This is a genomic window from Acinetobacter sp. 197, assembly GCF_048148385.1.
Classification (GTDB): Bacteria; Pseudomonadota; Gammaproteobacteria; order Pseudomonadales; family Moraxellaceae; genus Acinetobacter; species Acinetobacter pecorum.
Genome location: NZ_JAYWZK010000013.1, coordinates 56,751 through 103,240, shown reverse-complemented (window position 1 = coordinate 103,240; position 46,490 = coordinate 56,751). Strand labels below are relative to the sequence as shown.

General features: G+C 43.5%; 41 protein-coding genes (1 of these 41 only partly in view). 26 read left to right on the top strand and 15 right to left on the bottom strand.

All coding sequences use genetic code 11. The features are described 5' to 3' along the window. Positions 1-256 precede the first annotated feature (256 nt). The 3 genes from VXQ11_RS13260 to VXQ11_RS13250 all read right to left on the bottom strand — a co-directional run bounded on the left by VXQ11_RS13260 (position 257) and on the right by VXQ11_RS13250 (position 2,466). Entirely contained in the window at positions 257-511 is a 255-nt protein-coding gene (locus VXQ11_RS13260; protein WP_416706244.1) for a YfhL family 4Fe-4S dicluster ferredoxin, read from the bottom strand. Between the two features lie 2 nt (positions 512-513). Further along, positions 514-1,923, bottom strand: coding sequence for a tRNA 5-hydroxyuridine modification protein YegQ (gene yegQ, locus VXQ11_RS13255; RefSeq protein ID WP_416706243.1), 1,410 nt, complete (start codon positions 1,921-1,923; stop codon positions 514-516). Between the two features lie 132 nt (positions 1,924-2,055). Beyond that, the gene (locus VXQ11_RS13250) at positions 2,056-2,466 is read right to left on the bottom strand and encodes a Cd(II)/Pb(II)-responsive transcriptional regulator (protein WP_064096604.1); all 411 of its coding nucleotides are present in this window, start codon (positions 2,464-2,466) and stop codon (positions 2,056-2,058) included. 85 nt (positions 2,467-2,551) lie between these two features. Here VXQ11_RS13250 and VXQ11_RS13245 point away from each other — a divergent pair, with 85 nt between their 5' ends. After that, positions 2,552-3,178, top strand: coding sequence for a cation transporter (locus VXQ11_RS13245; protein ID WP_064096605.1), 627 nt, complete (start codon positions 2,552-2,554; stop codon positions 3,176-3,178). A 50-nt stretch (positions 3,179-3,228) separates the two neighbouring features. Here the strand turns inward: VXQ11_RS13245 and VXQ11_RS13240 are convergent, their stop codons facing one another. After that, positions 3,229-4,008: a ferredoxin--NADP reductase gene (locus VXQ11_RS13240; protein WP_064096606.1), complete on the bottom strand. Its 780-nt coding sequence runs from the start codon at positions 4,006-4,008 to the stop codon at positions 3,229-3,231. A gap of 105 nt (positions 4,009-4,113) precedes the next feature. Here VXQ11_RS13240 and tsaA point away from each other — a divergent pair, with 105 nt between their 5' ends. After that, positions 4,114-4,836: a tRNA (N6-threonylcarbamoyladenosine(37)-N6)-methyltransferase TrmO gene (tsaA, locus tag VXQ11_RS13235; protein WP_064096674.1), complete on the top strand. Its 723-nt coding sequence runs from the start codon at positions 4,114-4,116 to the stop codon at positions 4,834-4,836. 1 nt (position 4,837) lies between these two features. Here the strand turns inward: tsaA and VXQ11_RS13230 are convergent, their stop codons facing one another. Continuing rightward, the gene (locus tag VXQ11_RS13230; RefSeq protein WP_064096607.1) at positions 4,838-6,091 is read right to left on the bottom strand and encodes an MgtC/SapB family protein; all 1,254 of its coding nucleotides are present in this window, start codon (positions 6,089-6,091) and stop codon (positions 4,838-4,840) included. 211 nt (positions 6,092-6,302) lie between these two features. Here VXQ11_RS13230 and VXQ11_RS13225 point away from each other — a divergent pair, with 211 nt between their 5' ends. The 4 genes from VXQ11_RS13225 (at position 6,303) to VXQ11_RS13210 (ending at position 10,658) form a co-directional block, all read left to right on the top strand. Further along, entirely contained in the window at positions 6,303-8,060 is a 1,758-nt protein-coding gene (locus tag VXQ11_RS13225) for a GspE/PulE family protein (RefSeq protein WP_416706242.1), read from the top strand. Positions 8,061-8,155: 95 nt separating this feature from the next. Then, positions 8,156-8,521 carry a NirD/YgiW/YdeI family stress tolerance protein gene (locus tag VXQ11_RS13220; RefSeq protein ID WP_416706241.1) on the top strand — a complete coding sequence of 122 codons (366 nt, stop codon included), beginning with the start codon at positions 8,156-8,158 and terminating at the stop codon, positions 8,519-8,521. Positions 8,522-8,656: 135 nt separating this feature from the next. Next, entirely contained in the window at positions 8,657-9,322 is a 666-nt protein-coding gene (locus tag VXQ11_RS13215; RefSeq protein ID WP_064096610.1) for a response regulator transcription factor, read from the top strand. 4 nt (positions 9,323-9,326) lie between these two features. Beyond that, positions 9,327-10,658: an ATP-binding protein gene (locus VXQ11_RS13210; protein WP_416706240.1), complete on the top strand. Its 1,332-nt coding sequence runs from the start codon at positions 9,327-9,329 to the stop codon at positions 10,656-10,658. Positions 10,659-10,734: 76 nt separating this feature from the next. Here VXQ11_RS13210 and hemP read toward each other — a convergent pair whose 3' ends face one another. Next, entirely contained in the window at positions 10,735-10,905 is a 171-nt protein-coding gene (gene hemP, locus VXQ11_RS13205) for a hemin uptake protein HemP (protein ID WP_004645578.1), read from the bottom strand. Between the two features lie 138 nt (positions 10,906-11,043). Between hemP and VXQ11_RS13200 the strand changes: the two genes are divergently transcribed. After that, a complete protein-coding gene (locus tag VXQ11_RS13200) occupies positions 11,044-11,943 on the top strand; it encodes an NUDIX domain-containing protein (protein WP_416706239.1) in 900 nt (299 codons plus the stop codon). Positions 11,944-11,999: 56 nt separating this feature from the next. On the opposite strand, the gene VXQ11_RS13195 is transcribed toward VXQ11_RS13200, so the two are convergent. Together VXQ11_RS13195 and mrcB are read right to left on the bottom strand one after the other, a co-directional pair. Then, a complete protein-coding gene (locus VXQ11_RS13195; protein WP_064096613.1) occupies positions 12,000-12,545 on the bottom strand; it encodes a tetratricopeptide repeat protein in 546 nt (181 codons plus the stop codon). A gap of 14 nt (positions 12,546-12,559) precedes the next feature. Continuing rightward, a complete protein-coding gene (mrcB, locus tag VXQ11_RS13190) occupies positions 12,560-14,950 on the bottom strand; it encodes a penicillin-binding protein 1B (RefSeq protein ID WP_416706238.1) in 2,391 nt (796 codons plus the stop codon). A gap of 192 nt (positions 14,951-15,142) precedes the next feature. Between mrcB and VXQ11_RS13185 the strand changes: the two genes are divergently transcribed. Further along, positions 15,143-16,081: an NAD(+) kinase gene (locus tag VXQ11_RS13185; protein ID WP_416706237.1), complete on the top strand. Its 939-nt coding sequence runs from the start codon at positions 15,143-15,145 to the stop codon at positions 16,079-16,081. A gap of 2 nt (positions 16,082-16,083) precedes the next feature. After that, positions 16,084-16,356: a YeaC family protein gene (locus VXQ11_RS13180; protein ID WP_064096615.1), complete on the top strand. Its 273-nt coding sequence runs from the start codon at positions 16,084-16,086 to the stop codon at positions 16,354-16,356. A gap of 68 nt (positions 16,357-16,424) precedes the next feature. Here the strand turns inward: VXQ11_RS13180 and VXQ11_RS13175 are convergent, their stop codons facing one another. Further along, complete coding sequence (locus VXQ11_RS13175; RefSeq protein ID WP_064101839.1) at positions 16,425-17,426, bottom strand: glycosyl transferase family protein; 1,002 nt, start codon at positions 17,424-17,426, stop codon at positions 16,425-16,427. Between the two features lie 414 nt (positions 17,427-17,840). Here VXQ11_RS13175 and VXQ11_RS13170 point away from each other — a divergent pair, with 414 nt between their 5' ends. Together VXQ11_RS13170 and VXQ11_RS13165 are read left to right on the top strand one after the other, a co-directional pair. After that, positions 17,841-19,184 carry a dicarboxylate/amino acid:cation symporter gene (locus VXQ11_RS13170; RefSeq protein ID WP_064096617.1) on the top strand — a complete coding sequence of 448 codons (1,344 nt, stop codon included), beginning with the start codon at positions 17,841-17,843 and terminating at the stop codon, positions 19,182-19,184. A 168-nt stretch (positions 19,185-19,352) separates the two neighbouring features. After that, positions 19,353-20,495 (top strand): acyl-CoA dehydrogenase family protein, encoded by a 1,143-nt coding sequence (locus VXQ11_RS13165; RefSeq protein WP_416706236.1) that lies wholly within the window; start codon positions 19,353-19,355, stop codon positions 20,493-20,495. Positions 20,496-20,575: 80 nt separating this feature from the next. Here VXQ11_RS13165 and VXQ11_RS13160 read toward each other — a convergent pair whose 3' ends face one another. Then, positions 20,576-21,094, bottom strand: a complete 519-nt coding sequence (locus VXQ11_RS13160) for a DJ-1/PfpI family protein (RefSeq protein WP_064101842.1) — start codon at positions 21,092-21,094, stop codon at positions 20,576-20,578. A gap of 486 nt (positions 21,095-21,580) precedes the next feature. On the opposite strand from VXQ11_RS13160, the gene pheA reads away from it, so the two are divergent. From pheA to VXQ11_RS13130, 6 genes are all read left to right on the top strand, one after another. Continuing rightward, positions 21,581-22,690, top strand: coding sequence for a prephenate dehydratase (gene pheA, locus VXQ11_RS13155; protein ID WP_064096620.1), 1,110 nt, complete (start codon positions 21,581-21,583; stop codon positions 22,688-22,690). 66 nt (positions 22,691-22,756) lie between these two features. Continuing rightward, the gene (gene hisC, locus VXQ11_RS13150) at positions 22,757-23,848 is read left to right on the top strand and encodes a histidinol-phosphate transaminase (RefSeq protein WP_064101843.1); all 1,092 of its coding nucleotides are present in this window, start codon (positions 22,757-22,759) and stop codon (positions 23,846-23,848) included. A 3-nt stretch (positions 23,849-23,851) separates the two neighbouring features. Continuing rightward, on the top strand, positions 23,852-26,098 hold the full coding sequence (locus VXQ11_RS13145) for a bifunctional prephenate dehydrogenase/3-phosphoshikimate 1-carboxyvinyltransferase (RefSeq protein WP_416706235.1): 2,247 nt from the start codon (positions 23,852-23,854) through the stop codon (positions 26,096-26,098). 99 nt (positions 26,099-26,197) lie between these two features. Beyond that, positions 26,198-26,560 carry a hypothetical protein gene (locus tag VXQ11_RS13140; RefSeq protein ID WP_064096623.1) on the top strand — a complete coding sequence of 121 codons (363 nt, stop codon included), beginning with the start codon at positions 26,198-26,200 and terminating at the stop codon, positions 26,558-26,560. An 871-nt stretch (positions 26,561-27,431) separates the two neighbouring features. Beyond that, positions 27,432-30,275: an autotransporter domain-containing protein gene (locus tag VXQ11_RS13135; protein WP_416706234.1), complete on the top strand. Its 2,844-nt coding sequence runs from the start codon at positions 27,432-27,434 to the stop codon at positions 30,273-30,275. A 151-nt stretch (positions 30,276-30,426) separates the two neighbouring features. Continuing rightward, entirely contained in the window at positions 30,427-30,960 is a 534-nt protein-coding gene (locus tag VXQ11_RS13130) for a GNAT family N-acetyltransferase (protein WP_416706246.1), read from the top strand. 30 nt (positions 30,961-30,990) lie between these two features. Here the strand turns inward: VXQ11_RS13130 and VXQ11_RS13125 are convergent, their stop codons facing one another. Then, on the bottom strand, positions 30,991-31,623 hold the full coding sequence (locus VXQ11_RS13125) for an alpha/beta hydrolase (protein ID WP_064096625.1): 633 nt from the start codon (positions 31,621-31,623) through the stop codon (positions 30,991-30,993). Positions 31,624-31,746: 123 nt separating this feature from the next. Between VXQ11_RS13125 and yaaA the strand changes: the two genes are divergently transcribed. The 4 genes from yaaA (at position 31,747) to VXQ11_RS13105 (ending at position 36,529) form a co-directional block, all read left to right on the top strand. Further along, positions 31,747-32,529: a peroxide stress protein YaaA gene (gene yaaA, locus VXQ11_RS13120; RefSeq protein WP_416706233.1), complete on the top strand. Its 783-nt coding sequence runs from the start codon at positions 31,747-31,749 to the stop codon at positions 32,527-32,529. Between the two features lie 1,199 nt (positions 32,530-33,728). Then, entirely contained in the window at positions 33,729-35,051 is a 1,323-nt protein-coding gene (locus tag VXQ11_RS13115; RefSeq protein ID WP_144725154.1) for an NCS2 family permease, read from the top strand. A 77-nt stretch (positions 35,052-35,128) separates the two neighbouring features. Beyond that, positions 35,129-36,130 (top strand): adenosine deaminase, encoded by a 1,002-nt coding sequence (locus VXQ11_RS13110; RefSeq protein WP_144725156.1) that lies wholly within the window; start codon positions 35,129-35,131, stop codon positions 36,128-36,130. Positions 36,131-36,175: 45 nt separating this feature from the next. Beyond that, positions 36,176-36,529: a hypothetical protein gene (locus VXQ11_RS13105; RefSeq protein WP_081408795.1), complete on the top strand. Its 354-nt coding sequence runs from the start codon at positions 36,176-36,178 to the stop codon at positions 36,527-36,529. Positions 36,530-36,572: 43 nt separating this feature from the next. Here VXQ11_RS13105 and VXQ11_RS13100 read toward each other — a convergent pair whose 3' ends face one another. Continuing rightward, positions 36,573-37,136 carry a cytochrome b gene (locus VXQ11_RS13100; protein ID WP_416706232.1) on the bottom strand — a complete coding sequence of 188 codons (564 nt, stop codon included), beginning with the start codon at positions 37,134-37,136 and terminating at the stop codon, positions 36,573-36,575. 216 nt (positions 37,137-37,352) lie between these two features. Between VXQ11_RS13100 and VXQ11_RS13095 the strand changes: the two genes are divergently transcribed. Beyond that, positions 37,353-37,724, top strand: coding sequence for a hypothetical protein (locus VXQ11_RS13095; RefSeq protein WP_416706231.1), 372 nt, complete (start codon positions 37,353-37,355; stop codon positions 37,722-37,724). Positions 37,725-37,746: 22 nt separating this feature from the next. Next, positions 37,747-38,370 carry a ribonuclease HII gene (gene rnhB, locus VXQ11_RS13090; protein ID WP_416706245.1) on the top strand — a complete coding sequence of 208 codons (624 nt, stop codon included), beginning with the start codon at positions 37,747-37,749 and terminating at the stop codon, positions 38,368-38,370. A 94-nt stretch (positions 38,371-38,464) separates the two neighbouring features. Here rnhB and csrA read toward each other — a convergent pair whose 3' ends face one another. The 3 genes from csrA to alaS form a co-directional block, all read right to left on the bottom strand. Then, positions 38,465-38,719, bottom strand: a complete 255-nt coding sequence (gene csrA, locus VXQ11_RS13085; RefSeq protein WP_064096631.1) for a carbon storage regulator CsrA — start codon at positions 38,717-38,719, stop codon at positions 38,465-38,467. Between the two features lie 251 nt (positions 38,720-38,970). Then, a complete protein-coding gene (locus tag VXQ11_RS13080) occupies positions 38,971-40,251 on the bottom strand; it encodes an aspartate kinase (protein ID WP_144725025.1) in 1,281 nt (426 codons plus the stop codon). 64 nt (positions 40,252-40,315) lie between these two features. Continuing rightward, positions 40,316-43,009: an alanine--tRNA ligase gene (gene alaS, locus VXQ11_RS13075; protein WP_416706230.1), complete on the bottom strand. Its 2,694-nt coding sequence runs from the start codon at positions 43,007-43,009 to the stop codon at positions 40,316-40,318. A 389-nt stretch (positions 43,010-43,398) separates the two neighbouring features. Here alaS and VXQ11_RS13070 point away from each other — a divergent pair, with 389 nt between their 5' ends. The 3 genes from VXQ11_RS13070 to VXQ11_RS13060 form a co-directional block, all read left to right on the top strand. Further along, positions 43,399-44,421, top strand: a complete 1,023-nt coding sequence (locus VXQ11_RS13070; RefSeq protein WP_416706229.1) for a type I glyceraldehyde-3-phosphate dehydrogenase — start codon at positions 43,399-43,401, stop codon at positions 44,419-44,421. 192 nt (positions 44,422-44,613) lie between these two features. After that, positions 44,614-44,925 carry a hypothetical protein gene (locus tag VXQ11_RS13065; RefSeq protein ID WP_064096635.1) on the top strand — a complete coding sequence of 104 codons (312 nt, stop codon included), beginning with the start codon at positions 44,614-44,616 and terminating at the stop codon, positions 44,923-44,925. Between the two features lie 483 nt (positions 44,926-45,408). Further along, positions 45,409-46,490 carry the 5' portion of an ATP phosphoribosyltransferase regulatory subunit gene (locus VXQ11_RS13060; protein ID WP_416706228.1) on the top strand. It continues 85 nt past the right edge of the window, so only the first 1,082 of its 1,167 coding nucleotides appear in the window; its start codon is at positions 45,409-45,411; the stop codon falls past the right edge of the window.

The following is a 46,490-nucleotide window of genomic DNA, read 5'->3' as shown; positions in this document are numbered from 1 at the left end:
AAAAAAAGAGCACCTGGAATCCCCAAATTCCAGGTGCTTTATCTCAAAGAGTTATTATTATTTTCGCTTTATAGGAACTCAGGATGCTAACACCAGAGTTCCTTTTTTTACTTCTTGTTAGATCAGCCAAAAGCGTCCCCAATCGCTTGTAGCCGTTCCTTTTCTCCACACTTTTTTTGTTTTCAACCCTTATTTTTTCTGCTTTCCCCAAGGTTGTTTTTAGAATCACGAATAAATCAATTGTTTTACTTTTTGTTTAAGCTTCAAACAGCTTCAAGCTCTTAAACTTCTCCAGTAATTGTTCCTGTGTTTCACAATGATCCGGATGAGGAATAATGCATTCAATCGGGCAGACATCTACACAGGTCTGATGTTCATAAAAACCGACGCATTCCGTACAACGTTTTACGTCAATTTCATAGAACTTTTCACCCTCATAAATCGCTTCATTCGGGCATTCCGGTAAACACATATCGCAATTGATGCATTTGTCGGTAATCAGCAGTGCCATATTTAACCTGCCTGATAAGCCAGTGAAGATGCTGAAATATTTGCAGCTGAATGCGGCAGATTACGGATCAGCAGGGCATATTGCATATCTACATCTGCTGGAGCCGGAATCTCGACGATATGACCTGAGCCTTTGGCATCTTCAATCAGATTACCTTTTTTGTCTTTCATTTCCGTTAAAGTAAAGGTGATATTGCCTCTAGTCGTCATCAGTTCCAGTGAATCACCGAGGACAAAACGGTTTTTCACATCAATCTTGATGTAGTCTCCATTACGTTCTAACACTTCACCACAGAACTGCTGATGATCGAAACTGGATGAACCATTCTCATAGTTTTGATATTCGCTATGCACATGACGGCGCAGGAAACCTTCGGTATAACCACGATTCGCCAGACCTTCAAGCTGGGTCATCAAGGATGGATCAAACGGCTTACCAGCAAGGGCATCATCAATTGCTTTACGATAAATCTGGGCAGTACGCGCACAGTAGAAATAGGACTTGGTCCGGCCTTCAATTTTTAAGGAATGTACACCAATTTTGGTAAGACGTTCGACATGCTGAACCGCGCGCAGATCTTTGGAATTCATGAAATAAGTGCCGTGTTCATCTTCTTCTGCGGCAAACATGTCTTCTTCATTGCGCTGTAACAGCACTGGCTCGTTGAATTGGTGTTGTGCCTGCATATGTGCTTCGTCGGCATCTTTGGAGCAGCAGCCTGAATCCAGATTTTTCACTGGAATCACATCACCGGTTTCATCTTCCTTGGCATCCAGCACTTTATATTCCCAACGGCAGGCATTGGTGCAGGCACCCTGATTGGCATCACGTTTGTTCATATAGCCAGACAGCATGCAACGGCCAGAATAGGCCATGCACAGTGCGCCATGAACAAAGACTTCAATCTCCATATCCGGCACTTGCTGTTTGATTTCTGCAATTTCTTCAATCGACAGTTCACGTGACAGAATGACACGGGTCAATCCCATGTTCTTCCAGAATTTGACGGTTGCCCAGTTCACGGCATTGGCCTGTACCGACAGGTGAATATCCATATGCGGGAAATGTTCACGGACCAGCATAATCAGACCGGGATCGGACATGATCAGTGCATCCGGCTGCATGTCAACCACAGGAGCTAAGTCACGAATGAAATTTTTCAGCTTGGAGTTATGTGGCTGAATATTGACGACCACGTAGAATTTTTTGCCTAATTCATGGGCTTCTTTAATACCAATCGCGAGATTTTCATGGTCAAATTCATTATTACGAACCCGCAGGCTATAACGCGGCTGGCCTGCATAGACTGCGTCTGCACCATAAGCAAAGGCATAGCGCATATTTTTTAATGAGCCTGCAGGTGAGAGAAGTTCGGTAACGTGAGAAATGCTCATGATCAAATTGAAAGACATAAAAAAAGTACGGCTTTATTCTAACCATCTAAAATCAGGATTCAACCTAGTAAATAACTCGGAATTGGAGTAATTCAACTAAATTTCAAGTTAAAAATGAAGCACTCATAAAGTTAAGAATTCCAGAAAGTTTTATGTATTTTCAAGCGATTCTAAAGTTTTTAAAATCTGGCAATGATCGATTGTGGTGGGCGTATTGCAGCTGTCACGAAGCAGCATCAGCTGTTGCTCAAATATTTGTAATTCTTTAATTTTATTTGAAATTTCCAGAAGATGCCGATCAATCATCTGATTGACTTCACAGCAGTCCTGTTCAGGGTTCTGCTCCAGTTTAATCAGATGTTCGATTTCTTTTAAAGACATGCCTAGGGTACGGCAACGTTTGATAAAAATTAAACGTTTCAAGGCTTCTTCAGCATAATAACGATACTGATTACTTGCTCGAAAATTCGGCTGTATCAACCCTTTTTTCTCGTAAAAGCGAATGCTGTCGGTACTTAAACCGGTCTTAGTCGCGATTTCTGAAATGAGATAATGTGACATAAACACCTCAGGCTTGACCTTGGAGTTACTCCATAGTTTCTAATGACTATAGCGTATTTTATATAGAAAATCCTCGGAGAATCATATGGCTTGTAGTTGTAGTCATGAACCTGCACCATCCACGCCCAATAGCAAATTCAGAACCGCCTTATGGATTGCATTATTCATTAATTTGACCTTGTTCATTGTAGAACTAGTGGGTGGTGCTTATGCGCATTCATCCGCATTATGGGCAGATGCGCTAGATTTTTTTGGAGATGCAGTAAATTATGGGATTTCACTGGCTGTATTAGGGGCAAGCCTGTATTGGCGCGCAACAGTTGCCCTGATTAAAGGATTGACCATGGCTGTATTTGGCTTGGTGGTGATCGGAAAAGTCATCTACGCTTTTATACAAGGTATACCGCCTGAAGCGCTGACTATGGGAGTTATTGGTGTGCTGGCCTTAATTGCTAACGTGATTACAGCAGTAATTTTATATGCTTTTCGAGATGGGGATGCCAATATGAAATCGGTCTGGCTCTGTAGCCGAAATGATGCGATCGGAAATGCTGCCGTGATTTTGGCGGCTGTCGGGGTGTTTGGGACGGGTAGTATGTTGCCAGATATTATTGTGGCGATAATTATGGCAGGCTTGGGGTTGACGGCCGGATACCAAGTGGTTAAGCAGGCATTCATAGAGCGAACATCTTCGAAGCAGGTTCAAATTTAAGACAATAAAAAACCGGACTTTAATGCCCGGTTTTTTAATGACATTGAATCTTATTTTTCAACGAACGCACGTTCAATCACGTAGTCGCCTAGAACGCCCATACGTGGAGATTCTTTCAGGCCATGTTGATCAAGAAGTGCAGCAACATCGTCAAGGAAGGCTGGGCTACCACATAACATGGCACGGTCAGTTTCCGGATTGAAACGTGGCAGACCGATTTTTTCAAACAGTTCACCGGTTTCAATCGCAGTCGTGACCCGACCTTGATTTGGATATTCTTCACGAGTTACGGTTGGGTAATAGATCAGTTTTTCTTTTGCGCCAAGTTCCGAGAAGAACTCATGATTTGGCACTTCATTCAGGATTAAATCTTGATAAGCCAGTTCTGAAATAAAACGCGTACCGTGAACCACGATAATTTTTTCAAAACGTTCGTAAGTTTCAGGATCGCGAATAGTGGACAAAAATGGCGCAAGTCCTGTACCTGAAGAAAGAAGATACAGGTTTTTGCCTGGATTCAGGTCATCCAGTACCAATGTGCCTGTCGGTTTTTTGGAAATCAAAATCTCATCGCCGACTTTAACTTTCTGTAAAATCGAAGTCAGTGGACCATCAGGCACTTTAATTGAGAAAAACTCTAACTCTTCTTCGTAGTTGGCGCTTGCAATTGAGTATGCGCGCATTAACGGCTTGCCATTGACTTCAAGGCCGATCATTACAAACTGACCGTTTTTAAAACGCAAAGCAGGATCACGAGTCGTTTTAAAAGAGAATAAAGTATCATTCCAGTGGTGGACGTGAGTAATCTTTTCGACGTTAAAAGCAGCCATTAAAGGTCTCAATAAGTTATCAAATTAGAACAGCTTGCTATTCTAATCTAAATTCATTCTCGATAAACTGAATATATTTAATTGAGCTTATCAAAAAAAGTGATGATGACTGAACTGACGCTACCGATTATTGGCTATATGCGTTCTCCCTACAAAGAAAAATTTGGTATCCCGCGCCAGCCCAATCTGGTTCAGGTCGAAAGTTATATTGAAATGGCCGGACCCTATAATGATCTGCTCGCCTTTGAGGGAATTGAAGAATTCAGCCATCTCTGGTTAGTCTGGCAATTTCATGACAATAAAAACCAACACGAGAGCAGCCAGTTTCGTCCACAGGTTCGTCCGCCACGTTTGGGCGGCAACAAGAAAATAGGCGTATTTGCTACGCGCAGTATGTATCGTCCCTCACCAATTGGCCTTTCAGTCGTTAAACTCAAAGAAGTTAGTAAGGTGGGCAAGCATGTCCGGGTATATGTCACAGGGAGTGACTTACTCGATGGCACACCCATTGTAGATATCAAACCTTATATTCAATATTCGGATGCGATTGTTGAAGCGCAAAGTGGTTATGCGCAGGATGAGCCTGAGCGTAAAGCCGTCATCTGGAGTGAAGAGGCGGAGCAGCAAAAACTGCATTTACTGAAATGCGGGAAAATCTCACCACAGGGTATTCAGGAGCTGGAAGCGGTTTTATCTCTAGATCCAAGGCCAGCCTATCAGGATGATAAGGAACGGATTTATGGGATGAAGTTTGCTACGGTAGATACCCATTTCAAAGTTCATACTCAGCAAGTGATAATTACTGCTATTCATCACGCTCCCTCCTGATTTATAGACTCCACCACACTAGTCCAATCAATACTGCCATTTGAATAAGCTGGACTGGGGCAAAATACAGGGCAAATTTAAATCCACCAGTCAGGGCAGCATTTACTGATTTGGCCACTGCATGGGCACCCAGACCTAATAATAGGGCATAAATAAGATGGGTGTTGGAAGGATCTCCCTGAATCACCACACCTGCCATTGCGGCATGAACCTCAAATAATGAAGCAAGCAAGGTGCCGGCCAATAAGCCGGCATTGCCAAGCCACAATTCCAGCGCATAAATTCCGGCCTGAATCAGGGTTAAAGTCACTGCAATAATGACAGCTTCTTTTAGGCTGAACATCGGGCTGTCCGCAGATTCGAGCTCTTGGACCGGTTTGGCCTTGCGCAATAATAGAAATGCGCAGGCGACCAGAATAACCATGCCCACAACGGAAGGAAGGAGCAAGAGTTTAAGCCAGGCCCAAGACACACCTCCAACGACAATAAGCAGCAAGACCAGGGTAGAGACACATGACATCAGTGCAGCCCCGGCATTTGGCTGCGCATCCATTTCACCTTTGCGTACCTGCAGGCCTAATTGGGCAATGGTCGCAGTACTGGAAACAAAGCCTGAGGCCAGTGAAGAGAGCATCAGGGCATTTTTAGTGGATAAAAAACGTTTCGCAATATGGGCTAAAGCTTGCACGACTAAAATCAGGGTCAGTAATTTCAAGATAACATAGGGGTTAAGAACTTCTCCCCATAATGGACGGTCAGGGGTAAGCGGCAAACCGATCAGTATAAGTGCAAGTAGTAACAGTCCATCCCTGAATTCAGCCTCTTTAATCCATTTTCCCGCAAAATCATGCATGGAGTGCTTGGCCATCAAAATAATGGTTAACAAGACGGCCAGTCCCGCAGACAGCGGAATATTCCAAAGACACATTGCCCCTATAAAATAAGTCATGAGGAAGGCGAGTTCTGTAGTAATGCCCGGGTCTTCAGGCTGATTACGAAGGGAAAAAATGACTATCCCTCCAATAATAAGCGCACCAGCCAGCCCGATGACCATGCCGAATAAAAAACAGAGTGCGCCCAGCAGAGCACTGAGCGCAAAGGAGCGTAATCCTGCAAAACTGGGGTGGCTTTCGCGCTGTTTATGACGTTCTCGTTCCAGGCCTATAAGCAGGCCACAGCCAAGTGCGGCAGCCAGGATGGTTATAAGGTCCTGGAAAGAGCTGATGCTATTAAGGGGCACTGCGCTAAAATCCATATTCGGCCTCAGCGATTTAAGACGGACTGGTTAAAATATAGAAGATAAACTCCAGCTTAAACAAGCAGGAAATGGTTATGTTCCGAAACAATGTGATGGTTTTGGCATTGAATGAAGAAATAGAAACATAGTGGATCGGCCAGTGTGGATAGAGCCTGCGAAAAACTGCAAAAAGTTGTTATAGTGGAGTCAAGTTTGGGGACTGATAATAATGAAATTTGACTTTGAAATTGATACAGCCTGGTGTTTAGAGCAACTTTTTAAAGACGGTAAAATCAGTGAACGCGACCGAATGCTGGTACAGACGACGCATCGGCAACGTGAACAATTAAAATGGCATCCTTTGCAGTGGATCGCCAATTTTCATCTGGTCGATCAATCCCATCCTCAAACGACACTCACCCTGAACCGTTTATGTCAATGGCTGGCAGAAAAAACCGGCTTGATGTTCTATATCATTGATCCACTCAAAGCTGATGTGCAGGCATTGACCAATGTCATGTCACAGGAATATGCATTACGTAACCGTATTCTGGCAGTAGAAATTCAGGCAGACAAAGTTCTGATCGCTACAGATCAGCCTTATAAAACTGAATGGATGTCGAATCTTCAGCAGAATATTGCACCGAAGAAAATTGAACGGGTACTGCTTAATCCGGAACAGCTCCAGCGGTATATGGTTGAGTATTATCAGGTCAGCCGTGCAGTGAGTGGATCGCAGAAATCCTCTGCCTATGACCGGGAAAATAAGGGCGTCGAAGCCTTGCTGCAACTGGGCGATTCCCAGAATCCGGATGCCAATGACCAGCATATTGTCAAACTGGTGGACTGGGTGCTGCAATTTGCCTTTGAGCAGGGCGCCAGTGATATTCATATGGAACCACGTAAAGATACGGGCAAGATCCGTTTCCGGATCGATGGCGTACTGCATACGATTTACAACATGCCCGCCAATACCCTGACAGCGGTCATTTCCCGGATCAAGATTCTGGGCCGGATGAATGTGGCAGAAAAACGTAAACCGCAGGATGGCCGACTGAAAACCCGCACGCCGAAAGGACAGGAAACTGAACTACGTTTATCGACCTTGCCGACGGCCTTTGGTGAAAAACTGGTCATGCGTATTTTCGATCCGGAAGTACTGGTCAGAAGCTTTCAGCAACTCGGTTTTGAAGGTCATCTGCTCAACGACTGGAACAATCTGACCAGCCACAGTCATGGCATTATTCTGGTAACAGGCCCGACCGGTTCCGGTAAAACTACTACGCTTTATTCAACCCTGAAGCAGCTGGCGACGGAACAGGTTAACGTTTGTACCATTGAAGACCCGATCGAGATGCTGGAACCCAGCTTTAACCAGATGCAGGTCAATAATGGTATTGATCTCGGTTTTGCTGATGGCGTGCGTGCGCTGATGCGTCAAGATCCGGACATTATCATGGTCGGGGAGATCCGTGATCAGGATACTGCCAATATGGCGATTCAGGCGGCATTGACCGGTCACCTGGTTCTATCGACTTTACATACCAATGATGCACCGTCGAGTCTGACCCGTCTGCATGATCTGGGGGTGCAACCTTTTCTGACGGCCGCGACTATACTCGGGGTTTTGGCCCAGCGTCTGGTACGTCAGCTGTGTCCACACTGCAAACAGGAAAGTTTCCTGAACGAGCAGGAGTGGCAACATCTAGCCACGGATTATCCTTTACCTCGGCCAGAATTTGTCTTTAAGGCGGTAGGCTGTGAAGAATGCCGGCATACCGGCTATAAAGGCCGTATCGGGATTTATGAGTTTATGCCGCTGAGTCTGACCACCAAACAGTTGATTGGTGCCGATGCTAACCTGAACCAGCTGCGTCAGCAGGCCAAAAAAGAAGGGGTAGAGCCGCTCAGAATTGCCGGCGCGCGCAAGATTCTGGAAGGTGTCACTACGCTTGAAGAAGTTCTGAGAGTGGTACCCTTAAATTAATTTTAAAAATGAGGCAATCTTAAGATTCAATTCATCTTTGGCTGTTTTAATAGCATCATCGAAACAAGGGCAAAACTTTAAAAGAGGTGATTGCGATGAAAATGATGATAAATACAGTTTTGGCAGCTGCATTGATGGGTTCTATTGCAACTGCTGCAGTAGCAAGTAGCGAAACAGCTGTGAATCAGGCCGCTTTTGCCAAATCGACTACGGTCAAACAGGCATTGGCCATGAAAGATGATAGCAAGGTTCAGCTTAAAGGTTATATTGTAAAAGCAGTGGGGGATGAAAAATACCAGTTCCGTGACCGCACAGGTACTATAACTGTTGAAATTGATGATGAACTTTGGCAAGACAAACCGATTTCAGCCAAAACCCCGGTAGTGATTACAGGTGAAATTGATATTGACTATAAACCGGCAAAACGTGTTGAAATTGATGTTGAACAGGTTCGCTTTTAATCTCGACTAAGTTGCCGAAATTAATCTGAACACAGCAACAAAAAGCCACATGCAAGTTACCAAAAAGCATGTGGCTTTTTTGAGTATGGTGCTTTTTCAGGGCAAGATAGAATAAATAAGCAGAGGGAGCACAGCATGCGTATTCTTTTGGCAGAGGATGACCAGTCTCAGGCAGAAAGTATCCAGACCTGGCTGGAAATGGATGGTTATGTAGTTGATCGGGTTGAGCGTGGTGATCATGCTATTCTGGCGATTGAGCAGCATCAGTACGATTGTATTTTGCTGGATCGTGGTCTGCCGAATGCAACAGGTGACGATATTCTAAAAAGTTTGCGTAGCCAACAGCGAGATACCCCGGTAATTTTTATCACCGCCAAAGACAGTATCAACGACCGGGTTCAAGGCCTTGATTTGGGGGCCAATGATTATCTGGTCAAGCCTTTTAGCCTGGAAGAGCTTTCCGCACGGGTACGAGCCCAGCTCAGACTGAAACAGCAAACACCGAATCATATTCTGCACTGGCAGGATCTCAGTCTGGACACTCAGGCCAAAACCCTGACCAAAGCGGGACAAGCGATCAATCTGACTGCGAAGGAATTTCAGATTCTATACAAGTTGATGCAGCAGCCTGAACATATTGTCACCCGTGAGCAGCTGGAAGAATCGCTGTATGCCTGGGGAGATGAAATTGAAAGTAATGCCATTGAAGTGTTTATCTATCAGCTACGTAAAAAAATTGGCAGTCAGATGATTAAAACCATTCGCGGTCTGGGCTATCGCATGCATAAAGCTGAGGCCTAAGCTCATGTCGGCTCCAATTTCCTTGCAAACTAGGTTAATTAAACATGCGCTGTTCAGTTCCATATTGGCTGGAGTATTGGCCTGGCTGTTGTTATTGGGGATTGCCAGTTATCAGGCCAATCAGTTGCATGATGAATTAATGGAACAGATTTCTGAGCTGTTACTCGGTGATGTCACCCAAGCCAAAGACACCCAAGTTGATGAGCTCAGCGAAGAGTTTGATATCCAATATATTCTGTTACTTGATCAGCAGGTACTGACTACTTCTGTTAATCATGAGCTAATTAATGCCATTCCCGTGACACATAAGAATGGCTTTCAGTTTGCTTATGAAAATGGCCGTTTTATCCGTATCCTGAATGAAGAAGAGGACGGTTTACAGGTAAAAATCGTACAGCCGCTTGCAGTACGCTTCAATGAGCTTTGGCAAACCACACTCGGTTTTGCCGGGATTTTATTTATTTTATGGCTCATGCAATGGCTGATTCTAAGGGTCTCGGTCAAACGCCAGTTGCGGCCATTAAACAAGATTTCGCGTGCCATTGGTTCTAAAACTGCCCAGGATCTCAGTCCGATCAAAATGCCTGATCCTGAAATCACTGAGCTGCAACCGATTGTACGCCAGCTAAATGCCATGCTCGGCCGGCTGAAGAAATCATTGGCTGCTGAACAGCGTTTTACTGCAGATGCTTCACATGAGCTGCGTTCGCCACTGTCTGCCATTCAAATGCGTCTACAGGTTTTAAAACGCAAATATCAAGATGATGCTCAGCTCCCCCAGGCATTGCAGTTGATCCAGAATGATGTCAACCGTGGTACGCAGGTGCTGGAAAACTTACTTTTACTGGCGCGACTTGATCCGGAGCGAACCGGGCAATTACCTATGCAGGCGGTCAATCTTAAAAATCTGGTTCAGGAGGCTTTACAGGCCTTACAGCCTTTTGCACAGGAAAAGGACATTCACTGGAACCTCAACCTTGAAGATGTCGTTGTTGAGGCAAATCCAGAGCTGATGTTTAGCTGTATTCGCAATCTGGTCGACAATGCCATTCGTTATACGCCGTCACAGGGATGGGTTAAGATTAGAATGGTTAAAACATCGCATCCACAGTTACTGATCGAAAACTCAGGAGAGGGAATTGCTGCCGATGTACTGGAACGTTTGGGCGAACGTTTTTATCGGGCATTAGGAACACGCACTCAGGGTTCAGGTTTAGGCCTATCGATTTGCCAGAAAATTATGGCACTGCATGCAGCCAAAATTGATTATGTGCCATCGGACTTGGGCGGACTTAAAGTGTCATTGAATTTTAAGCCTGAAAGTGAAATTTCATGATGGGCAAAATAAAAAAGCAGTATGCGCTGATTCATACTGCTGCTTCCCACGTTTGTTATTATTAGAACTGATTTAATTATTTGGTCAGAATGAGACGGTTGTTGCGGGTCAGACGCAAACGATATTCTTCGCCAGCATGCATGATCCGGATTTCACGACCCAGTGCAAACAGATTGTTGGAGTGCAGCATTGGCAAGGCATGATGAGTATCATTGTTACGGGTAAATAGGCTAAATGGGGCGTTCATTCCGTCGACTCCGTGGTGTGTTTTGGATTGATTTAAATGATAATCATTATCGAATAGGTCTGTCAACGAAATATTGAGCAATTTATAAAAAACTCTAATTTGCTTACAATCTGTAAAACTTTAACGGCTCTGAACATCATGACTAAAGCTACGATTCATGTCGCAATTGCGCTTTTATTTTATCAAAATCAGATTCTTGTAGGTTGGCGTGAAGCCAAGCAGCATCAGGGCAATAAATATGAATTTCCAGGGGGAAAAGTTGAACAGGGTGAATTACCAGTCGAAGCCTGCCGACGCGAAGTGATGGAAGAGGTCGGTATTGATATTGAACGCTGGCATGTCTCTGATTTTATCTCCCATGAATATGAAGATCTCATCGTCAATTTGCATATTTTTCATGCTTCAGTGCAGCCTGCGCAACTGGCTGAAATTAAACAGCCCTGGCGCTGGTATCATCGGGAAGAGCTTGGACAGCTGAATTTTCCGAAAGCCAATCACTCTATGATTCAAAAGCTGCAATGGCCGCAGCGGATCAAGATTTCTGAAGATCTGAATATCTTATCAAATCTGGATACAGACCAAATGCTGTATTGGCGCGTAGACCTAACGTCTGAACGGATCATGCAATTAGCACAATGTCCGGTAGATCAACTCTCCAAGTTAATTGTTAACCAGCAGCTTTGGTCACACTTGAATGAATTGCAGCAGCAAACGATTCGCACGATCCATCTGAAACAAACCCAATTGATGGAATTGAAACAAGGCGACTTGAAATCTGGTTATCGTTACTTGGCAGCTTGCCACGACCTGAGCGCTTTGATACATGCAGAACAGATCGGGTGTGAAGCTGCACTCCTCAGTCCGGTACTGGCGACCGAGACGCATCCGGACACCCCTGCACTAGGCTGGGAGCGATTCGAGCAAATGGCAGAGCAGGTACAGATTCCGGTTTTTGCTTTAGGTGGATTAAGAGCGGAAGACCTACATTATGCAAAACGCCAGCATGCCTATGGCATTGCCGGCATTCGTTATGTGTAAATGCTGTATTTGAATGTAAGCTTTCTTTTGGTAAGTCAATTTCTATAAAAATGGCTTTAAAGCTTTTTTAATGCCTGCTGGGCTTGTTGAATCGCTTTGGCATTTTTTTGCTGCTGTGCAGATTTGAGACGAACTTGCCAGAGCTGCTTTTTCATGGCACTGGACTGGGCATAACTCAGGCCGCGTAAGGCAAAGGCATCCGCTCGTGCTGGCTGATTTTTACGATTGGCAATCATCCCCAAATACAAATACGTTTCGGATGCCTGAGGAGCCAGTCGCTGTGCCTGAGTTGCAGACGCTTCCGCTTGATCGTACTGCTGCTTGCTGTATGCCTGTTGGGTTTGCAGCATCAGACTCTTGAATGCCGGCAAATTACGGCCATCATCAAACTTTTGGCTTTTCTGCTTTTGCTCAGGAATTACAATCTTCTGACGTTTGATCTCAGGACGCTCATAAGGCGTAATCACTACACCGTCTGGTGTAGGTGTTTTAGGCTTTTCCGTTGCAGGCTTGGCAGGGCTTACTGGCTTTTCAGGCTCTACTATGGTTTGGCAGCCCACCAGACTGAGGATGAGCAAACCAGGGAGGATTTTTTTAAACATATACATGGACTCAATTATTGGCTATAACTTCCACTGGCGATAATACGTGTTTCGCTTTCAAGATCACGTTCTATTTCTGTTTCACTTTCTTGTATATAGCGATTCATGTCATCCTGTTCTGCATCAGATGCTGGAGGTTCTGAGTTAATATCATAAGGCTCAGTCGCATAATGCGAGATTCCGCAGGGAGTTGCCTGACTTGGCAGGGCATGCCGCGAAATTGGGATGTACATGGCACCTTCACAACCTTGCGCAGACAATAAACCCGTATAACGATCCAGCCAGTGCCATTGTATTTCATTCGGCTGTGGCAGGTTCACCGGTTTCTGACGTAACTGTTTCATGACATTGGTCCAAACCGGCAAAGCACCTGAAGAACCGGTTAATCCAGTGACTTTATTGTTATCCAGCCCCAGCCAGACCACAGTCATATAATTTCCCGAATATCCAGCAAACCATGAGTCTCGACTATCATTGGTCGTACCGGATTTTCCGGCAAGATTCAGACTCCGTGGCAAGCTGCTATACGCCGCACGACCTGTACCACTCGCCATAACCTGCTGCAAGCCATAATTCAGGGCATAAGCGGCAGCCGGATCAATGGTTGGTTGTACACTCAGACTATAACGATCGAGAGATCGGCCATTGGCATCGACCACAGAACGGATGGCTTTTACTGGATATCTAAAGCCGCCTGTAGCAAAATTCCCATAGATATTCATAACTTCCATAGGCGACATATCCACTGCACCCAGATAGATAGATGGATAGGAAGGTATGTTTGAAGTCACGCCAAATTGTTTGAGATGATTAATAAAAGTCGACAGGCCAAATTCCTGACCTAAACGAACGGTCGACAGGTTATAGGATTGGGAGAGCGCCTGAATCATCGGCACCATGCCATGTCCGCGCCCGCTATAATTTTTGGGTGTCCAGGTTTTTCCGTCACTCTTGATACTGATTTCACTGTCTTCGATCGGACTGGCCCAGTTGTAGCGATTAGACTCCAGTGCAGTCAGAAAAATGACCGGTTTCAATAGCGAGCCGACCTGACGCTTGGCATCTACTGTACGGTTAAAGCCAGTAAAATCTTGGGTAGAACCCACAGCGGCTACCAGTTCTCCATTTTCCGGATGTGCTACCAATACCGCACCCTGTAAATCTTTCAGGCGTCCTGGATTGGATTTACTTAAGCGTGCCACGGTATCTTTAAAACTTTCTTGAATTCGGGTTTGGGCTAAAGGATCTAAAGTGGTAAATATTCGCAGACCCTGATTGGTTAAATCGGTTTCCTGATAGTCGGTACGTAACTGACGGCGAACGATATCCAGGAAATCCGGAAAACGCGCTGGACCTAAAGTCGGTTTTGAAATGACATTAAGAGGGCGGGCTTTTTCTGTTTCATACTGATCCTCTGTCAGATACCCCATGACCAGCATGTTATGTAGGACCACATCACGACGTTTTTTGGCAATTTCCGGATTACGCCACGGGTTATACAGGCTTGGACCCTGAACCAGACCTACTAGAAAGGCCTGTTGGGAAATATTCAGTTCACGTAGCGGCAGGCCAAAATAGAACTGTGAGGCCAGACCATAACCATTAATGGAATAGTTACCATTTTGGCCCAGATTCACTTCGTTTAAATAGGCTTCCAGAATTTCATCTTTGTCATAATGCAATTCAATCAGCATTGCCATAAGGGCTTCATTAACCTTACGCTTTAAAGTACGTTCAGGGGTTAAATAGAAATTTTTGACTAGCTGCTGGGTCAGAGTTGAACCGCCCTGACGTTTACCGCCGGTAATGTTGCTGACCACTGCGCGCGCAATCCCGCGAGGAGATACGCCATAATGATGGTAAAAATTACGGTCTTCAGTGGCAATTAAGGCGTCAATTAAAGGCTTAGGAACCCGGTTAAGTTTAATTAGCACGCGGTCTTCATTATGCTGCGGGTAAATACCGCCAATCAATAGAGGTTCCAGACGGGCAATGCCGCTAGAAGAAGGCTTGGTCGCACTTACTTCAGCAATCTGATCGCCACTAAAACTGACTTTTAATACCTGTTCAGGTTCAACCCGATCACCAAAATCAAAGCCACGGGTATGTACATACAGGGTATTGCCAGTGCTGACAAAGCTGCCAGATTTGGTATAACTATCTGAATTTTTATAACCTAATAATTTGAGTTCTTGCTGGAAATCCTGCTGACTGACGGGGGCATTGACATACACTTCCATCGGGCGTGCGAAAACCTTGGCTGGAATGTCCCAGCGTTGACCTTCAAATTTTTCACGCACGATATTATCTAATCTAATCAAATAGATGCTAAATGCTACAAATGCAGAAATGACTAGAATGGAGAAGATTAAGGCAATTAACCCCATACCTCGTTCAGATTTCATAAATGATAATAAGACCCTGTGAAATTGTGCTAATCATGCGAAGCTTTTCGTTATTTTGCAATATTTAATCAAATATTGAGATTAAAATTAAAATTAAACTTCACATTTTCTCCTTAATTTCAGTCTATTTCAAATTAAATCCTAGACGGCTTTATCATGTTATAAATTGTCATCCTATTCATGCTTAATGATATGATAAGCAGGATTCGAAGCGGAGCGACGACACTGGTGCAAATTTCCCACAAGACATTTCGAAATATCGGGTTAATCGGACGCCCGGATAAATCTTCAGTGGTTGAAACCTTATGCCTGATTCATGATCATCTGCTCAATTTAGGTCTACATCCTGTTTTTGATGCCGCTACAGCTGAACTGGTACCTTATCAAAATACCCAGACTGTCAGCCGGGCCTTGCTGGGCGAAGTAGTTGATCTGGTAATTGTGGTGGGTGGGGATGGCTCACTTTTACACGCTGCTCGGGCACTGGTGAAATACAATACACCAGTGATTGGAGTCAACCGTGGTCGTCTGGGTTTTCTGACAGATATCAAGCCGACCGAAGTGATCTTTAAGTTAGATCAGGTGCTCAAAGGCGACTTTCAGGCAGAGCGCCGTTTCCTGCTGGAAGTGGAAGTTCGCTCTAAAGGTGAAATCATTTATGATGCCATTGCCTTGAATGATGTGGTTTTACACTCAGGCAAATCAGTACACATGATTGATTTTGAGCTGAATATTGATGGACAATATGTCTATCGTCAGCATAGTGATGGCCTGATTATCTCTACACCGACTGGTTCTACCGCCTATGCGTTGTCGGGAGGCGGGCCGATTGTTCATCCGAGTATGGATGCGATTGCGCTGGTGCCGATGCATCCGCATACCTTGTCTTCACGGCCGATTGTGGTTGGAGGGCATAGTGAAATTAAATTACTGATTCGTGAAAATCGCGTACTGCCGATGGTGAGTGCGGATGGACAGCACAGTGTGTCTTTGAATGTTGGAGATAGCGTCCATATTCGTAAGCATCCCTTTAAACTGCATCTTCTGCATCCGCCAGGTTATGACTTCTATAATGCATGCCGAACCAAACTGGGCTGGAATCAGGACTTCGATTATTTTAAGCAGGATTAACCATGAATATTGAACAAATGCTTGCCGTACTCAATCCTGAGATTGTAGAACGCTTAAGAACAGCCATTGAAATTGGCAAATGGCCAAACGGTGTGGCTTTGACTCAGGAACAGCGTCAGACCTGCATGCAGGCGGTATATGCCTGGGAAATGAAAAACCTGCCAGAAACTGAACGTAGTGGTTATATCGATCGTGGCACTAAAGAAGAAGGCGAACAATGTGATGATGATCATCACCAGCATGAGCCGGAATTCAAGCCGATCCGTTTTGTCTAATCCAGACATTAAAAAAGACCATCAATGTGGTCTTTTTTAATGTCTGTCATAAAGCCTGAGTAGTAGCATCAAACTGAAAGACGGCTATCCCAGAATTCTTTGGCTTTTTGCATCGCTGCTTCATAGCTGTCACATTCGCCCATGGTATACAGGGCAATGCCCATGGTTTCAACCACTGCAACTTCACCATATTCATGTGAATGTTTGCCTTCCCAGACTTCTTTAAACACGGATAAATCCAGTTCTTCTTCAATCGGGCTGCGATTGTCGGTTAGTTTCGGCAATTCATGCTCATACAGCTCACCCTCTTTAATCCCGCAGATTAAGGTTTTGGCATCCGGGTTACGTTCAAATTCACCGCCTTCACCTTTAATCACCGCACTGTTTTTATAACCTAAGCGGTAAGCCGATTGCTGATGTGAACTCCGATAAGCCGGATGGAAAATGGCCTGTAAAGTTGCTTTGGCATTAAAGGGATTGATCAGGCGTGCCAGCGTGTGAATTGGAGAGCGCAGTCCCATGACATTTCGCAGTGCAATCAGCTCAGACAGAATCGGAGAAATTACCTCTAAAGGTAGATAGGCGAAGTGTCTTTCTTCAAGCTGCTGCTCAACTTCCACATCATTCTGGCAGATTGGATAGCCTAAGTAAGTCAGCACCTGTTCGGTGTAAACACGATTCATGGTATGGCCTGATGCACCGTGCATGACAATCTTATAGCCCTGCTTGGCCAGAGTAAGGGCAGACAGAATAAACCATGGGTAATGTTTGCGTTTTCCAGCATAAGAGGACCAGTCCAGATCGACCTCCAGTGCTTTGAAGTTAAGCTGATCACGGGTTGCCTGAACAAAACCTGCTAATTCATCGACGGATTCTTCCTTGACCCGTAATAGCATCAGAAAAGCACCAAGCTGTACATCCAATACTTGATTGTTCAGGATCATGCTAAAAGCCTGATAAGCTTCTTCATAGCTTAAGGAGCGTGCACCATTTTTTCCCTTGCCAATAATACGAATAAACTGGGCAAAAGGATGTTCGGTATCTTTATAAATATTTCGCTTTGTGTTCATACAGATAGATCAGTCATATTCATCAAGTATTGGCATATTTTACGCTGATATTGGTATTTCACCTTCTTATTTTGCAGAATTATTATAGTTTTATAAGACTATAGTATAAGGAATATTGCCTATTATTTAGCCAAAATTAACATTTCGGGTTAAACAAAAGTCTAAAAAGCAGTTAAAATTTCCCGTGATTATTTGTGTTTGCTTCATCTCCTGATCAATGCGCTGACTTCTTTTTGAAGACCAGGGTTGCTGTGATTGTTAAACGTACATACACATTCTATTTTTAGTATCAGATTAATTCTTGATACATAGGCACTTTTTTGTTTCAGACAATCAAGTATTGGACGCTTATTTTCTTAAATAAGTAAAAACTGAATATTGCTTCTTTTTAGAAGTATATCGCGAAGTAAGGTTATGGCTAAAAAACCAATTTATAAGTCGCTTTATTTTCAAGTGATCGTAGCCATTATTGCGGGTATCCTGGTCGGACATTTCTCGCCAAGTGGTACACAAATTATTAATGGTGCAGAACAATATGTTCCGGGTCTAGGTGAGCAGCTAAAGCCACTTGGTGATGCATTTATCCGTTTAATCAAAATGATCATCGCTCCTGTGATTTTCTGTACTGTGGTCAGTGGTATCGCAGGCATGGAGAGCATGAAATCAGTCGGTAAAACTGGTGGTGTGGCTCTACTTTACTTTGAAATCGTTTCAACGATTGCTTTGGTGATTGGTCTGCTGGTTATTAACATCGTAAAGCCAGGTGTTGGCATGAACGTTGATCCAGCCAGTCTGGATACTGCGGGAATCTCGAAGTATGTAACTTCAGGCGAGTCGCAGTCTACCCTTGATTTCCTGATGAATATTATTCCGAATACGGTAGTGGGAGCTTTCGCTGAAGGTGAAATCCTGCAAGTGCTTTTATTCGCGATCCTGTTCGGTTTTGCGCTGCATAAATTGGGTGCACAAGGGAAGCCGGTACTTAAACTGATTGACCAGATTTCACATGTGTTCTTTAACATCGTGAATATGATCATGAAACTTGCTCCAATTGGTGCATTTGGTGCCATGGCATTCACGATTGGTAAATATGGGATTGGATCACTGGCGCAGTTGGCTCAACTGATCATCTGTTTCTATATCACATGTTTGCTGTTTATTTTCATTGTTTTGGGTTCAATTGCACGTTTCACAGGTTTTAGCATCATGAAGATGATCCGCCTGATTCGTGAAGAGTTACTGATTGTACTCGGTACGTCCTCCTCTGAGTCGGTACTGCCTCGTATGTTGAAGAAACTGGAGCTTGCGGGTGCTGAAAAATCAGTGGTTGGCCTGGTGATCCCAACAGGTTATTCATTTAACCTGGATGGTACGTCAATTTACCTGACCATGGCAGCGATCTTTATTGCACAAGCCACCAATACGCAGCTTGATTTATCTCACCAGATTACCTTGCTTCTAGTATTGTTAATTTCTTCTAAAGGTGCAGCAGGTGTCACCGGTTCGGGCTTTATTGTTATGGCGGCAACTCTGGCAGCTGTAGGAAATATTCCTGTTGCGGGCCTGGCCTTGATTCTGGGTATTGACCGTTTCATGTCTGAAGCGCGTGCTTTGACTAACCTGGTCGGTAACTCTTTGGCTACTTTAGTTGTGGCGAAATGGGTTGGTCAGTTAGATATGGATAAGCTCAACTATGCATTAGCAAATCCAGCTGAAATTGATGAAAAAATGGCGCAAGAAGGCAATAACGCTCACTAAGTTAGAGTGAGTCTTTAAGGTCTTAAAAAAGGAAGCTTCGGCTTCCTTTTTGTTTTTTTATCTGACTGTGAAGTTAGCAAAAAAACCCATCAGGCACATGACAGTAGCTATAAAAATAGTTAGCCTGTGGACAGGAAATAAAATGATAAACACCATAAGGATACAAGAATGCTGGCTTACGATGCTGACCTGGAACTTTTCCGCGACAATTTCAAACGCTTTATGAACGAACATGTAGCGCCTTACTATGAACAGTGGGAGCGTGAGGGCATGATGCCGCGTTCAGTCTGGAATGTGCTGGGTGAAAATGGATTCTTGTGTGTCGATGTGCCAGAAGAATATGGTGGCTATGGTGTGCCGACGCATTACTCCCTGATGCTGATTGAAGAGTCGGCACGAGCAGGCTATAGCGCAATTTCAACCGGTTTGTCTTGCCATTCAGATATTGCTGCACCGTATATTCTGCATATCGGGACTGAAGAACAGAAAAAATACTGGTTGCCAAAAATGGTTTCAGGCGAAGTAGTGGGTGCGATTGGCATGACCGAGCCGGGCGCAGGCTCAGATTTGCAGGCCATGCGTACTAATGCCATTTTGCAGGATGATCATTATTTGCTGAATGGTTCCAAAACCTTTATTTCTAATGGCCAGCATGCCGATCTGGTAGTTTTGGCAGTGAAGACTGATCCGCAAGCCCGTGCCAAAGGTGTGTCTTTAATGCTGGTCGATACGCATCTGGAAGGCTTTAAAAAGGGTCAAAATCTGGACAAAATTGGCCTGCATTCTCAGGACACTTCTGAGCTGTTTTTTGATAATGTCAAAGTGCCTAAAGAGCAGTTGCTGGGGCAGCCAGGTCAGGGCTTTGTCTATTTGATGCAGGAATTGCCACGCGAACGTACTGCGATTGCGGCGACGGCTTTGGGTGCGATTCGTGGTTCTATCGATGTAACGACGCAATATGTGAAAGAGCGCCAGGCTTTTGGTCAGGCGATTGGACAGTTCCAGAATACCCGTTTTGTTCTGGCACAGGCCAAAATTGATGAACTGGCAACAGCAGCTTTTTATAATCAGAATGTCGAGCTGTATATGCAGGGTAAACTTGACGTAGAAACTGCAGCCGCTTTGAAGAGCTTTTCGACCGATATGCAGATGAAAATTGCTGACAATTTGCTCCAGCTCTTTGGTGGTTATGGCTATATGACCGAATATCCGATTTCACGTTTCTTTGTGGATGCACGAATCCAGCGGATTTATGGCGGTACCAATGAAATCATGAAGGAAATCGTGGCACGGGGGCTGCTGGGGCGTTAACTGCTCAAGTACTAAAAAGAGTCCTGAAGGGCTCTTTTTTACGCGAGAAATAATCCAAATGGTAAATGTTCTTTTAATTTTTATGATTTTAAGACATTCAAACATTCATTAATAAAAATAGGTAAATCATTGGGCAGGCGTGATGAAATCAACTGATTATTGTCATTTACCAGCTCGACATCATAGTAAGTGCCACCGGCATGCCGTACACGGCTAGCATGCGCGCGAATACTGGTAATAATTCGATTTTTCAGTACATCTGCTTCGCACAGGAGTAAAGAGGCATCACATAAACTAAAGATGGTTTTTTTGGCCTGATTAAAGGCTTGGATAAATTGCAGCACCCGGAGATCGGTAGATAAAGAAACTGCAGATTCACCGCCAGGAATCAGTAAGGCATCAAAATCATCAATACTGATTTGTTCGATGCCGCGGTCAATTGTCACACTTGACTGACCATGCAGGCCGTAGACTATTTTTCCTGCATTGAGCTCAATGTTGCAGATGCTATGCTGTGCTGCCAGCAAGGCTGCAACAGGTTCAAGATATTCCTGGTCTTCAAAATTATTCGTTACAAGTACAGCTATTCTTTTTGGCATGACTGACACCCAAACGTATGTTTTAAATTAGACTATCTACGATTGGTTAAAAAATCGTCTCCGCTTTGTAATCAAGTGGTGGTGGAATGTAAAAATATTAGCTAAGTCAAAGATAAACCTAGAAAAATAAGGTTGGATAGAGTGCATTTTATTGTGAAATCTATATCAGATATCATTCTCTTAAAAGCTAAGGTCATATCGCAATTATTTTAATTTTCTTATGCTTAAAACCGTTATCTAGATTAAGAAATAGTGATATTTCATCTTGATAAAAATCAGTTAAGATGAGCATGCAAAGTTTACAATTTGATAATGTAAATTCGGTGGAAATAGTGAAAGAAATGTTACCAGATATGACTAAAGTGATGAACGGTTAAAATCAACTCCTTATTTTTAAGAATTAATCTACTAAAGTTATATTGTGTAACATTTACAGCACACTATTGTTATACTGCACAGATAAGGTTTATACAGGGCGACATCACGATGATCAACGACGATCAAAACACAACGGCTTCTTTAGATTTGGCTAAAATTCGTGAAGATATCGATTCAGTTGATCAGCAGATCCAGCAGTTGATTAACCGTCGCGCGCGTTTGGCCGAGGCAGTCGCAAAAGCGAAATTTGCTTCTGAAGAAAATCCGCTGTTTTACCGTCCGGAACGTGAAGCACAAGTCCTGCGCAATGTTATGGAGCGCAATGAGGGGCCATTGTCGGATACCACCATGGCACGTCTGTTTCGCGAAATCATGTCAGCATGTTTAGCGCTTGAAGCACCACAAAGTATTGCTTTCCTTGGACCTATTGGTACCTACACACACTCGGCAGTACTCAAACACTTTGGTCATGATGCCGTGGTTCGTCCATTACCCACCATTGATGAAGTGTTTCGTGAAGTAGAGGCGGGCAGTGCACATTATGGTCTGGTACCGGTTGAAAACTCGTCTGAAGGTGTGGTGAACCATACTTTGGACTGTTTCAAAACCTCGCATCTGAATGTCATTGGTGAAGTTGAATTACCGATTCATCACCAGTTCCTGATCTCGGAAAATACCCGTAAAGACAGTATCAAGCAGATTTATGCACATCAGCAAACTCTGGCACAATGCCGTAAATGGCTAGATGCCCATTATCCAGGGGTAGAGCGTGTTGCACTCAGCTCAAATGCCGAAGCTGCACGACGTATTCAGAATGAGTGGCACTCTGCCGCAATTGCCTCTGAAATTGCTGCGAACATCTACAATCTTGAGATCATGCACAGCAATATCGAGGACAATCCGGAAAACACCACACGTTTTCTGGTGATTGGTCGTGAAAAAGTACCACAAAGCGGTAATGACAAAACTTCACTGCTGGTATCAGCACATGACCGTGCTGGTGCATTGCTAGAAATTCTGGCGCCATTTGCCAAACACAACATTAGTCTTACCAGTATTGAAACCCGTCCTGCACTTCCTGAAAAATGGGCTTATGTGTTCTTCATTGATCTTGAAGGTCATATTGAACAGGAGCATGTGAGAGCAGCGATTGAAGAAATTCGCCCGCTCGTGAAAGAAGTTCGCGTGCTTGGTTCATATCCTGCAGCTGTTTTATAAAAGCAGCCTTTCGTGATCAGTGCGAGGGTGCTGATCGCTGTTTCATCTGTAAATCGGAAGTATAAAATGTCGTTTGTCCCAGCCAATCCAGGCATCTCTAAATTAAGACCATATCAACCAGGTAAACCGATCAGTGAACTTGAGCGTGAGTTGGGCATCACTGATATCGTGAAACTGGCTTCAAATGAAAACCCGTTGGGCTGTTCAGATAAAGTCAAGGAAGCAGTTGCTGCCGAACTGGCGGAAATTGGCCGTTATCCTGACGGTGGTGGTTTTATTCTGAAAGACCAGATCAAGGCTCAGTTTGGTTTTAATCATGACCAGATTACTTTGGGCAATGGTTCAAATGACTTGCTGGAAATGTTTGCCCGCGCATTCGTTTCTGAAAAAGATTCCGTGATTTACAGCCAGCATGCATTCGCTGTATATGCATTGGTAACGCAAGCAATCCATGCCGAAGCGATTGAAGTACCAGCAAAAGGCTTCTCGCATGACCTGGAAGCCATGGCTGCAGCAATAAAAGACAATACCAAGCTGATCTTCATTGCCAATCCGAATAATCCGACAGGCACCTGGTTCGAAGAAGCTGAATTTGAAGCTTTCATGCAGAAAGTACCGGCCAATGTCATCGTGGTGCTGGATGAAGCTTATGTGGAATATTTCCCGGAAAACTTTAACAGCCTCAAATTCCTGAAGCAGTATCCAAACCTGATTGTCAGCCGTACATTATCTAAGTGTTATGGTCTGGCTGCACTGCGCGTTGGCTTCGCATTGTCGTCTGTTGAAGTAACGGATTACCTGAACCGTATCCGTCAGCCATTTAATGTTAACCATTTAGCAATGGTAGCTGCAGTTGCTGCGCTGAAAGATGAAGCATTCATCGAGAAATCTCGTGAAGTGAACAAGGCAGGTATGGCACAGCTTGAAGCGGGCTTTAAAGCTCTGGGTCTGAACTATGTACCATCCCGTGCCAACTTTATTCTGGTCGATGTACAGGCTGATCCAGCAGAAACATTTAACAAATTGCTGAAAGAAGGCGTAATTGTTCGTCCAGTGGGTATTCCGAACCATCTGCGCGTATCAATTGGTACTGAAGCTGAAAATGCCAAATTCCTTGCTGCACTTGGCAAAGTACTCGGCTTAGAGGCGAAAGCTTAAGTTATGTCGCAGCCACTGTTTGAAAAAGTTGCCTTCATCGGACTTGGGCTGATTGGTTCAAGTCTGGCACGTGTGATTAAGGCCGAGCATTTAGCCAATGACATCGTGGCATCGACACGCTCACAAAAAACGCTGGAAGATGCCAAAGCCTTGGGATTAATTTCCCAAGGTTATGCAGATCCTGTGGAAGCGGTCAAAGGTGCAGATCTGATTGTCCTGGCTTTGCCGGTACGTGCTACGCAAAAGGTATTGGAAACCATCAAGCCACATCTGGCTGAAGGTACTATTATTACGGATGTCGGTAGTACCAAAGGTAATGTGGTGGATGCAGCCAAGGCTGTATTTGGTGAAGCATTACCAGCAGGTTTTGTACCTGGACATCCGATTGCGGGTGCCGAGCATACCGGGGTGCATGCCGGTAAGGTCGATCTGTTCGCCAATCACAAGGTGATTTTGACACCATTACCGACCAGTGCAGCATGGGCAGTCGATAAACTGATTCAACTGTGGCAGGCAGCAAAAGCGGAAGTGATCTGTATGGATGTAGAAAAGCACGATGAAGTGCTGGCCCATACCAGTCATCTTCCGCACTTGATGGCGTTTAACCTGGTCGAACAACTGGCCAAGCGCGAAGATAATCTGGATATTTTTCGTTATGCTGCCGGTGGCTTTCGTGACTTTTCGCGTATTGCGGCCAGTGATCCACAAATGTGGCATGACATCTTTTTTGCCAACAAAAAAGCAATTCTCAATGCCGTGGATGGCTTTGAGGCCCAGCTGGCAATTATCCGCAAGCTGATTGAAGATGAAGATTCCCAAGCATTGATGGGCTTACTGGGACATGCACAGGCAGCACGCCAGCATTTCAACCATATGCTCGCCAAGAAACCTTTCATGGAGAAAAATAACGTGACACAACAATTTACCATTCAGCCGGGTGCCAAGAAATTCCAGGGCAAATTTACCGTGCCAGGTGACAAATCTGTGTCACACCGTTCCATCATGTTTGGTGCGATTGCTGAAGGCACTACGCATGTCACCGGTTTCCTTGAAGGTGAAGATGCTTTAGCGACTCTGCAAGCTTTCCGTGATATGGGGGTGAGTATTGAAGGTCCTAAAAATGGTGAAGTGACCATTCACGGTGTAGGTATGCATGGCCTGAAAGCACCACAATCTGCGCTATATATGGGTAACTCGGGCACTTCGATGCGTTTGCTGTCTGGCATGCTGGCAGCGCAGAAATTTGACTCAGTCATGACCGGTGATGCTTCATTGTCCAAGCGTCCCATGGAACGGATTGCTAAGCCTTTACGTGAAATGGGTGCACAGATTCAGACTACGGGTGAACGCGGTACGCCACCGGTATCGATTACTGGAAATCAAAACCTGAAAGGAATCCAGTACGATTTGCCAATGGCTTCTGCCCAGGTGAAATCAGGTATTCTGCTGGCAGGTCTTTGGGCTGAGGGTGAAACTTCAGTGACCGAGCCTGAACCCACCCGTGACCATACCGAACGCATGTTACGTGCTTTTGGTTATGACGTGAAAACTGAAGGTAACCGTATTTCACTGCAAGGTGGCGGTAAGTTAGTCGGTACCAATATTCAGGTTCCATCTGATATTTCATCTGCTGCTTTCTTTATGGTTGGGGCTGCGATTACCGAAAACTCGGATGTGACTTTAGAAGCTGTAGGTATCAACCCCACCCGTACCGGTGTGATCGAAATCCTGAAACAGATGGGTGCGGATATTACGGTTGAAAACGAGCGTATTGCAGGTGGTGAACCGATTGCAGAAATTCGTATTCGCGGTACACGTACCTTAAAAGGCATTCATATGCCGGAAGATCAGGTGCCATTGGCGATTGATGAATTCCCGGCACTGTTCATTGCCGCTGCATGTGCGGAAGGTCAAACCATTCTGACCGGCGCGGCTGAACTGCGTGTCAAAGAATCTGACCGGATTCAGGTGATGGCTGATGGCCTGAAAACCATGGGCATTGATTGTACACCAACAGAAGATGGCATCATCATTGAAGGTAAAGGTAAAGCAGGTGACTGGTCACCAATCTTTAGCGGTGGTGAAATCGAGTCACATCATGATCACCGAATTGCCATGAGTTTCTCAATCGCAGGCTTACGTAATTCTGAAGAAATTCGTATTGTGGGAACGGAAACAGTAGCGACGAGCTTTCCAACCTTTACTGAACTGACTTCACAGGCCGGTCTGACGATTGAAGTCACAGAATAATTCTTAAATTTATGTGAAACAGCCAAGCTTTTGCTTGGCTGTTTTGTTTATATTGCTTATGCTAAACCCATATAAGAAAAAAGCCATTTGGAAGTAGCGATGCGAAAATTAAAATTCATGGCCAATACCCAAAGCCAGCAACCACGGGATGGTCAAGAAACTCAGGAATACGTAGCACATTTACTTGCTGAGGAATTAGGTAAATACGGTTTTCAGACCTTAAGTCAAAGTGGTGCACAAGTGGCAGTAAGCGTAGATGAGCATGAGCTGCCATTATCGGTAAGTTGTGAAACCAGAGATGAACAGGGCCATCTGGTCTGTGAAATTGCTTCATATCCGGATGAAGAACAGGACTGGCTGGATCGGATTACCGAGCAAAGCTTGTTAAACCAGCTGGCACAGGCTGTTGAAGCATCGCTTAAAAAACAGGAGAGTTTTAGTGAGTTTGAATGGAAGAATTAGGAACTGTTAATATTTCCTAATAGCCATCAGACAAAGTACAAGCTGGAGCATATGAACTTCAAAAGTTCTACTCTAGCTTGTTAGCTTATATTGCAATACTGCAAGGTTATTTCATCCATGCACATATATTTTCAGCTAAGTGACTGACCTTCCATCAGTGCCAGTTCACACGTGTATCGTGGGATTTTGAATGATGTTTTTTGGAAATATCAACTTGAGTTTGGTTCTCCTCTATTCTTCTTTGGGTGATTCTAAATCCTGGCTTTTATCCATATACAATACCTTCGTTCCAGCCAAGTTCGAGTGATTAAGTCAATCACCTCAGATCCCGCAAATTTTACCTTCATTAATCACAGAGCCCCAATGGTTTTTATGTGACTGATTTGCTATGTGTATTTAGTACTATTTCGAGCTATCCACTGCGAAATTGCTTGAATCTTAATTGTTATCATATCTTGATGTGCCACGTATGGCTGAGAAGAGTATGGTTTTACTCAAGACCAGTTTCATTCATTAACAATTTAAATATATTTACTCACTTACTAAACTTAAATTTTCGATTAAATTTTTTGATCAGAGAGTCTGATTTTTCAAAATATTTTTGGTAAACCCAGTCAAAGGCGGTGAAGTCGAATTTAGTAGAAAATAACCCAATAAAAATTCTTAAATTAGGTTCGAACTAAATATCAAAATTATAAAAAATAGTTTTTAGCTTTGCGTAATGTTGACCTGTGAGTAATAGATAAAACTTTGCGGAGAAGGAAAGAAGTCTGGAGACTAAATTCTACTTTATCTTCATTTTTAGGCAGCAAATTTCGACATACTCTCATCAATCTATAAGACCATAATAAATATAATAATAGGCGTAAGTATGTACATCAAAACAGTTCCAACGGCTCTTGCATTCGCCGTCGTTAGCCTCATACTAACTGGATGTGGTGGATCTAAATCTTTGCCCAATGTAACTTCTCAGCCACTTGACAATGATCTAGATAATGGAAATGGTGCAACACCAACACCAACACCAACACCAACACCAACACCAACACCAACACCAACACCAACACCAACACCAACATCTTACACTTATGATAAATCCAAGTTTGATGTTGTTGATATTGCGAAAGGTAATAATAAGATCGCAATTGGTGTAGCGGATACGGGTGTCCAGAAAAATACTTATTTGCAGGATTCTGTTGAGAAAGTATTAAAATACATTAATGATTATCAGGCGGGTACTTTTACGGTTGAAGATTTAACGACAGCCGGCATTTCTGTACAAGACACAAGCCCTAGTCTGCATGGGACATTGGTTGCTCAAATCATAGCGGGCAAGATTCCGGATCAATCTAATTTTATGGAAAAAGCCATGACAGAAGGGCTGGCAAAAGATATTTCACAAATATATGGTATCCAGTCTGCCGATCGTGAATTGGGATATGCAACAACTGCAGGTCATCTTCAGGCCATGAATGACCTGAATAAAAAATATGCTGTGAAGTTATTTAATGCTTCTTTTGCAACGATGTTTGCATCTGGTGATTATAAGCAGCGTCTGCTTGATTACACTGCCGAATTGGTCAAGGGAGATGCTCTGGTGGTGTTTGCTACAGGGAATGACGGGTTTGCCAATCCCTCGGTTGAATCATTACTTCCAGTGGGCAATGAAGCTGTTGAAAAAGGTGTGATAAGTGTGACGGGTCTAGATGAAACAGGTCAAAAAATTTTCCGTAATGCTGATGGTAAGGGGGCGAATGCCTGCGGAGATTCTGCTCGCTGGTGTTTGGCTGCGGATTTCAGGTTCGGCCCGCTGTATAGCAATAAACTGCAAGGGTTGGTGTATTTTTCAGGAACTTCAGCTGCAGCGCCTCAAGTGACTACAGCTGCAGCATTGGTATGGTCTAAATATCCCTGGCTGAATGCTGATCAGGTACGTCAAGTATTGCTGACCAATGCTGATTATCTGGATGATGGTTCAGGTGAGAACAAGCTTTATAACAGCACTACTGGATGGGGGCGTTTAGACCTTGAGGGCTCGTTGAAAGGGATTAAGTTATTCAGCAAAGAGTTTGGTAATACTTTCGATGCCAATGTGATCGGCACCAGTGTCTTTTCCAACAATATTGGGGGTAATGCAGGCTTGACCAAAAAAGGCAATGGCATTCTGGTTCTGTCAGGCGCAAATACTTACCAGGGTTCAACCAGTGTCGAAAATGGCAAGCTGCGTGTTACAGGTTCAATCACCAGTCCAGTAAGTGTCACTAAGGCAGGTGTACTTTCGGGGAATGGTATAGTAGGGTCAGTGGTCAACGGCGGTAAGGTAACGACTGCCGATGGCCGTCTGACAGTAAACGGCAACTATACCCAAAACGCATCAGGTGTCTTGAACTATGATCTGCATCACTACCTCACTATTAAAGGTAATGCTGCACTGGCGGGTTCGCTTGACGTGTCTGCTGCCAGTCGTGACATCTTGACCAAAGGCGAGCATACCGTTTTAACTGCCAACAAGGTTACTGGCACATTTGAGCAGTATAAATCGGTTTCCCCATTCCTTGCAGTGTCAGGCTTGGAGCATCATGCCAACAAGGTGACGGTTGATGTGGATTATGCCAACGCGGTTGCTGCGGGTGCGGTATCAAGTGGTATCTCTGTGGTATCGGGCGAGCTTTTAAATGACCTGATGGACAAGGCCAATACCCAGGCCTTAAATGGTCAGGTGACTGATCTGACCAAGTATGTGGGAACAATCCAGTCTGTTCAAAGCCGTGAAGCGGCTCAGGCAATCCTGAATTCCAATTCAGGTGCGGTATTTGTTGAAACTCCATCTGTACTGCTACGCAATGATTCACTGGTGAATGCTCAGATTGCACAGCGTTCACATCAGTTGTTGTATGCGGGACAAGGCGGGGTTTGGGCGAATGCCAGTTACCTGAACAACCAGAATTCTGCAAACGGTTGGGATGATGTTGAATCTCATGTCAGTGTGCTGAGTGTGGGCGCGGATACGATGGTTCGGGATGACTTGGCGGTAGGCGCTTATATAAGCGAGTATCAGGACAAGTCTGATTTTGAGCAAACCAAAGCATCTGCTGATGCTGATGTCACTAACCTGGGGGCCTACCTGAAATGGCAAGCTGCTGACAATCTGTATGTTGCGGGTAAGATGCAGTTTGGTTGGGGTGATGTGGAGTTTAAGCGTGTGCTGACCGATGCTGTGGTATCTGTAGATTCCCGATCAAAAGCTGATCTGAGCAAATACGGTGTATATGGCGAGATCGGTTATGATTACTTCACCGAGCAATTGAGTGTAAGTCCTTATCTGGCACTGAGCTACAACACTGTTGATCTCGACAGGGTGAAAGAAGCAAATGTGTTGGGTGTTGCGGTCAGTGATGTGACTGTCGCTGAAACCAAAGCTCATGTCGGGGTGCGACTGGATTATCAGCTTACTCCAAATGTGGTGCTGACTGGTTATGGTGAATATGCCAATGCATTTAGCCGTGATTATGACAAGGTTGCGTTGTCAATGAATGTGGATAGCACTCGCAATGTCCTGTTCACACCACCGAGCTTTGATAAAGACTATCTGTTGTATGGTATAGGCTTTAATTATCAAAGTGGTCAGAACTGGAACATCTTTGGAGATGCCAATGGCAATGCTCTGGATTCTGGTGACTACTATTTGCAGCTTGGTTTGAAGTACAGTTTTTAAAAGGTGAATAAAAAATATACTATTTAAGGAGTTTTAGCTCCTACAGGATTAATAATGATAAAGGATCTTAAGCTGCTTTTATTTATACGAATTTTATACTGTTATGAGTCGTTTTCAAGGTGGCACTGATATGGTCAATAAGTTCATTCCTATGTATCACTCTAATAAAATTCGCCCTCAACTCGAAAGTGAACGTCTGATCCTGAATTATTTTAAACCGGTTGATGCCGTAGAAGCTTATGCTTCGATCACACCGAGTCTGACACGTTTTATGGCGTGGGATGTACCTGAATCTGAACAGGGCTTTGCAGCAATCTGGCAAAACTGGCTGGAAAATATGACCGATCATAAAGAATATATATTTGTGATCCGTCATCTAGAAACACAAGAATTTATCGGACTGTGTGGTTTACATCGACTTCATGACGAAATACCTGAAGTTGGAATTTGGATCCGTGAAACTGCGCATGGTTATCATTATGGACACGAGGCAGTGCGTTGTATTGTAGAATATGCTTTCAATACATTAGATATTAAAGGCTTAAGCTATCAAGTAGCCGAAGAAAACTGGGCGAGCCGGAAAATTGCAGAGCGCTTGCGCGGAAAAATTACCAGTTATCTGGATAAGCCCAAATATCGGGCAGTGATTTATGCAATTCTTGCAGAAAATTTTGTCTCTGAATAAAAAAACCCATCAGATGATGGGTTTTTTTATTCAGCCAAGCGCTAAGTACCGGGTCATTGCAATTCGCAATTGCTTTAAGTAGCCGGTAAAGAAATGGTTGGCACCAGGTAATACGGTCACTAGATGACGCTGTGGTTTTGCCCATTCAATCATATCTGACAGCAAAGTTACTTCATCGGCTTCCCCATGAATGAACAGAATGTCGCCTTTAATTGCCGGTGTAATATAATGGCGAATACCGGCAACAGTAGCGGTCGGTAGTCCACATAAAATGGTTTGCTTCGGTTGTAGTTCTATTGGCAAAGCTGCGTAGCTCTTCGCCATAACATGCGCACCAAAACTAAAACCGCCTGCATAAAAAGGCAGGGCAATATGTTGAGTACGGGCGAACCGGATGACTTCCAATACATCATCAGTCTCACCGAAGCCCTCGTCGTGTATACCTTCACTTTGACCAGAACCACGGAAACTTGGACGATATACAATACAATCACGTTCCAGATACATTTGTGCCAGTAAAACCGGAACCTTGTGTTGTGGTGTTCCACCTTGCAATGGATGAGGGTGACAAACTACCGCGAATCCTTTCACTTCACCCTGAGGATAATCCACAAAAACTTCAATCTGACCTGCAGGTCCTTGAAGAAAAATTTGCTCGGACATATAAAAACCGATGATTAACAGGAGAATTTCGCATTTTAACGATTATGGTGAATAAAAACATGAATTGGAATTAAAATAAGTCTACTGATATAGTTTGATTAATCATTTTTTGACCAGGTTGCCATGCTCGCTTTAATTTCTCCAGCTAAAACTCTTGATTACAATACCCCCCTACCAACTGACCAATTTACTCAAGCGAGATTATTACAGCATTCGCAGGATTTGATTAAAGTTTGTCGCACACTTTCTGCATCAGAAATTTCAAGCTTAATGAGTGTCAGTGAAAAAATTGCCAGTTTAAATGCTGCACGTTTTAATGACTGGCAGCCAGATTTTAATTTGGCCAATGCCCGTCAGGCGATTTTTGCATTCAAAGGCGATGTCTATACAGGTCTTGATGCTTATAATTTGAAGAATGAAGATCTGCATTATGCACAAGACCATTTGCGGATGCTGTCCGGTCTATATGGGCTCTTGCGTCCCCTGGATCTGATGATGCCTTACCGCCTGGAAATGGGTACTAAATTGGCCAATATCCGGGGGCATAACTTATATGATTTCTGGGCTCATCATATCACTGATCTGATTAATCAAGACTTGGCAGCAGCAAAGTCTGAAATTCTGGTCAATATCGCGTCAGATGAATATTATAAATCGGTTAACGAGCGAAAAATTCAGGCAAATATTATCAAGCCGGTATTTCTAGATCAGAAAAATGGCAAATATAAAGTGATTAGTTTTTATGCTAAAAAAGCACGCGGCCTCATGGCACGTTTTATAATTGAAAATAAAATTGATCGGATTGAAGGGCTAAAAGCTTTTAATATCGATGGTTATTACTTCGATGCAGACAGTTCAATCAAGGAAGAACTGGTGTTTAAGCGCGATGAACAACTGAGTGCATAAATAAACGATTTCCCATATCCAGCATGAGTACAAATATGCTGGATATGAGAGCTCTATTATAAGGTACATGTATAATCTTTAATGATTTGACTTTGTGAGGCAGATAAAGGACAGATGCACAGAATTAGCGAAAAGCACCATTGAGCTTTCAAGAATAGCCTGCAGAGTTTCCCAAGAATAAAATTGTCGCTACACACATCTAAATAACTCGAAAAATATCATTTATTTAACGTTTTTTTCTCAAAAAATAAAGATGAGGTCTTTGGGGAAAACCCTATGAAATTATGCAAAATACTCTTCATGAAATGCGTGATATTTCATTTATCAGAATAGTCCTACTTCAAAATTATTTTTCTAAATTAATTAAAAAAACTTTTAACTACAGATACTTATTGTTGACTTGAAAGTGCATTATAAAAAAACAGTTTAAAAAAAAGAATTACAAGTTAATTAAGTAATAGTAAATAAAAACTCAGAAAAGTATTGGTTTAAGGCTTGAAAACTGCCTTTCATCGGGTTAAATGTAAAGTATGTCACAAGTTTGTTATGTTTTTTGTTAGCATAATTTCATAATGTTACAAAGCGGCATAATAAGAATGAAAATATATGCTATTCCTGTCTTTGCCTTAATAATCAGTTTATTGGGATTTTGCGTCCATAAACATTCAGAAATAAGGAAATATGAAAAGATCCGTCATGTCTTGAGTGAAGGGCGTGATTCAAACAAATTATTGGAATCCAACCGGCATCGGCATTAATCCAGCTTACTTATCTTCAGGGTTTAAAATTTAAATAAAATAATAAAATTAAATTAATAATAAATATAATGAATTTTTGAAGTATTCGCTTAGAATATATTAATTTCTAATAAAGTGTAAAAATCTAAGAAGCAATAAGAAATCAGTGTGTTATAATTTGCCCACAATCAAGATGAAGCAGATATCATCTTGTTAACCATTTGATTTAAATCTTGAAATTAAGCTGCATAAAAATTATGCAGCTTTTTTGTTTAGATTTTTTGGGTTTTTATAGCATAGCCCTGGGTGGGCTGTAAGCTGTTCCAACATTTTAACCCGTCAAATGGCTATGCTGGCATATTCGTTGCTAACACATCCTTAAAATTGATGAATTTTTTTATAAAATTTCATTTATTTGACAGCATGCTTAAAGCATAAAGTTTACTCAATAGGGGCTAGGTCATGACGACTCCTAATCCATCTTCAGAAAGTATGCTTGAACGTCTGTTCAAACTGAGTGAAAACAAAACCAGTTTCCGTACAGAAGTTCTGGCAGGTGTAACCACGTTCTTAACGATGTGTTACATCATTATTGTCAATCCAATGATTTTGTCCGAAACGGGGATGGATCATGGGGCTGTCTTTGTTGCCACTTGTCTTGCAGCAGCAATTGGCTGTTTGGTCATGGGTTTGATTGCGAATTATCCAATTGCCCTAGCACCAGGTATGGGCTTGAATGCCTTCTTTACCTATTCTGTATGTTTGGGAATGGGAGTGCCTTGGCAAACCGCATTAGGCGCAGTTTTTGTGTCAGGTCTGGTTTTTATTGCGATCAGCATGTTCAAAATACGTGAGGCTATTGTCAATGCTATTCCGATGTCGCTAAAGCTCGCGATTGGGGGAGGTATTGGATTATTCCTGGCGCTGGTTGCGTTAAAAAATGCCGGTATTATTGTGGATAATCCGGCTACTTTAGTCGGCTTGGGCGATCTGAAACAACCCTCGGTATTACTGGCACTTTTAGGCTTTTTGCTTGTGGTTGTGATGCACCAGTTCAAAGTCCGCGGTGCCATTATCATTAGTATTCTGGTGGTGACGGCTATTGCAACTGCACTAGGTTATAATGAATTTCAGGGTGTAGTGGGTGCAATTCCATCACTTGCTCCAACATTCATGCAAATGAATTTTGAAGGTCTGTTCACTGCCAGTTTAATTGGCGTGATTTTTGTCTTCTTCCTGGTCGATCTATTTGATTCCACCGGTACACTCGTAGGTGTTTCGCACCGTGCAGGTTTGTTAAAAGATGGCAAACTGCCACGTTTGAAAAAAGCACTTTTTGCTGACTCTACTGCAATTGTTGCAGGTGCAGCTCTAGGGACTTCATCGACGACACCATACATTGAATCTTCTGCAGGTGTAGCAGCTGGTGGGCGTACAGGTCTAACCGCTGTAGTAGTCGGTATCCTGTTTGTTGCCTGTTTGTTCCTTGCGCCATTGGCACAGTCTGTACCAAGCTTTGCAACAGCCCCAGCGTTGTTATTTGTTGGTGTCTTAATGATTCAAGGCATCGTACATATTGACTGGGAAGATATTACAGAAGCAGTTCCTGCATTTTTAACCATTGTATTTATGCCATTTACCTATTCGATTGCGGATGGTATAGCAATGGGCTTTATTAGCTATGCATTGATCAAGTTGCTGACTGGTAAAGCAGCAACTGTGCCGTATATGGTTTGGATTATTGCAGTACTATGGACGCTTAAATTCGCACTATTTGGCGGCTAATTTTTCTGGATTTGGAAAGGGTGTAGACTCAGTTTGCACCCTTTTTTTATTATTTAAGGGTTTCACGAGGAGAAATGATGAACCGTCTTGAGTTGATTCGAGCTTTGCCAAAAGCAGAACTTCATGTGCATATTGAAGGTACCTTTGAGCCTGAGTTAATGTTTGCAATCGCTCAGCGTAATCAGATTGCCATCCCGTATAAATCTGTCGAGGAAGTTAAACAGGCGTATAACTTTCATAATCTTCAGTCCTTCCTAGATATTTATTATGCCGGTGCTGCTGTACTGATTCATGAACAGGATTTTTATGATCTGGCATGGGCGTATTTTGAAAAATGTGCTGAAGACCGGGTCGTGCATACTGAAATGTTCTTTGATCCACAAACTCATACTGATCGTGGCGTTGCTTTTGCAACCGTGATCAACGGCTTGCAAAAAGCCTGTGATGATGCCAAAACTAAACTGGGTATCAGTTCACATCTGATTATGTGTTTCTTGCGTCATTTAAGTGAAGATGCTGCATTTGTAACACTGGAACAGGCCTTGCCTTATAAAGACCAGATCATTGCGGTCGGTCTGGATTCAAGTGAAGTCGGGCATCCACCGTCAAAGTTTGAACGTGTTTTTGCTAAAGCACGAGAAGAAGGCTTCTTAGTGGTTGCGCATGCAGGAGAAGAAGGCCCGGCAGCCTATGTCTGGGAGGCGCTGGATTTGCTCAAAGTCAATCGTATCGATCATGGAGTTCGTTCGGAAGAAGATTCTGAATTAATGCAACGCCTGATTGCAGAAAAGATGCCATTGACGGTTTGTCCGTTGTCAAACCTGAAACTTTGCGTCGTGGATGACATGCAGCAGCATAATATCCATCGCCTCTTGCAGCAGGGCGTGCATGTTACGGTCAATTCAGATGATCCATCCTATTTTGGTGGTTATATGAATGACAATTTTATTGCCATTGCTGAAGCGCTGGACTTAAGCAATGAGGAAATCAAGCAGTTGGCCATTAACTCATTTGAAGCCTCTTTTATTACCGAGGCCGATAAAGAACAATGGATCAACCAGATCCGTGCCCTGGTTTAAGTTTTCAAATAAAAGGCAGGGTACGCTCTGCCTTTGTTTTTATAGATGGATATGAAATTGAAACATGTAATTCTACTCATCAGTAGCGTGTTGATATCTGCCTGCTCAAATGCGGATATGACTTTGACACAACGTACCTTAAAACCCGTGATTGAATACCAATGTGGAAAAGAGCTGAAAGCATCTAAATTCTGGACCGCCTCGACTTATTTTATGCAGGATAAAAATAAAGCTGAACTTGAACAGAATGTGTGTTCCTGTGTGGGTGAGCATGCGCTTAAAGATATTCCAGCCAGCACTTTGCTTAAAGCAACTCTGGATGAAGAAGTAAAGTCAAAGCTTACTCAACAAGCAATTGCAAACAGTCTGAAAGGCTGCATGACCGAGTTCTTGAAATAAAATCAGCTTTGCAATGAAAGCTGATTGAATGTAGTTTTGCAGTTTATTTTTTAGACGATTTAGATTGTCGCATCATGCTGGTGAGTACGTGATCCTTATCGATAAAATGATGTTTCAGTGCTGCGGCAATATGTCCGGTTAAAAGGAGTCCCACTGCCCAGGAAAGCCAGATATGCAGAGGTTTTGCGATGGCGGTCACAGCCGGATTTTCTGTAATCAGTGCCGGAAGCTTAAATAAATACAGTACCGGTACTGGGTAGCCCAGACTCCAGCTATATAAACAGCCGGTGACGGGTAGGGCAATCAGCATGAAATACAAAGCCAGATGACCTGCATGTGCTAAAGTTTTCACCCGGGATGACATAGTATCAGGTAGTTCAGGGGCAGGATGGGTGTAGCGCCAGAAAATTCGTACAACCAGCAAGAAAATAATGGTGGTGGCGATATTTTTATGCAGGGTGATGACATCGCCTTTAAAGCTGCCATCGACCTCATAACTTAAAAAATTCCCGCTATAAAAACCAATCAGCCACGCCCCAATAAAGATAATCGCCATGATCCAGTGCAGCCATTGCGCCGTGCGTGTGTAATATTGTACTTTTTCCATGTGATTTTCTGTGGCTCTCAAAGATGGATGCACCTTAGCAAAGGGCGAATCAGCTCGGCAATTCCAAATCTGCAACGCTATGGTGGCTTTCATGCAACATCCATTGAAATGGCTGGGTGCAGATTAAACATTCAGGATGATTTTTAGATTTCTTATTCAGGTGAATTTCGGCACAATAGCGTCACGCTTTATATATGAATAAACAAGGAACAATCTGTGAAAAAATTATTGATTGCACTGGCTCCAATTGCTTTGATTTTATCGGCTTGTGCAACAACAGGCAGTCCTGAGACCCAAACCACGACTCAGCAACTGGGTGGGGCTGCGCTTAAAATCGCGATCAATGCAAAATGTACGACTGAGCTGAATAATATTCCGGCATGGCAAACAGCAACACGTCTCATGACTACAACACAAAAACAGGATATCCAGACTGAAATTTGTGGCTGTGTCAGTGAAAAAGCACCACAGAATGTAACAGCGGTAGATCTGGCAACTGCAGCAATTGATCCCACAGCACGTGCGACGATTGTCGGTAATGTGGTGGCAAAAACCATTAACGCTTGTGTAGCTGAAGCTATAAACTAAGCCAAGATTAAATTGAAATAGGCTGACCGGTTCAGCCTATTTTTTATGGAAGAAAGACATGAAAATTGCTGGTGTAGATGAAGCAGGGCGTGGGCCATTAGTGGGTTCGGTTGTCGCTGCGGCAGTTATTTTGGATCCGAACAACCCGATTGAGGGTTTAAATGATTCTAAAAAGCTTACTGAAAAGAAGCGTGAAAAGCTTTTTATCGAAATTCGGGAAAAAGCCCTGGCATGGGCCATTGCTGAGGCTTCTGCAGCAGAGATTGATGAGCATAATATTTTACAGGCCTCTTTGCTGGCGATGCGTCGCGCTGTGGAAGCTTTGCCAGTTCAGCCTGAGCATGTACTGGTCGATGGCAACAAGGTTCCACAGGGCCTTGCGATGAGCTGTGATGCTGTAGTTGGGGGTGATGCGCTGCATGCTGAAATTTCAGCAGCCAGTATTCTGGCTAAAGTAACCCGAGATCACCAGATGATCGAGATGGATCAGAAGCATCCGCAATTTGGTTTTGCCAAGCATAAAGGTTATCCGACCAAGGCGCATTTTGAAGCGATTGCCCTGCACGGTGTTATTGATGAGCATCGCCGCAGTTTTGGACCGGTAAAAAAAGTGCTTGCAACATTGCAGCAAGAGGTAAAACTTTAGACTTTATTAAATTTTTTAATTATTTAGAGTGCTTATATAGAATACAGAGAAATTTAAAGCGGCTAAAAAAGCCGCTTTATGATTTACACAAAAATTAACGGTTAAAGTTATTTTGTGTCTGATTATCATCTTCAAAAGAAGGCTGGTAATCTTGATCGATATGTTGAAGATGTTCATGCATTGCGCGTTCATGCTGGATACGCTGGTATATCTCTTCACGGTGCACAGAGACTTCTTTAGGAGCATTCACCCCAATACGAACCTGATTACCTTTTACACCAAGTACAGTCACGCTGACTTGGTCACCAATCATTAAAGTTTCCCCGACGCGTCGAGTCAGAATCAGCATGTTTTTCTCCTTGCAAAATGCAAAACCTGCAATCTATTGAATGTAAAATAAAAAGCACAACCAAAAATTATAAAATAATATCTGGATAGAAATTCTGTCACCTGAATGAAAGACTTTAATCTATCTCAGTTGGTTAAAAATCCTCATGCTTAATATAACAGAGCCACTATAAAAAAAACTATAGCGGCTCTGCATTTTTGTAGAGTTTTATAAAATAGTGTCAAACAATGACAATATTTTGTTTTTTTCGCTTAAGCGCGTGCGCTAGATTCGCCTTGTTCGCGGTCTAGACCAAATGCGGTATGCAATGAACGTACAGCAAGTTCAAGATAATTCTCTTCAATGATGACTGAAATCTTGATTTCAGAAGTCGAGATCATCAGGATGTTAATACCTTCGTCAGCTAGGGCGGTGAACATTTTGCTCGCTACACCTGCATGAGAACGCATGCCTACACCTACGATCGATACTTTTACGATGTCATCACGAGTCGCAACTTCACGTGCGCCAATTTCTTTAGCGGTTGCTTCAAGAATTGCTTTTGCTTTTGCAAGTTCGCCACGGTTTACAGTGAATGTGAAGTCAGTCGTACCATCTTCTTCTACGTTTTGGATGATCATATCGACTTCGATATTCGCAGCGCCAATCGGTGCTAAGATTTTAGATGCAATACCTGGAATGTCAGGCACACCTAGGATAGTCAGTTTAGCTTCGTCACGGTTAAACGCGATACCAGAGATAATTGGCTGTTCCATGTTGTCTTCCAATTCAGTCGTAATAAGTGTGCCAACGTTGTTTTTAAATTCTTCGTCAAACGCGCCATCATTGTCATTGTCAAAGCTTGAAAGTACGCGTAAAGGTACTTGGTATTTACCCGCAAATTCAACAGAGCGAATTTGTAGAACTTTTGAACCAAGTGATGCCATTTCCAGCATTTCTTCAAACGAAATACGGTCGACTTTTTTCGCTTTTGGTGCAACGCGAGGGTCAGTGGTATATACGCCATCAACGTCAGTATAGATTTGGCATTCGTCAGCTTTGAGTGCAGCAGCCAGTGCCACACCTGAAGTATCAGAACCGCCACGACCTAAAGTTGTTGTGTTGCCTTCAGCATCAAAGCCCTGGAAGCCGGCAACTACAATTACACGACCCGCGTCCAGATTTTTAGTCAATACGTCAGTATCAATCGACTCGATACGGGCTTTGGTAAATGCGCTGTCAGTCTTAATGCCAACCTGGCGTCCAGTCAAAGATTTAGCTTCAACCCCGATCGAATTCAACGCCATTGCAAGCATGGAAATCGTTACCTGTTCACCCGTAGAAACCATTTGGTCTAGTTCACGCGGATCAGGGGTTTCGGTAATGGCTTTCGCTAAAGCGAGCAGACGATTGGTCTCGCCACTCATTGCCGATACAACCACCACTACCTTGTGGCCGTGGTCATGCCAGCGCTTTACACGACGAGCAACATTTAAAATGCGCTCTGGAGTACCCATAGAGGTACCGCCATATTTTTGAACGATTAATGCCATAGTTGTTCCATATAAACCATGACCCTGATATTCCTATCAGGGTCAGTTACACAAAATGAAGTTTTTATTTTGCTGCAAGCCAAGCTGGTAAATCAGCCATCACTGAAGCAAACTTCTCGTTAAGTGGTGCGCCACCTTGTGCCAAGTCAGGTTTACCACCACCTTTACCACCGAGCTCAGTTGCCAAGTGTTTGATGATGTCACCTGCTTTAATAGAAGCAGTAAAGTCTTTTGCAACAGATGCGATCAAGCTCACCTTGTCACCCTCTACACCTGCAAGAACAATGACTGCATTTTCTAATTTTGATTTCACGCCATCATGCAGGTTACGCAGTGCTTTCGCATCCATACCGTGAACAGTCGTGATGAGTGTTTGACGACCTGCAATTTCTTGAACCTGACCTAAAAGTTCACCAGCTTGCAGGCTTGCTAATTTTTGATTGAGTTGTTCAATCTGTTTTTGCAAGCTTGATGCTGTATCAACCAGCGCTTCAACTTTCTCAATCGTTTGATCTTTTTGAGCTTTTAACAGGCTATTAATAGTGTTGATATCACGATCCGCTTTTTGAGCAACTTCAACTGCTTTGGTGCCCGTCACAGCTTCAATACGACGTACACCTGCTGCGACACCACCTTCAGAGGTAATCTTGAACAGGCCGATGTCGCCAGTGCGCTTCACATGGATACCGCCACACAGTTCGATTGAGAAATTTTTCTCATCAATCACTGAACCCATAGTAAGTACGCGAACTTCGTCACCGTATTTTTCGCCGAACAGCATCATCGCGCCTTTGGCTTTCGCAGATTCGATGTCTAGCAGTTCAGTCGTTACTTCAGAGTTGGCAATGACTTCAGCATTGACTAGACGTTCAATTTCTTGAAGCTGCTCAAAAGTCACCGGTTGGTCATTGGCAAAGTCGAAACGTAAAATGTCAGATGCAACCAATGAGCCTTTTTGCTGGACGTGTGCACCCAGGATTTGACGAAGGGCAGCGTGCAAAAGGTGAGTCGCAGAATGGTTGCGCGCAGTTGCTGCACGGATATCTGCTTTTACTGTTGCTTCTACATTTTGAGTAACTTTCAGGTTACCCATGGTCACGATACCTTGGTGTACAAACGCGCCACCAGATTTCTTGGTATCTTGAACTTCGAAAATACCAGTATCGTTTTTGAAGAGTCCTGTATCACCGATTTGACCACCGCTTTCTGCATAGAAAGGAGTCTGGTTCAATACGATCAGTGCTTCGTCGCCTTCAACCACTTCGTCAACTTGCTCGCCATCTTTATAGATTGCGATGATTTGACCTTCACCCGCAGTTGCATCGTAACCTTCAAACTGAGTTTCACCTTCAACTTTCACAACAGAGTTATAGTCGATTGCGAATTTGCCTGCATCACGAGCGCGTTGACGTTGTGCGGCCATTTCAGTTTCGAAACCAGCTTCATCAATCGTTAAATCACGTTCACGTGCGATGTCAGCGGTTAAGTCAGTCGGGAAACCATAAGTGTCGTAAAGTTTAAATACCACTTCACCCGGAATCACAGAACCTTTCAGGTTTGCCAGTTCGCCTTCAAGCAATTTCAAACCTTGCTCAAGTGTTTTGGCAAACTGTTCTTCTTCTTTCAGAAGTTGTGCTTCGATGCGTGCTTTGTTGGCTTCCAGTTCAGGATATGCTTCGCCCATTACTTCAATCAAAGGCTGTAACATCTTATAGAAGAATGAACCTGTCGCACCCAGTTTATTACCGTGACGAACTGCACGACGGATGATACGACGCAATACATAACCACGACCTTCGTTAGAAGGGTTTACACCGTCAGCAATCAGGAAGCAGCATGAACGTGCATGGTCGGCAACCACTTTTAAAGATGCAGGATAATCTACGGGCTTGCCTTCAGCTTGTGCTTTCGCTTCAAGTTCAGAAGTGTCTAAACCGATGATTTCAGCAGCCGCTTTTAACAAGTGCTGGAACAGGTCGATTTCATAATTTGAGTTAACGTGCTGAAGAACAGCAGAAATACGCTCCAACCCCATACCTGTATCCACAGAAGGCGCTGGAAGAGGGTGTAACACACCATCTGCAGTACGGTTAAACTGCATGAAAACGTTGTTCCAGATTTCGATGAAGCGGTCACCGTCTTCTTCAGGCGTGCCTGGCAGGCCACCCCAGATATGATCACCGTGGTCAAAGAAAATTTCAGAACAAGGACCGCAAGGACCGGTATCGCCCATTGCCCAGAAGTTGTCTGATGCGTATTGACCGCCTTTGTTGTCGCCAATGCGGATAATACGGCTGGCATCTAGACCGATTTCTTTGTTCCAGATATCAAATGCTTCGTCATCAGTGTGGTACACAGTGGCATAGAGTTTATCTTTAGGTAGTGCTAACCATTCATCGCTCGTTAAGAATTCCCAGGCAAATTTGATCGCATCACGCTTGAAGTAGTCACCAAACGAGAAGTTACCCAGCATTTCAAAGAAAGTATGATGACGGGCGGTATAACCCACATTGTCCAAGTCGTTGTGTTTACCACCTGCGCGTACGCATTTCTGTGATGATACGGCACGGACATAATCGCGTTTTTCTAGACCTAAGAAGCAATCTTTAAACTGGTTCATACCCGCATTGGTGAACAGCAAAGTTGGGTCATTGGCGGGTACTAGAGAACTCGACGCGACACGTGTATGCCCTTGCGATTCAAAGTAACGCAAAAATGCTTCACGAATTTCAGCTGATGTCATAAAACGAGTACTCACAACCAAGTCACTCCATAATTTCCGATTTGGCAAAAACACCACAGTCTGACAAGCATACAAAAGCTCTGCTGCAATGTGGGGCTTAAAAATTTAAAACGCCAAATTATAACGGAAAAAGCAGTATGCACCAATCATTTTAAAACCAATTGCTAAGGATTTATGTGCTTAGGTTTTTTGCTAAATAGTTAAATTGAATCTTTCTAAGGGCAAAATTCCGATAAATTCATCTCTTGAAAAATAACTGGAATTTTAAATGATGCAGAGAGAACCTGATCTATCAGAAAGAAAATAATCGAAAATCAGTATTTTCACTGAAGTTTTTTAATGTACGGCGCAAGAAATCCTTTAACATAGAAGAGTTCTAAAATAGGCATATTAAAGGTTGAGTCATGCAACGAGTGGCAATCAATGGATTTGGGCGTATTGGACGGAATGTACTACGTGCATGGTTTGAAAATCCGAAAGATTTTAACTTTGAAATCGTAGCCATTAACGATATTGCCGATGTTGAAACCCTGATTCATCTGTTTAAATATGACTCAACCCATGGCCGTTTTTCAGGGCAGGTAGATCTTAGCTATGATGCTGAACATATTTATCTGCATATCAGCTATAAAGATGCCGCTTTAAAAGTACAGGTTTTGTGTGAAGCCGAGCCGGCAAAACTGCCTTGGCAAAATCTGGCTGTAGATGTGGTGCTGGAATGTACCGGGCTGTTCCGTTCCCGTGAAGCCGCGACCCAGCATATTCAGGCAGGGGCGAAACGTGTGATTATCGGTGCCGCACCTTTTGATACGGTGGATGCTGCGATTGTCTATGGTGTCAATCATCATGAAGTCAAAGCATCGGATCAGATCATTTCCAGTGTTTCTTGTACTACACAGGCTTTGGTACCACTGGTCAAAATTGTCGATGATGCATTTGGTATCAATAGTGCCCTGATGACCGAAATCCATGCTGTTACGGCGGATCAATCGGTGCTGGATCATGCACATCGTGATTTGCGTCGTGCACGTGCCTCGGGCCATAACATCATTCCTACAACTTCGAGCGCACTGGGTGCCTTAAAGCGGGTAATGCCGAAAATGGAAGACCGTATCGATGGTTATTCGATTCGGGTGCCGACTATTAATGTCGCTGCAATTGATTTGACCTTTGTTTCTCAGTTACCGATTACCGATCACAAGCTGAATGAAGTTCTGATCAAGGCTGCCCGGCAGGACTTTGCAGAAATCATGGCGGTAACAGATGAGCCTTTGGTATCCAGTGATTTTAATCATTCTCCATATTCACTGATTGTGGATTTGACTCAGACGCTGGTGGTCGGACACCAAGCTAAAGTTTTTGCCTGGTATGATAATGAATGGGGCTATGCCAACCGTTTATTAGATTTATGTGAATCATTTCATTAAGTTCGAGTTATTTAAATCTCTAAAGCACCGAAGATAAGGTGCTTTTTTCATGTCCAGAATATTTTGCCAGCCAATTTTTAGGAGAATTTGGCTGTAATTGATCGAAAATCAGTATTTGAAGCTGAATTAGTTAGATTATCTGCAGTATTTTTCGTTAAGATAAAAACAATAAAATGAAATAAGAGCAAGCACATGATGATGGTTTGGGGTTTTATTATACTGCTGACTTTGGCGGTGATTTTTCTGATCTGGCTGCAGTTTAATCAGAATGATGAGCCACGTACCGAGCAAGGTGTGCCAGTTGAAGAAAAAGTCGCGCATCTTGAAGAAAACTTAAAAAAGACTCTGGAAATTATGCAGGATCTGGCCAAAAAAATGCATGTCCAGCAGGAAGTACTGGATCAGACCACAACAAAGCTTCAGCAGGTTGAGTTGCAAAATGCGGAGCTGGTCAGTTTACTGACTAAAGTGGTTGATCCCCAGAAATCATCCCACCCCCTTTAGAGATCTTTTGAAAGGAGGCAGTACCAGACTATAGAGAGCATTCAGCCAGATAAAACCATTTTGCATAAACTGTGAAATGGAGGGGATAAAGTCAAGTACTGGCACAGCTGATAGACCCAATTCTCATTTGATTACGCGCGATTGTTTTTCAGACGCGGATGAGCATATCTGGATTCTGATAATAAGTTCCAGATGCATTATTTAACTCAAATTCTCTGCCGTCACAGGATAAAACTGAAATCTCAGTGTAAACGGTAAAAATTATGATGGGACTATCCTTGATTTAATGCTGGGTTTTGTGTTTTTAAGATGCAATAAAATGCTGATAGTTGACACAATTGTTGATCCTTTCATCAGGTGGCGAAAATTATAAAATTTGCGATGCACAGCCAAAACTATCGTGCTAGACTAGGAGAAATCGGGTGTGCTCCCGATTTTTTTATGCGGATTCGTTCCGCGCTGACAAGAATTTAGGTTTACAACATGCCCATTTCAGAGACATGGTTATTACCTGATGGTGTAGCTGATGTATTACCAGAACAAGCGCAAGTCATTGAAAGCCTGCGCCGTAAATCACTGGATTTCCTTGCATCTCGAGGTTATCAGCTGGTGTACACGCCATTCATTGAATACATCGAATCTCTATCTTCTCTCTCAGAATCGAATCAAGATTTAGACTTAGCCACTTTTAAGGTGATCGATCAGCTTTCTGGTCGTTTACTTGGTGTGCGTGCCGATATGACACCACAAGTGGCTCGTATTGATGCGCATGTACATCCAGTGGAAGGTGTTGCACGTTACTGTTATGCAGGAACTGTCTTGCATACCAAACCTCGCGGTTTTAATACCTCGCGTGCGCCACTACAGTTGGGTGCAGAGCTATTTGGTTCAGACAGCATCGATGCCGATGTTGAAATGGTCGACTTGATGATCAGTCTGATTCAGGAGGCAGGCCAGGCAGATGGTATTCATCTGGACTTAGGTCATGTCGGTTTATTCCGCAGTCTGGTGGCTCAAGCAGGATTGAACAAAGTTGCTGAACAGCAATTATCTGATTTATACCAACGCAAGGCTTTACCGGAATTAGCAGAATTCACGGCAGAGCTGAAATTTGGTCAGGATTTTTATGCACTTGGGCGCTATGCCAGTGACCTGGATGCATTGCAAGCAAATCTAAGCGCTGAAGTGCTGGCAAATCCTGCATTCAAGCAAGCTTTTGATGTACTACAAATCACTAGGGATGAAGTTCAGACCCGTTGGCCAAACTTGAGTATTGGGATTGATGTAGTTGAATTGCGTTCGTACCATTATCATACTGGTCTGATGTATGCCGTGTATGCGCCGAACCGTGCAGCTGCACTGGCACAAGGTGGCCGTTATGATGGCATTGGTGAGCATTTTGGGCGTGCCCGTCCTGCAACCGGTTTCTCGTGTGACTTATATGCTTTAAGTGCAGGCCAGTTTGATACGATACAGGTGGTCGTTGCACCTAAAGGCAGCGATGCAGAACTTCTGAAGGCGATTCAGAACCTCCGTGCACAAGGCTTGAGTATAATTCAGTTACT

Coding starts and splice junctions, on each gene's coding strand:
- VXQ11_RS13260 (WP_416706244.1), bottom strand. CDS start 511: ATGGCACTGCTGATTACCGACAAATGCATCAATTGCGATATGTGTTTA.
- yegQ (WP_416706243.1), bottom strand. CDS start 1,923: ATGTCTTTCAATTTGATCATGAGCATTTCTCACGTTACCGAACTTCTC.
- VXQ11_RS13250 (WP_064096604.1), bottom strand. CDS start 2,466: ATGTCACATTATCTCATTTCAGAAATCGCGACTAAGACCGGTTTAAGT.
- VXQ11_RS13245 (WP_064096605.1), top strand. CDS start 2,552: ATGGCTTGTAGTTGTAGTCATGAACCTGCACCATCCACGCCCAATAGC.
- VXQ11_RS13240 (WP_064096606.1), bottom strand. CDS start 4,008: ATGGCTGCTTTTAACGTCGAAAAGATTACTCACGTCCACCACTGGAAT.
- tsaA (WP_064096674.1), top strand. CDS start 4,114: ATGACTGAACTGACGCTACCGATTATTGGCTATATGCGTTCTCCCTAC.
- VXQ11_RS13230 (WP_064096607.1), bottom strand. CDS start 6,091: ATGGATTTTAGCGCAGTGCCCCTTAATAGCATCAGCTCTTTCCAGGAC.
- VXQ11_RS13225 (WP_416706242.1), top strand. CDS start 6,303: ATGAAATTTGACTTTGAAATTGATACAGCCTGGTGTTTAGAGCAACTT.
- VXQ11_RS13220 (WP_416706241.1), top strand. CDS start 8,156: ATGAAAATGATGATAAATACAGTTTTGGCAGCTGCATTGATGGGTTCT.
- VXQ11_RS13215 (WP_064096610.1), top strand. CDS start 8,657: ATGCGTATTCTTTTGGCAGAGGATGACCAGTCTCAGGCAGAAAGTATC.
- VXQ11_RS13210 (WP_416706240.1), top strand. CDS start 9,327: ATGTCGGCTCCAATTTCCTTGCAAACTAGGTTAATTAAACATGCGCTG.
- hemP (WP_004645578.1), bottom strand. CDS start 10,905: ATGAACGCCCCATTTAGCCTATTTACCCGTAACAATGATACTCATCAT.
- VXQ11_RS13200 (WP_416706239.1), top strand. CDS start 11,044: ATGACTAAAGCTACGATTCATGTCGCAATTGCGCTTTTATTTTATCAA.
- VXQ11_RS13195 (WP_064096613.1), bottom strand. CDS start 12,545: ATGTTTAAAAAAATCCTCCCTGGTTTGCTCATCCTCAGTCTGGTGGGC.
- mrcB (WP_416706238.1), bottom strand. CDS start 14,950: ATGAAATCTGAACGAGGTATGGGGTTAATTGCCTTAATCTTCTCCATT.
- VXQ11_RS13185 (WP_416706237.1), top strand. CDS start 15,143: ATGATAAGCAGGATTCGAAGCGGAGCGACGACACTGGTGCAAATTTCC.
- VXQ11_RS13180 (WP_064096615.1), top strand. CDS start 16,084: ATGAATATTGAACAAATGCTTGCCGTACTCAATCCTGAGATTGTAGAA.
- VXQ11_RS13175 (WP_064101839.1), bottom strand. CDS start 17,426: ATGAACACAAAGCGAAATATTTATAAAGATACCGAACATCCTTTTGCC.
- VXQ11_RS13170 (WP_064096617.1), top strand. CDS start 17,841: ATGGCTAAAAAACCAATTTATAAGTCGCTTTATTTTCAAGTGATCGTA.
- VXQ11_RS13165 (WP_416706236.1), top strand. CDS start 19,353: ATGCTGGCTTACGATGCTGACCTGGAACTTTTCCGCGACAATTTCAAA.
- VXQ11_RS13160 (WP_064101842.1), bottom strand. CDS start 21,094: ATGCCAAAAAGAATAGCTGTACTTGTAACGAATAATTTTGAAGACCAG.
- pheA (WP_064096620.1), top strand. CDS start 21,581: ATGATCAACGACGATCAAAACACAACGGCTTCTTTAGATTTGGCTAAA.
- hisC (WP_064101843.1), top strand. CDS start 22,757: ATGTCGTTTGTCCCAGCCAATCCAGGCATCTCTAAATTAAGACCATAT.
- VXQ11_RS13145 (WP_416706235.1), top strand. CDS start 23,852: ATGTCGCAGCCACTGTTTGAAAAAGTTGCCTTCATCGGACTTGGGCTG.
- VXQ11_RS13140 (WP_064096623.1), top strand. CDS start 26,198: ATGCGAAAATTAAAATTCATGGCCAATACCCAAAGCCAGCAACCACGG.
- VXQ11_RS13135 (WP_416706234.1), top strand. CDS start 27,432: ATGTACATCAAAACAGTTCCAACGGCTCTTGCATTCGCCGTCGTTAGC.
- VXQ11_RS13130 (WP_416706246.1), top strand. CDS start 30,427: ATGTATCACTCTAATAAAATTCGCCCTCAACTCGAAAGTGAACGTCTG.
- VXQ11_RS13125 (WP_064096625.1), bottom strand. CDS start 31,623: ATGTCCGAGCAAATTTTTCTTCAAGGACCTGCAGGTCAGATTGAAGTT.
- yaaA (WP_416706233.1), top strand. CDS start 31,747: ATGCTCGCTTTAATTTCTCCAGCTAAAACTCTTGATTACAATACCCCC.
- VXQ11_RS13115 (WP_144725154.1), top strand. CDS start 33,729: ATGACGACTCCTAATCCATCTTCAGAAAGTATGCTTGAACGTCTGTTC.
- VXQ11_RS13110 (WP_144725156.1), top strand. CDS start 35,129: ATGAACCGTCTTGAGTTGATTCGAGCTTTGCCAAAAGCAGAACTTCAT.
- VXQ11_RS13105 (WP_081408795.1), top strand. CDS start 36,176: ATGGATATGAAATTGAAACATGTAATTCTACTCATCAGTAGCGTGTTG.
- VXQ11_RS13100 (WP_416706232.1), bottom strand. CDS start 37,136: ATGGAAAAAGTACAATATTACACACGCACGGCGCAATGGCTGCACTGG.
- csrA (WP_064096631.1), bottom strand. CDS start 38,719: ATGCTGATTCTGACTCGACGCGTCGGGGAAACTTTAATGATTGGTGAC.
- VXQ11_RS13080 (WP_144725025.1), bottom strand. CDS start 40,251: ATGGCATTAATCGTTCAAAAATATGGCGGTACCTCTATGGGTACTCCA.
- VXQ11_RS13070 (WP_416706229.1), top strand. CDS start 43,399: ATGCAACGAGTGGCAATCAATGGATTTGGGCGTATTGGACGGAATGTA.
- VXQ11_RS13065 (WP_064096635.1), top strand. CDS start 44,614: ATGATGATGGTTTGGGGTTTTATTATACTGCTGACTTTGGCGGTGATT.